The sequence below is a fragment of the Rhizobium metallidurans genome (assembly GCF_014196505.1).
GTDB lineage: Bacteria > Pseudomonadota > Alphaproteobacteria > Rhizobiales > Rhizobiaceae > Rhizobium > Rhizobium metallidurans.
The window spans coordinates 283320-340257 of sequence record NZ_JACIDW010000001.1 but is presented as its reverse complement, the minus strand read 5'-3'; the positions used below and the strand labels follow the sequence as shown (position 1 = coordinate 340257).

Annotated in this window: 51 protein-coding genes (1 of these 51 running past the window's edge); 22 read left to right on the top strand and 29 right to left on the bottom strand. The window is 62.0% G+C overall.

Going from position 1 to position 56938, the window contains the following annotated elements; genetic code table 11:
• Positions 1-137: 137 nt before the first annotated feature.
• Together GGQ67_RS01555 and GGQ67_RS01550 are read right to left on the bottom strand one after the other, a co-directional pair.
• Positions 138-908 carry an SDR family NAD(P)-dependent oxidoreductase gene (locus GGQ67_RS01555; RefSeq protein ID WP_183898416.1) on the bottom strand — a complete coding sequence of 257 codons (771 nt, stop codon included), beginning with the start codon at positions 906-908 and terminating at the stop codon, positions 138-140.
• Between the two features lie 85 nt (positions 909-993).
• A complete protein-coding gene (locus GGQ67_RS01550; RefSeq protein ID WP_183898415.1) occupies positions 994-1797 on the bottom strand; it encodes a potassium channel family protein in 804 nt (267 codons plus the stop codon).
• A gap of 192 nt (positions 1798-1989) precedes the next feature.
• Between GGQ67_RS01550 and GGQ67_RS01545 the strand changes: the two genes are divergently transcribed.
• Positions 1990-2193 (top strand): hypothetical protein, encoded by a 204-nt coding sequence (locus tag GGQ67_RS01545; RefSeq protein WP_183898414.1) that lies wholly within the window; start codon positions 1990-1992, stop codon positions 2191-2193.
• Between the two features lie 316 nt (positions 2194-2509).
• Here the strand turns inward: GGQ67_RS01545 and GGQ67_RS01540 are convergent, their stop codons facing one another.
• From GGQ67_RS01540 to GGQ67_RS01520, 5 genes are all read right to left on the bottom strand, one after another.
• Complete coding sequence (locus GGQ67_RS01540) at positions 2510-3574, bottom strand: ABC transporter ATP-binding protein (RefSeq protein ID WP_183898413.1); 1065 nt, start codon at positions 3572-3574, stop codon at positions 2510-2512.
• Between the two features lie 24 nt (positions 3575-3598).
• Positions 3599-5119, bottom strand: coding sequence for a DUF5060 domain-containing protein (locus tag GGQ67_RS01535; RefSeq protein ID WP_183898412.1), 1521 nt, complete (start codon positions 5117-5119; stop codon positions 3599-3601).
• A gap of 36 nt (positions 5120-5155) precedes the next feature.
• The gene (locus tag GGQ67_RS01530) at positions 5156-6037 is read right to left on the bottom strand and encodes a carbohydrate ABC transporter permease (RefSeq protein WP_246400092.1); all 882 of its coding nucleotides are present in this window, start codon (positions 6035-6037) and stop codon (positions 5156-5158) included.
• Positions 6038-6039: 2 nt separating this feature from the next.
• Positions 6040-6939 carry a carbohydrate ABC transporter permease gene (locus GGQ67_RS01525; protein ID WP_183898410.1) on the bottom strand — a complete coding sequence of 300 codons (900 nt, stop codon included), beginning with the start codon at positions 6937-6939 and terminating at the stop codon, positions 6040-6042.
• Positions 6940-7032: 93 nt separating this feature from the next.
• Complete coding sequence (locus GGQ67_RS01520) at positions 7033-8271, bottom strand: ABC transporter substrate-binding protein (protein ID WP_183898409.1); 1239 nt, start codon at positions 8269-8271, stop codon at positions 7033-7035.
• A gap of 232 nt (positions 8272-8503) precedes the next feature.
• On the opposite strand from GGQ67_RS01520, the gene GGQ67_RS01515 reads away from it, so the two are divergent.
• Positions 8504-9703 carry an ROK family transcriptional regulator gene (locus GGQ67_RS01515; RefSeq protein WP_183898408.1) on the top strand — a complete coding sequence of 400 codons (1200 nt, stop codon included), beginning with the start codon at positions 8504-8506 and terminating at the stop codon, positions 9701-9703.
• A gap of 112 nt (positions 9704-9815) precedes the next feature.
• On the opposite strand, the gene apnL is transcribed toward GGQ67_RS01515, so the two are convergent.
• The 11 genes from apnL to oiaX all read right to left on the bottom strand — a co-directional run bounded on the left by apnL (position 9816) and on the right by oiaX (position 21836).
• Positions 9816-11693, bottom strand: a complete 1878-nt coding sequence (apnL, locus tag GGQ67_RS01510) for a D-apionate lactonase (protein WP_183898407.1) — start codon at positions 11691-11693, stop codon at positions 9816-9818.
• The gene (locus tag GGQ67_RS01505) at positions 11690-12724 is read right to left on the bottom strand and encodes a Gfo/Idh/MocA family protein (protein ID WP_183898406.1); all 1035 of its coding nucleotides are present in this window, start codon (positions 12722-12724) and stop codon (positions 11690-11692) included. Before GGQ67_RS01505 ends, apnL begins: the two co-directional genes overlap by 4 nt.
• Positions 12725-12727: 3 nt before the next feature.
• Entirely contained in the window at positions 12728-13792 is a 1065-nt protein-coding gene (locus tag GGQ67_RS01500) for an ABC transporter permease (protein ID WP_183898405.1), read from the bottom strand.
• A complete protein-coding gene (locus tag GGQ67_RS01495) occupies positions 13789-15333 on the bottom strand; it encodes a sugar ABC transporter ATP-binding protein (RefSeq protein ID WP_183898404.1) in 1545 nt (514 codons plus the stop codon). The genes GGQ67_RS01500 and GGQ67_RS01495 overlap by 4 nt, the downstream gene beginning before the upstream one ends.
• A gap of 2 nt (positions 15334-15335) precedes the next feature.
• Positions 15336-15980: a DUF2291 family protein gene (locus GGQ67_RS01490; protein WP_183898403.1), complete on the bottom strand. Its 645-nt coding sequence runs from the start codon at positions 15978-15980 to the stop codon at positions 15336-15338.
• 84 nt (positions 15981-16064) lie between these two features.
• Positions 16065-17006, bottom strand: a complete 942-nt coding sequence (locus GGQ67_RS01485; RefSeq protein WP_183898402.1) for a D-ribose ABC transporter substrate-binding protein — start codon at positions 17004-17006, stop codon at positions 16065-16067.
• 75 nt (positions 17007-17081) lie between these two features.
• On the bottom strand, positions 17082-17909 hold the full coding sequence (locus GGQ67_RS01480; RefSeq protein WP_183898401.1) for a phosphogluconate dehydrogenase C-terminal domain-containing protein: 828 nt from the start codon (positions 17907-17909) through the stop codon (positions 17082-17084).
• A gap of 76 nt (positions 17910-17985) precedes the next feature.
• Complete coding sequence (derI, locus tag GGQ67_RS01475) at positions 17986-18423, bottom strand: D-erythrulose-4-phosphate isomerase (RefSeq protein ID WP_183898400.1); 438 nt, start codon at positions 18421-18423, stop codon at positions 17986-17988.
• Positions 18424-18476: 53 nt separating this feature from the next.
• On the bottom strand, positions 18477-19235 hold the full coding sequence (locus GGQ67_RS01470) for a triose-phosphate isomerase (RefSeq protein WP_183898399.1): 759 nt from the start codon (positions 19233-19235) through the stop codon (positions 18477-18479).
• 2 nt (positions 19236-19237) lie between these two features.
• Complete coding sequence (locus GGQ67_RS01465) at positions 19238-20572, bottom strand: four-carbon acid sugar kinase family protein (RefSeq protein ID WP_183898398.1); 1335 nt, start codon at positions 20570-20572, stop codon at positions 19238-19240.
• Positions 20573-20576: 4 nt separating this feature from the next.
• On the bottom strand, positions 20577-21836 hold the full coding sequence (gene oiaX / locus GGQ67_RS01460) for a 3-oxo-isoapionate-4-phosphate decarboxylase OiaX (RefSeq protein WP_183898397.1): 1260 nt from the start codon (positions 21834-21836) through the stop codon (positions 20577-20579).
• Positions 21837-22027: 191 nt separating this feature from the next.
• Between oiaX and GGQ67_RS01455 the strand changes: the two genes are divergently transcribed.
• Positions 22028-22738, top strand: a complete 711-nt coding sequence (locus tag GGQ67_RS01455) for a transcriptional regulator NanR (protein ID WP_183898855.1) — start codon at positions 22028-22030, stop codon at positions 22736-22738.
• A 91-nt stretch (positions 22739-22829) separates the two neighbouring features.
• Here GGQ67_RS01455 and GGQ67_RS01450 read toward each other — a convergent pair whose 3' ends face one another.
• Positions 22830-23117 (bottom strand): hypothetical protein, encoded by a 288-nt coding sequence (locus GGQ67_RS01450; RefSeq protein WP_047504423.1) that lies wholly within the window; start codon positions 23115-23117, stop codon positions 22830-22832.
• A gap of 300 nt (positions 23118-23417) precedes the next feature.
• Here GGQ67_RS01450 and GGQ67_RS01445 point away from each other — a divergent pair, with 300 nt between their 5' ends.
• Positions 23418-24407 (top strand): aldo/keto reductase, encoded by a 990-nt coding sequence (locus tag GGQ67_RS01445; RefSeq protein ID WP_183898396.1) that lies wholly within the window; start codon positions 23418-23420, stop codon positions 24405-24407.
• A 78-nt stretch (positions 24408-24485) separates the two neighbouring features.
• On the opposite strand, the gene GGQ67_RS01440 is transcribed toward GGQ67_RS01445, so the two are convergent.
• On the bottom strand, positions 24486-25379 hold the full coding sequence (locus GGQ67_RS01440) for a LysR substrate-binding domain-containing protein (RefSeq protein WP_183898395.1): 894 nt from the start codon (positions 25377-25379) through the stop codon (positions 24486-24488).
• A 130-nt stretch (positions 25380-25509) separates the two neighbouring features.
• Here GGQ67_RS01440 and GGQ67_RS01435 point away from each other — a divergent pair, with 130 nt between their 5' ends.
• The 7 genes from GGQ67_RS01435 to GGQ67_RS01405 all read left to right on the top strand — a co-directional run bounded on the left by GGQ67_RS01435 (position 25510) and on the right by GGQ67_RS01405 (position 33618).
• Positions 25510-26703 (top strand): MFS transporter, encoded by a 1194-nt coding sequence (locus GGQ67_RS01435; protein WP_183898394.1) that lies wholly within the window; start codon positions 25510-25512, stop codon positions 26701-26703.
• A gap of 171 nt (positions 26704-26874) precedes the next feature.
• Positions 26875-27948, top strand: coding sequence for an ABC transporter ATP-binding protein (locus GGQ67_RS01430; RefSeq protein ID WP_183898393.1), 1074 nt, complete (start codon positions 26875-26877; stop codon positions 27946-27948).
• Positions 27949-27976: 28 nt separating this feature from the next.
• On the top strand, positions 27977-28939 hold the full coding sequence (locus tag GGQ67_RS01425) for an ABC transporter substrate-binding protein (protein WP_183898392.1): 963 nt from the start codon (positions 27977-27979) through the stop codon (positions 28937-28939).
• 11 nt (positions 28940-28950) lie between these two features.
• A complete protein-coding gene (locus GGQ67_RS01420) occupies positions 28951-30630 on the top strand; it encodes an ABC transporter permease (protein WP_183898391.1) in 1680 nt (559 codons plus the stop codon).
• Positions 30631-30834: 204 nt separating this feature from the next.
• Entirely contained in the window at positions 30835-31803 is a 969-nt protein-coding gene (locus GGQ67_RS01415) for a 3'-5' exonuclease (protein ID WP_183898390.1), read from the top strand.
• Between the two features lie 167 nt (positions 31804-31970).
• Complete coding sequence (locus GGQ67_RS01410; RefSeq protein WP_183898389.1) at positions 31971-32117, top strand: DUF1127 domain-containing protein; 147 nt, start codon at positions 31971-31973, stop codon at positions 32115-32117.
• A gap of 478 nt (positions 32118-32595) precedes the next feature.
• Entirely contained in the window at positions 32596-33618 is a 1023-nt protein-coding gene (locus tag GGQ67_RS01405; RefSeq protein WP_183898388.1) for an LLM class flavin-dependent oxidoreductase, read from the top strand.
• 85 nt (positions 33619-33703) lie between these two features.
• Here GGQ67_RS01405 and GGQ67_RS01400 read toward each other — a convergent pair whose 3' ends face one another.
• The 3 genes from GGQ67_RS01400 to GGQ67_RS01390 form a co-directional block, all read right to left on the bottom strand.
• Positions 33704-35866: a glycosyltransferase family 2 protein gene (locus tag GGQ67_RS01400; RefSeq protein WP_183898387.1), complete on the bottom strand. Its 2163-nt coding sequence runs from the start codon at positions 35864-35866 to the stop codon at positions 33704-33706.
• Positions 35848-37152 carry a glycoside hydrolase family 88 protein gene (locus GGQ67_RS01395; RefSeq protein ID WP_183898386.1) on the bottom strand — a complete coding sequence of 435 codons (1305 nt, stop codon included), beginning with the start codon at positions 37150-37152 and terminating at the stop codon, positions 35848-35850. The genes GGQ67_RS01400 and GGQ67_RS01395 overlap by 19 nt, the downstream gene beginning before the upstream one ends.
• Before the next feature lie 64 nt (positions 37153-37216).
• Positions 37217-38602: an HlyD family secretion protein gene (locus tag GGQ67_RS01390; RefSeq protein ID WP_183898385.1), complete on the bottom strand. Its 1386-nt coding sequence runs from the start codon at positions 38600-38602 to the stop codon at positions 37217-37219.
• A gap of 231 nt (positions 38603-38833) precedes the next feature.
• Here GGQ67_RS01390 and GGQ67_RS01385 point away from each other — a divergent pair, with 231 nt between their 5' ends.
• On the top strand, positions 38834-39151 hold the full coding sequence (locus tag GGQ67_RS01385; protein ID WP_183898384.1) for a hypothetical protein: 318 nt from the start codon (positions 38834-38836) through the stop codon (positions 39149-39151).
• Positions 39152-39236: 85 nt separating this feature from the next.
• Positions 39237-39686, top strand: a complete 450-nt coding sequence (locus tag GGQ67_RS01380; protein ID WP_183898383.1) for a YbaN family protein — start codon at positions 39237-39239, stop codon at positions 39684-39686.
• Positions 39687-39712: 26 nt separating this feature from the next.
• Here the strand turns inward: GGQ67_RS01380 and GGQ67_RS01375 are convergent, their stop codons facing one another.
• The gene (locus GGQ67_RS01375; protein WP_183898382.1) at positions 39713-40603 is read right to left on the bottom strand and encodes an AraC family transcriptional regulator; all 891 of its coding nucleotides are present in this window, start codon (positions 40601-40603) and stop codon (positions 39713-39715) included.
• Positions 40604-40804: 201 nt separating this feature from the next.
• Between GGQ67_RS01375 and melA (GGQ67_RS01370) the strand changes: the two genes are divergently transcribed.
• From melA (GGQ67_RS01370) to GGQ67_RS01330, 9 genes are all read left to right on the top strand, one after another.
• The gene (gene melA / locus GGQ67_RS01370) at positions 40805-42271 is read left to right on the top strand and encodes an alpha-glucosidase/alpha-galactosidase (RefSeq protein ID WP_183898381.1); all 1467 of its coding nucleotides are present in this window, start codon (positions 40805-40807) and stop codon (positions 42269-42271) included.
• Positions 42272-42400: 129 nt separating this feature from the next.
• Positions 42401-44488, top strand: a complete 2088-nt coding sequence (locus tag GGQ67_RS01365) for an ABC transporter substrate-binding protein (RefSeq protein WP_183898380.1) — start codon at positions 42401-42403, stop codon at positions 44486-44488.
• Between the two features lie 108 nt (positions 44489-44596).
• Positions 44597-45604, top strand: coding sequence for an ABC transporter permease (locus GGQ67_RS01360; RefSeq protein WP_183898379.1), 1008 nt, complete (start codon positions 44597-44599; stop codon positions 45602-45604).
• A gap of 1 nt (position 45605) precedes the next feature.
• Positions 45606-46739, top strand: coding sequence for an ABC transporter permease (locus tag GGQ67_RS01355; protein ID WP_183898378.1), 1134 nt, complete (start codon positions 45606-45608; stop codon positions 46737-46739).
• Positions 46740-46753: 14 nt separating this feature from the next.
• Positions 46754-48421, top strand: a complete 1668-nt coding sequence (locus GGQ67_RS01350) for an ABC transporter ATP-binding protein (RefSeq protein WP_183898377.1) — start codon at positions 46754-46756, stop codon at positions 48419-48421.
• 21 nt (positions 48422-48442) lie between these two features.
• Entirely contained in the window at positions 48443-49813 is a 1371-nt protein-coding gene (melA, locus tag GGQ67_RS01345) for an alpha-glucosidase/alpha-galactosidase (RefSeq protein WP_183898376.1), read from the top strand.
• A 382-nt stretch (positions 49814-50195) separates the two neighbouring features.
• Positions 50196-51032 carry an alpha/beta fold hydrolase gene (locus GGQ67_RS01340; RefSeq protein WP_425503743.1) on the top strand — a complete coding sequence of 279 codons (837 nt, stop codon included), beginning with the start codon at positions 50196-50198 and terminating at the stop codon, positions 51030-51032.
• A 76-nt stretch (positions 51033-51108) separates the two neighbouring features.
• Positions 51109-51822 carry a gamma-glutamylcyclotransferase gene (locus tag GGQ67_RS01335; protein ID WP_183898854.1) on the top strand — a complete coding sequence of 238 codons (714 nt, stop codon included), beginning with the start codon at positions 51109-51111 and terminating at the stop codon, positions 51820-51822.
• A gap of 175 nt (positions 51823-51997) precedes the next feature.
• Complete coding sequence (locus GGQ67_RS01330) at positions 51998-52804, top strand: hypothetical protein (RefSeq protein WP_246400061.1); 807 nt, start codon at positions 51998-52000, stop codon at positions 52802-52804.
• Positions 52805-52902: 98 nt separating this feature from the next.
• On the opposite strand, the gene GGQ67_RS01325 is transcribed toward GGQ67_RS01330, so the two are convergent.
• From GGQ67_RS01325 to GGQ67_RS01305, 5 genes are all read right to left on the bottom strand, one after another.
• Positions 52903-53136, bottom strand: coding sequence for a hypothetical protein (locus tag GGQ67_RS01325; protein ID WP_183898374.1), 234 nt, complete (start codon positions 53134-53136; stop codon positions 52903-52905).
• A gap of 331 nt (positions 53137-53467) precedes the next feature.
• Positions 53468-53920, bottom strand: coding sequence for a hypothetical protein (locus tag GGQ67_RS01320; RefSeq protein ID WP_183898373.1), 453 nt, complete (start codon positions 53918-53920; stop codon positions 53468-53470).
• A gap of 151 nt (positions 53921-54071) precedes the next feature.
• The gene (locus GGQ67_RS01315; protein WP_210279491.1) at positions 54072-56015 is read right to left on the bottom strand and encodes an adenylate/guanylate cyclase domain-containing protein; all 1944 of its coding nucleotides are present in this window, start codon (positions 56013-56015) and stop codon (positions 54072-54074) included.
• 111 nt (positions 56016-56126) lie between these two features.
• On the bottom strand, positions 56127-56489 hold the full coding sequence (locus tag GGQ67_RS01310; protein WP_183898372.1) for a hypothetical protein: 363 nt from the start codon (positions 56487-56489) through the stop codon (positions 56127-56129).
• A 65-nt stretch (positions 56490-56554) separates the two neighbouring features.
• Positions 56555-56938, bottom strand: partial view of a helix-turn-helix domain-containing protein gene (locus GGQ67_RS01305; RefSeq protein WP_183898371.1) — the 3' portion only. 264 nt of this gene lie beyond the right edge of the window; the window shows 384 of its 648 coding nt (coding positions 265-648); the start codon falls outside the window, past its right edge; it ends in the stop codon at positions 56555-56557.

The following is a 56938-nucleotide window of genomic DNA, read 5'->3' as shown; positions in this document are numbered from 1 at the left end:
TCTACTCAAACCAGTGGCTCAGGTCGAGGATTGATGTTCCGCTTTATAATTTTCGTCGAATGAAACATGTATATACATGCTATGTCAACGCACTTCGCGACGAGAATTGTGCGTCGCAGCTGAAACGTGGTCATGCGTCAGATGGAGGCGAGGAAACCGCCGTCGACGGGAAGGCAATGGCCGGTGATGTAGCCGGCCGCATCGCTGGCGAGAAACACGACGGCGCCCCCGACATCGGCTGCTTCGCCAAAGCGGCGCTGCGGAATCCTCGTCAGCATGCGCGCCTGCCAGTCCTCGTTCTGATAGAAGCCGTCGGTCATCGCTGTCCTGAAATAGCCGGGGGCGACCGCGTTCACGCGAATGCCGGCCTCGGCCCATTCGGCGGCGAGCGCGCGGGTCATCCCGAGAAGGCCGGATTTGGATGAGCCGTAGGGGACGGCGGTGGGAACGCCGACAAAGGAGGTCAGCGAGCAGAGATTGATGATGCTGCCGCCGGTCTCCTGCTTGGACATCCGCTTCGCCGCCGCCTGCGACCAGAAAAACGCGCCCTTGAGATTGGTTCCGACAATGCGGTCCCACAGCGCCTCGTCCACATCGAGCGAAGGTGCGACCTGCTCGATGCCGGCATTATTGACGAGGATGTCGATCCCCCCGGTGAGCGCGCAGGCCTGCTCCAGCGCGGCATCGATAGAGGTCAGGTCGCTGACATCTTGCGCGACGGCGATACACCGGACACCCCGGCCTTCGACCTTGGTCTTCGTATCCTGCAGCGACGCCAGCTCTCTCGCAGTGATGCAGAGGTCGGCACCCGCATCCGCCAGAGCCAGAGCAATCGCCTGGCCAAGGCCACGGCTGGCGCCGGTCACGACGGCGACCCGCCCCTTCAGATTGAATGAATGTCCGGACATTTGATCCCTCCGATGTTTCACCGAGGAAAGCATCTTTCCGCGATCATATCTATACATGTAGCGGTCTTGGCTGATGGCGCCGCCGTCACTGGCCCTCGTCGGGGATGTTCAGCAGATGTCCGCAAGCCTTGCAATGCACGGCATCGGCATCATGGCGCTGCAGGCCACATTGCGGGCAGGGGAAGTTGACCTTGTAGGGCCGAACGACCGCCTGCGCGAGGCGTACGAAAAGCGAAATGCCGACGATCATCGTGACAATCGATGTCAGCTTTCCCATCACACCGGGCAAGGTGATGTCGCCGAAGCCCGTCGTCGTGACCGTCGCCACGGTGAAATACAGGGCATCCACGAAGCCTTCCCAGCCGCCCTGGCCGTAGAAGAACGTCGTGTAGACAAAGCCGGTGACGATGAACAGGAAGACCACGAGGTTGACGCAGGCGCGCACGATATCCAGCAGATGCGCGCAGCCGAGCCGCCGCAATCCTTCCTTCAGAAACGGGCTGTTGCCGATCGCCCAGATCCGCATGGCGCGCAGGAAGGTGAAGTTGAACAGCAGATCCGGAAGCAGCAGGGTCGCAAGGATGAAGAGATCGATCCAGCTCATCGGCCGCTTCACGAAAGCCCTCACGCTGCCGGCGAGAATGGCCTGGGCGATCAGTTCGATCGTCACCCACACGGCGATCATGTAGTCGATGATGAGATAGGAAGGCCCCGTTCTCAGATAAGGACCGAAGAGAAAGAAGGCCAGGATGGCGAGATCGACGAAGGCAAGCAGACCCTGCAGCTGAAGCGAACGGATATCCCTTCCGCGTTGCAGCCAGTTCAGTTGTTTTCGGAGTTTCTTGACGATGCCGCCAGCATCGCCTGAATCGGTATGCGTGTTGCTCATGCGCCAGAACTATCAACCGCTTTCAGCTTTTCAACCGCGAACCCGCCGCAGGGGCAAAATCCCGGCTCCGACGCGGCCGCTTCCATGGAATATCGGCAACCACGGCGTGTCGCTTGCCTTGATCCTGCCACGCTGACGACATTTGCGTGTTACATCGGTGTAGTATTCCCCTTTGCAACAAAGGAGTGTGCCATGCAGGACATGACCATGTCGGAAGTCTTGAGGGATCCGATGATCCGCCAGATGCTGCGGGCCGATCGGATCAGCCTCGGCGTTTTCGCTGAACTGCTCGAAACGGCGGCCAAGAAGCGCGCCCATGCCTTTTCCGCAAGTGGAACAGCTGCGTTTTGCGCCGGAATGCTTGCCGAACGGGCCGAAACGCAGGGCAAGGCGTAGTCTTGAGCCGACGTTTGCCGGAGGCCGATCCTCGGGCGTCGAAATAGAAGAATTGGAAATAAGAACCCGTCCCCGCCCCGCGGGGACGGGTTTACCGATCCGTAACCCCACGGACCACGGTGTTTGGGACCGCTGTCCGTTTGATGGCATTCCTTCATGTTGCCATGCAACTGAAAGTACGTTGCTTGGTTAGCTGGTAAGGTTACCAGCCAAGCGATGGGGACAATAGCTGTGTTGAAGGCAATGCTGCCTGCCAAAGCTTGCATCCGCCGTCCCGACGTCGCCGGATGTAAGATCGGCTTCGTTGCGTCGCGGTTTAGATGCGCTGCTGTGTGGCCTTGTCGAAGAAATGCACGTTCGGCGATCTCAACGAGAGCCTGACGACCTGGCCCGGCGTCAGGTCTGCGCGCTCACGCATGACCCAGGTAATCTCCTTGCCTTCGACCTCGAGCGCGATATGCGTCTCCGACCCTGTCGGTTCCACCACGCTGACGGTCGCCGGCACGCCGCCGTCTTGCGCGAACGCAAGGTCCTCAGGGCGAATACCGACGATGACGTCGCGGCCATCGGCGTTCGTAGCACCTTGCGAGAGTTCGACCTGTTGACCCGATGCCAGCGTTAGCCGCGGCTTGTCGCCGCCCGTCAACTTGCCTTCGAGGAAGTTCATTGCCGGTGAGCCCATGAAGCCGGCGACGAAGACATTCCGCGGTCGGTCGTACAGCTCGAGCGGCGTGCCGATCTGCTCGACCTTGCCGCCCTGCAGCACGACGATCTTGTCGGCCATGGTCATGGCTTCGATCTGGTCGTGCGTGACGTAGACGATCGTGGTCTTCAGGCGCTGATGCAGTGCCTTGATTTCCGCGCGCATCTTGACGCGCAGCTTGGCGTCGAGGTTCGACAGCGGCTCGTCGAAGAGGAACACCTTCGGATCGCGCACGATGGCGCGGCCCATGGCAACGCGCTGGCGCTGGCCGCCGGACAGCTGCGCCGGCTTGCGGCCAAGCAGCGGCTGGAGGCCGAGAATCCTTGCGGCCTCGCCGACCTTCCTGTCGATCTCCGCCTTCTTCGCGCCGGCGAGTTCCAGCGCGAAGCCCATGTTCTGCGCCACCGTCATCTGCGGATAGAGCGCGTAGTTCTGGAACACCATCGCGATATCGCGATCCTTGGGCTGCAGATTGTTGACGACGCGACCGCCGATCGAAATCTCGCCGCCGGTGATCTCCTCCAGCCCGGCGATCATTCTGAGCAGGGTCGACTTTCCGCATCCGGACGGGCCAACGAGAATGACGAACTCGCCATCGGCGATGTCGACGTCCACGCCATGAATGATGTCGACGGCGCCGTAGGACTTCCTGACGTTTCTAATGGCCAATCCGGACATGGAATTCCTCCCTTTGAGACCTGCTCAACGCTTGCTGCGTACGCGAAGTGCCAGATATGGTTTGCCCGGCAGCTCAACGCCGAATGCGGCGTCCGCCTTGCCGCCGCGCACGATCGCGCCGTGGCGCGTCGGGTGCGGGATCGGTGCTTCCACCTTCTTCGCGGGCGTGATCGTCATGTTCCACGTGTCGATGATATCGACGTCGTAGTTGTCGCCATCCTTCGGGAAACCCGAGGACCAGACGACGGGCTGATGCTCGCCGAGATAGATGTAGCGCAGGTCGCTGGCGCCATCGCGCACGCCGGAAACGCGGGTCCATGGCCACTCGCCGACGGCGCCCATTGGGTCAAGGCCGTGTGTTACGTCCTGCTCCAAGAGATCGCGGAAAAAGCCGATGCGCTTCCACGCTTCGCCGCGCAGTTCGCCGCCCTTGGCCCACCAGATCAGGTCGTCGGGGTGCGAATAGGTCTCGCCATGTCCGGCATAGCCGCCGCGCGTTACGGTGATCCAGAAACGATGCACCAGTTCCTGCGCGGTCAGGTTGCCCCAGCACTGAACGATGTTGCCTTCATATTCCGGCTCGTCGTTGACGACGGGCTTGCCGTAGGCGTCGCGCCAGGTCTGCGTCAGCTTGACGTCGGGATTCTGGATGCAGGTATGCGTAACCCATGGCTTACGGTGATCGAAGTTCATCGACACTTCGCCGTTATGGATGGACTTCAGGTGCTGGTAGGGATCGTTTTCCTCAATAATATGGAAATAGCGGTCCCACTGCGCGACCGGCTTGGTGTCGATCAGGAAGTCGTATTCGTTGGCGAGCGCCCACCAGACGTTACGATAGGCGGCAAGGCGCGCCGCGAGATAGGCGACATAGCGGAAGTCCTGCTCGGCCGACATGTCCGCGTAACCCCAGCGATCGTAGGGGTGGAACATGATGATGTCGGCCTCGATGCCGAGCGCGCAAAGGGCGGCGACCTGCTGTTCGAAATGGCGGAACATGACAGGGTTCGGGCGATCGAAATCTTCCTTGCCGTCGGCGCCCTTCTCGAAGGAGGGGTAAAGCGGTTCGTTGGTATTATACGGGTAATCCTTGGGGAACACGCCCATGCGGATCTTGTTGAAACCGGCGGTCTTCAGTGTCTCGAGCGTCTGCGCCTGCATGTCGAGCGGCTGGTGCGTCCAAGCGTAGCATGTCGTGCCGAAGGAGAGGAACGGCTTGCCGTCGGCATAGGCGAAATGGAACTTGTTGCGCACGCGAACCGGGCCATGGTTGCCGGCAGACGGCGTGGTCGCGACGAACGCGCCGGTCTTGCCGTCGAGTTCAGCCGTCCGCGAGCGCGTCTTGAACGACCATTCACCCTCGATATCAGGCATGAAGCGGACGCGGTAGACGCCATCGCCATCATAGAAGCCCGGCACGCGGACTTCGCGGCTCTTGTGGGTGAAGACGGCGTCGAGGCTCACGTCGAGATAGGGATTGCCGCCGGACGGGCCGTTGAAGGCCGCTTCGAACACACCCCATTTTTCGACTGTTGCTATGGACATGAAGGATCTCCTCGAAAGACTTTGAATTTCGGTCGCTCAGCCCTTGACCGCACCAGAGGTGAGGCCGGAGACGAAGTACCGTTGGAAAATGAGATAGACGAGCGTCGCGGGCAGCACCGTCATGACGATAGCGGCATTCAACTGGCCGTAGTCGCTGGAGAACTGGCCCTGAAAGGACATCAGCCCAAGCGGCAGCGTCCACATGTGCTGATCCTGGAGAAGGACGAGCGCCATCGCGAATTCGTTCCAGGTGGAGACGAAATCGAGGATCAGCAGCGCGGCCAGAACCGGCAGGCAGACCGGCAGGAAGATGCGCCGGAAGATGGTGAAGTGGGTGGCGCCGTCGATCAGCGCGGCCTCGGACAGCTCCTTCGGCAGGCCCTTGAAGAAGCCGTGCAGGATGAAAACCTGGTAGGGAACGCCGAACGCGATGTAGGGCAGGATGACGCCGGGATACGTGTCGATCAGGCCGAACGAATTGACCAGCGTGAACAGCGGCGCCAGCATAACCTGGAACGGGATCATGGTGCCGAAGACGACGACGAGCAGCAGGAGCTTGCTTATTCTCATCTTGATCTTCGCCAGCGCATAGGCCGCCATCGCCGAGATGGCGAGGCCCAGCGGCACCTTGACGACGGTGATGATCACGCTGTTCATCAGGGACTCGGCGAAATTGCCGCGGCTCCACGCACTGCTGTAGTTCTCGAAGGCGAACTCGACCGGCGGCATGAAGGCACCGGTGCTGGTCACCGCCGCCTTCGTCTTCAGCGATGTGAAGACGATGAAGACGAACGGGGCGAACCAGATCAAGGCGACGATGATGAGCGCGATCCAGAGGCCAATCAGAACCGGGTCACGGCCCGGCTTGTTCGTGGCGGCGATGGTTTCAGACGCAGAGATCGGTCCTGTCGATGTCATCGTCATTGTTCGGTGTCCTCATGCTTCTGTGTCCAGCGCAGGTACGGCACGACGATCGCGATGGTGATCAGCAGCAGCACGACCGAGATGGCGGCGCCGCGTCCGAAGTCGAAGATCTGCATTGCCTGCGTGAAGGCCCAGAGCGCCAGCATCTGCGTGGATTGTGCCGGTCCGCCGCCGGTCAGGCCGTACACGATATCGAATGCCTTCAGCGACGAGATGATCGAGAGAACGAGCACGATGGTCATCGTGGTGCGAAGCGCCGGGAAGGTCACATGCTTGAAGATCGCCCAGCGGCCGGCGCCGTCGATGCGGGCCGCCTCGACCAGCGTCTGCGATACGTTCTGAAGTCCGGCTAGGAAGAGAACCATTGAAAAGCCGACGGACTGCCAGAGATAGGCGACGAAAACCGAGTAGAGCGCGATGTTCTTGTCGCCGAGCCAGTCCTTGATCCACATCTGCAGGCCCATATTGGTCATCAGCTGGCTGAACAGGCCGAAGAAGGGGTCGTACATCCACTTCCACATCGTCGCGACCGCGATCGGCGCGATGATGACAGGAAGATAAAAAATGGCGCGAAACGTATTGCGGCCGAAGATCTTCTGGTTGAGCGTCAAGGCCAGCAGCAGGCCGACCATCGGCGGAAAGACCACCGACATGATGGTCCAGATGACCGTGTTCTTGAAAGCGACCCAGAACACCGGATCACGCGTGAAGATATACTGGTAGTTCGCCAGGCCTACGAATGGGCGCTGCGGATCAAGACCGTTCCACTTCTGGAAGCTGAGAACCACGACGTTCAGCATCGGGTAGACCGCGAAGACCGCGTAGATCGCCATGGCGGGCGCCAACAGCAGCAGTGCCTGGAACCGCGGATCATGTGTTCGGTTTTTCAATGACATGGGTATCTGCTCCGCGCGACGTGTGTCTGGCGAGTGGCATTGGACGAGTGGTCGGTCCCCGATTGTGGGGACCGACCGATGTCCCGGGAGGACTTAGGTACGACCGGCTATGAACGTCTGCAGCTGCTTGGCTGCATCGGCCGGCGCCGTGTTGCCGGCGGCGACGTCATTGATCACGCGGAAATATTCGGTCGTGACGTCAAGCGGGAAGGCCTGGTCGCCGTTCATGTAGACCTTGCCGTAGGTCTTGAAGACGTCGAGCCATTCGGCTTCCAGCGGCTTCAGATTGGCATACTGGACGTTCTTGTTGACCGATGTCGAGCTGATCTGGCCGACGAGATCCTGCTGGACCTTGGTCGAAAGGAAGTAGTCGAGGAACTTCGCGGCGAGATCGGGATTCGGGCTCTTGGTGCTGATGTAGTTGTATTCGGCAAAACCGTAGAGCCGCTGCGTGTTGGTCGGGAACGGGAACATGCCGTAATCGTCGAGATTGGCGCCGCTTGTTTCCAGCTGGCTGACCAGCCAGTCGCCTTCCAGCATCATCGCCGCGCGTCCCGCCGTGAACAGGCTATAGGACTGCTTGTTGTCGATGCCCATGAAAGGCTGCAGCGTATAGTCCTTCGTCCACTTCGCGAATTCCGTGAAGGCGTCGGTGGCGCAAGCCTCGGTGGACCAGTCGGCCTTCATCGACTTCAGCGCATCGTGCTTTTCGGCGCCGCACTTCGTTTCCAGGATGACGTCCATCAGGCGCATGACGTGCCAGTTGACCGATCCGCCGAAGGTGAAGGCGGGAATGCCGGCTGCCTTCAGCTTCTCAGCGTCGGCGAGAAACTCTTCATAGGTCTTCGGCTCTTCGGTGATGCCGGCCTGCTGGAACAGCTTCTTGTTGTAGTAGACGGCTTCGCCCTTGAAGGTGAAGGGCACGCCCTGCTTGCCGCCGGGATAGAGGTCGGCGAAGGCCGCGGCCGCGGGCAGAAGCTCATCGTTCCACTTGTATTCGGTATAGTATTTGTCGAGCGGCGCCGAGAGGCCGGCTTTCACATATTCACCGCCGAGGCCAAGGCCTGCCCAGCTGAAATAGATGTCGGGACCCTTGTTCGAACCGGCCGCGACGCGCAACGCGGTCTTGTGTTCGTCGATGCCGCGCTGAACGATCTCGACCTTCGTGCCGGGATTGGCGGCCTCGAAGTCGGTTGCGACCTTCTTGAGCGCGACATTGGCGGCGTTGTTGTCGAAGTTGAGTGTCCAGAGCGTCAGGTCTTCCGCTTTCAGGCTCGTCGCGGTGATCGCGAGCACGGATAGCGTAGCCAGAAGTGTGGTCTTCATCGTCATTAAACCCTCCCTTGAGCGGTCCTCTCCGCTGATGGTTACAATTCCGAAAATTCCTGCGGCTGTCAATACTTATTTCGTGCTCGAACAAAGTCGATTGCATTTCCTCCTTTGTTTCGGCTTAATAGGTTAAGTTGCACGATTTTTCTCATGAAACAGGCCGCAATAGTTTCCTCCAAGAAATATGTTGCGAGCAAGCGGCGAGTCAGTGCTATTGCACCGGGAGGAGCGATGAATGGTTGGCATCAGGGAACTTTTCGAGGATCAGGCTTCGCCGGCCGGGCGCATCGTGCGCGCTATCGCGGCGATCGGGTCCGCCACCGCCACGCAGCTGGTAAAGTCGACGGGGCTCGCGCGATCGACCGTATCCACGCTTCTCACGGAGCTGAAAGACGGCGGCATCGTCCTTGACATGGATACCAAGAGCAACGGTTTCGGACGGCCGTCGCAGCTGTTGTCGCTGAACCCGGCGGCGGGTCGTTGCGCCGGCGTGCTCCTTGGGCTCGGCGAAATCCGGATCGCCATCTGCGACCTCGCCCACACCGTGTTGTCCGACATCTGGTTCGCGATGGACAAGGACTATACGCCTCAAGATGCCGCCAGATGCGTGCGCTCCAGTCTGGAAGAGCAATGCGCTCTGCTCGGTGTCGATATGTCCGAGCTGCTGGGCGTCGGCTTGGCGATTTCCGCGCCGGTCTCCTACGATGGTGAAATTCTCAACGGCTCCATTCTGCCGACATGGTGCGGGACCAATATCGCCGCCGTATTTTCCGAGCAGCTCGGCTGTCCCATCCATGTCGAGAACGAGAGCCATTGCGGGGCGCTCGCGGAAATGACGTGGGGCGCCGCGGTGGGCGAACCGAATTTCGTCCTGTTCAAGTTCGATCTCGGCATCGGCGGCGCCATCGTCATCGACGGCACCGTGCAGCGCGGCGCTCACGGATATGCCGCCGAGTTCGGCCACATGTCGCTTGATCCGCGCGGACCGCCATGTCGCTGCGGCAATCGCGGTTGTCTGGAGACTTTCGCCGGCGGGTTTCAGCTGCTCAGATATGCCGAGCAATCCTTCGGAGAGACAATCAGCATAGAACAGTTCGTGGAACGTGCCCGAAATGGCGAGGCCGCCTATGCGCGGCTTGTCGATGATGCGGCCGAGATGGCAGGCTGGGGAATGGGGATCGCCTTCACCATCCTCAATCCGCCCCTGTTCATCATCGCCGGTAAACTGGCCGAGGTGGGCGAGAGTTTCATCAATGGTCTCGAGCGCAGCTTCGCCCGCCATTCCGTCGCTCCTCCCGCGCATTCGCCGGAAAAGCGCAAGCCTCGCTTCGTCGTGGGTACCTTCCGCGGCAACGACGACACGGTCATGGGGGCGGTGGCGCTCGTACTCAGGCAACACGGACGCATCACCAGCGAGGTTTCGCCCGCGTCCTGATTGCCTGGACGGGATTTCAGCGGACGCTGGTTGCACTGGCAACACGGCTTTCACGCCGGTCGTCCGGTTTGTCGGGTCTGGAAAGTTATCGCTAGACTTTCCAGACATCGGCTCACTCCGAAAGCGCGACTGAGGTCGCCTGATAAGGTGAAAGCGTCAGCACGCCGCCCATCAGCGCGTCGGAAAGCCTCAGCGAGCCGAGATCGACCTCCTGGTCGTTGCCGGTGATATTGATGATCCAGAGCGTTGCGCCCGCCGCTGTCTTCGTCGCGAACGCCAGAACGTGCGAGGGGTTGGAGGATATGCATTCCCTCCATTCGGCGCCGGCGAGACCGGCGAGCGTCTTGACCGCGTTGAAGAGCGGACGGCGCCCATCGGCGGCGAAGGGTTCATCCTTGCCGGGGAGAAGGCCGAAACTTCCCGTCAAAGCCGAGAGTGTCAGGCATTCGAGCTCGGCGTCCAGCACCTTTGCGACATAGGCCATTGCGAAGGCTTCCGCGAAAAGCCCGTTGTGACGCGGGTCGGTGTTGGCCATCGGTATGCGGGCGCCCTTGGGATTGTCCATGGTTCGGCTGCCATAGGGGTTTTGCCGCATGGGAATGGTCGATGGGCCGATGCGATAGGGCTTGTCGCCATAGATGGCGCGGACCGATCGCGTGATGAAGGGCAGGGCTTCCAATGTCTGCATGACGCTGAGGTCGTCGGCGGCGTGCACGATCGGATTGGTGCAATGGCTGATGAAGGAAAGCGGCGCGGAAGGAACGCGCTTGCGATTGAGCTCGGTGAAATAGCTGAGCATGCCGCCGCCGACGCGGACATCGCGGAATGCCGCATGCGCGGCCGCGTAGACTTCTTCCAGCGGCGGGCATTCCGGCCATTTGCTGCCCGGTGGGGTGGATTGACGATCGACCGATGGCGAGATGATGATCGCGTCGGGCTTGAAGCCGGCATCGCGCATCTGCGTTGCGATCAGATTGGTCTCGTCGAGGAGCGGCTGCTTGCATGTCAGCGCGATCTCCAGCGTCGAAGTGCCGGAATGATGCTTGGCGACCTCGGCGAAGCGCTCGAAGGCCGCCGCCCCATGCTCCGCCGCCGGATCGAAATGGAAGAGAAGTTCCTGCGGCCTGATCTCGTCGAGCACGGCGCTTGCCCTGACCACGGCGTCCGCTTCCTCAGGTGTTACGATAACGCCGATCGCAGGCATCCGCCCACGCCGCTCGCCGAGCGTGAGTGTCGTCGGCGATGAGTGGCCGTTCGTGGTCGTGGCCGATGTATTCGGGCGCTTGTCGGCGATGTCGAGCACGATGCGCTGCTTGACCGTTTCGCCTGCGGGAATCTGGTAGGGCCAGGGCAGGGCGAGTGGTCGCACGTAGGTCTTGTAGGACGCATCCGACCAGTTGCGCTGGTCTTCCATCTCGAAGACGTCGCCTTCCATGCCGCACCGCGCCGTCACGTTGGTCATGACGGTGTGGGTGATCGCGCTCATGTTCATGAACGGCTGCCACGGTTCGATCAGATCGGGAAACCGCGTCTCGACGCGCTTTCCATCGGCATGCTCGACCGCGACGGGCGCCCCCGCGACGCCGACGATCGGGTGGAGAATGCAAAAGCCGCAGCGGTTCGTTTCAAAACCGGTGCCGGAGAGCGCATCCGCCTCGAAGATCAGCGGCGCGCCGGCTTCCGCCGAGATGCGCACGCCGATCGCGAGTTCGGTCGCGTCGGGACCCTTGCAAACGGCGGTGTAGCGGACAGAAAAACCCTCGCCTTGCTGTTCGATGATCAGGTCGGCGATGTCGGGCGCATAGGTGCCCCAATCGCGATCACGCACGAGATACGAGACGGCGCGCAGCACTTCCACGCCGTCATAGGCGATCGTGCGCAGATTGCCGTCGCTGAGATCCGCGGTCAGTCGGCCGGCGGTGAGGCGGATCGGCTTCTGTTCTAGCGCATGCGTGCCGTAGATCCTGAAGCTGTCGGACGACGTGCTCATCGCAGCATCGCCTTGACATCGACCGTCTGGCCGCTGGCGGCGCTGTCATAGGCAGCCTCGACGAGCGCGAAGGTCTTGAGGTTGTCGGCGCCCGCGGTCGAGGTCTCGCCGCCGGCCGCGAGCCGCTCGGCCCAATGCTGCTGGATGGCGTAGACGCTTTCCTGGATATTGTGCCAGGGGCGGGATGCCCAGGAGAGCAGCGTCGGCGACACGTCCGAGACCTCGGTTCCGCTCTTGCCCGTGACTTCGAGCTTGTAACCCTGCGACAGGCGGATGCTGCCTTCGGTGCCGTCGAGTTCGATCAGCGTTTCGGGGAAGGGTTCGGTCGAGAGCTTCGAGGCATAGCTGACATCGACGATGGAAGTCGCGCCGTTTTCATGGTCGAGCAAGATGGTTGCGACATCCTCGCCCTTGATCCTGGGATTGACCCGTTTCGTGCGGGCGCTGAGCGCCGCCACGTCACCCAGAATGTAGCGGGCGATGTCGAGCGTATGGATGCCGAGGTCCTCGATGATGAAACGCTCGCCTTCCGCCAAGTAGGGCTGTCCGGAGAAGACATCGTAGCCCGAACGGAACGAGAAGCGGCCCCAGAACGGCTGGCCGATCGTGCCGGCCTCCAGAACCTTCTTCACGGCCTGGATCGGCGTCTGCCAACGGAAGTTTTCGTGCACCATCAAGGGCAGTCCGGCTTCGGCGCAAACCTTGACCATGGCCTTGGCGTCGTCGAGCGTCTTTGCGAATGGCTTCTGGCAGATCGCCGGCACCTTGTGCGCGGCGGCCATCTCGACCAGGGCGCGATGGCTCTGGACGGTGGTCGCGATGTCGACGAAATCGAAGCCGCCGTCGGCGAACATCTCGGCGGCATCGCTGTAGCGTCTGCCGATGCCGAACTGGTCGCCGACGATCCGCAGCCGCTCGGGATCGCGATCGCAGATCGCCACGATCGAAGCCCCGGCCACGTCCTGCCACGCATGCATCTGGTTGACCGCGAAAAAGCCGCAGCCGATGAGTGCGCCATTCAATTCCGTCATTGCTTAACCTGCCTTTGCCATTTGCATGAGAGTCACGCGCTGTTGCAGACGGCGCTGCGCCTGGTCCACGACCACCGCGATAATAATGACCAGCCCCTTGATGACCATCTGCCAGAAGGACGACACACCCATCATGACCAGTCCGTCCGACAGGATGCCGATGACGAAGGCGCCGATGATCGTGCCGCCGATCGTCCCACGTCCACCTGACATGGAAGTCCCGCCCAAGACCGCCGCAGCGATCGCGTTCAGTTCGAAGCTTTCACCGGTTGCCGGATGCGAAGCCATCAGCTGCGACGAGATGATGAGGCCGACGATCGCCGCGCACAGGCCCGAGAACATGTAGACGAAGATCTTCACCACATCGACGCGGATGCCGGACATGCGCGCCGCGCGCTCATTGCCACCGACCGCGAAGATATGCCGGCCGATCGGCGTCGAGTGCGCCACGTAGGCGGCAAGTAGGGCGAGCACGATCAGAATCCAGATGGAGACAGGCAAGCCCAGCACGCTGCCGGCGCCTAGTACGTCGAAGCCCGTTGTCGCGTATTCGGGACGACCGACGAGATTTGGAAAGGTACGGCCGTCGGAGGAGAGCAGCGCGAGGCCGCGGGCGATATAAAGCGTCCCGAGCGTCGCGATGAAAGGCGCGACGTTGAGCTTGGTGATCAACAGGCCGTTGATCAGGCCGATCGCCAGGCCGACGGCAAGCGTGATCAGCACGATCTCGTAGATGTTGAAGAAGATCGTGTAGCCGATCGGCAGCGCCACGCCATTGAGGATCAGCGCGCCGGCGACCATGCCGCACAGGCCGACGATCGAGCCGACCGAAAGGTCGATACCGCCGGTAATAATGACGAATGTCATGCCCATGGCCAGGAAGGCGTTGAGCGCGACGTGTTTCGACATCAGGATCATGTTGGCCGTGGAGGTGAAATTCGGCGCGAAGATCGCGAAGAAGATGATCACGGCGAAAAGGGCGATGAAGGTTCTGAGCTTCATCAGCGTGAGGAGAATGGAGCCGTTCGATCGCTTGGCCCCGAATGTGGAAGAGGTGTCCGCCGTCATGACGCGAGCTTTCCTTGGTGTCCGTGACCTTTGGCAGATGCCGCGATGATAGCCTCTTCCGTTGCTTCGCTTCTGTCGAAGACGGCGACCAGCTTGCCGTTGCTGAGAACGGCGATGCGGTCGGAAAGGGCCATGACCTCTTCAAGGTCGGAGGTTGAAAACAATATTGCGAGGCCCTTGGCGGCCAGTCTGCGCATGGTGCGGAACACGTCCGCCTTGGCGCCGACGTCGATGCCGCGGCTGGGCTCGTCCATCAGCAGAACCTTCGGATTGGTCATCAGCGCCTTACCGATGACCACCTTCTGCTGGTTGCCGCCGGACATCGAGGTGACCTCGAATTCCGGGTTTGGCGCCTTGATCGACAGATCGCGGATCATGTCGTTGATGCCCTGCTTTTCGGCATTGGCCTTGATGTGAAAGATCCGCGTGAAGCGATCGAGGCTTGCGAGCGTCAGGTTGCTGGCGATCGAGAGTACCTGCACCAGACCCTCACGCTGACGGTCCTCGGGTATGAGGGCAAGGCCTTTCTTGATCCGTCCGGTGGTGTCTTGCGCGCGCACCTCCTGGCCGTCGATGAAGATCTTGCCGGTGGAGTGCCTGTGGCTGCCGATCACGCATTCGAAGAACTCGCTGCGTCCCGCCCCCATCAGGCCGTAAATGCCGAGGATCTCGCCCGCCCGCACCGAGAGCGATACATGATCGACAGCGAGCCCGCCGGTTCTGCGCGGCAGGCTGATGTCCTCGGCGCGAAAGGCCTCCGGGCCGAATTCATGTTCCGCCGCCTTGGCGAAATCCTTGGCGTCCGAACCGATCATCGAGCGGACGATCCACTTGGTGTCGATGTCGCGGACCATCGCATGGCCGGTGATCTGGCCATCGCGCAGCACGGTGATGTAGTCACCGATCCGCATCAGCTCTTCCAGCCGGTGCGAGATGTAGACGATGGCGACACCCTGCGCCTTCAATTCGGCGATGACCTTGAACAGGATCTCGACCTCGGCGGCCGAAAGCGCCGATGTCGGTTCGTCCATGATCAGGATCCGGGCGTTGAGCGACATCGCCTTGGCGATCTCGACCAACTGCTGCTGGCCGATCGGCAGATCCTCGACCATGGTTTCGGCGTTGATGCCGGCGTCCAGGCGGTCCAGAAACGCGTTCGCCTTTTCGATCTGCGCCCTGTGGTCGATGCCGCGTATGCCGCGGGTAATCTCACGGGTGGCGAAGATGTTTTCGGCCACAGACATGTTGGCGAACAGGTTGAGCTCCTGGAAGATCATGCCGATGCCGTGCGCCTGCGCGTCGGCCGGACTGTCGAAGGAGACCGTTTCGCCATCGAGGATGATGCGTCCAAGCGTTGGCCGCTCGACGCCGGCGATGATCTTCATCAGCGTCGATTTTCCGGCGCCGTTCTCGCCGACCAGCACATTGACCGCACCGCGCCTGAGTTCGAGGTCAGCGCGCTTGACGGCCACGATGCCGGAATAGACCTTCGACACCTCCTCGAGGCGCAGGATGACGTCGTGTTCGATCGTTTCGCCCATCGTTACGGCCCCACCGTCAGTTCGGCCGGCGTGATCAGCGGCAATTGTCCGGATGCCGGCAGCGGAAAGGCGCCGGTAACCGTCACCGTCTTGCCGGCCAATCCGTCGCGCGGCAGCGGCGCCAGAAGGGTGGTATTGATCTTCTCGTTGAACGCCTTGCCGAATTGCGCCCACTCGATCTGATTTTTGAATTCGTTGAAATTGACGAATTCAAGCGTGTCGCGCAGCGCCGTTCCGCGCACGGCGGGGCCGATCTGCACCTTCGCGTCGGCCTTGCCGTCGCCATCGGCGTCCACGTCGATCGTGGCCGCGCGCGAGGCGGTGTCGGCCGCGACGACCTTGCCGCTCAGTTTGACCGCATAGGTCCACGGCGCGCTCGCCTGCTTGCGGGTGTTGCCGAATTTTTCGCCGGCCTGGTCCGGGCTGGACGCGGCAAGCGCCACGACGTCCTTCAGCTCGCCGGCGCGCTTCTGCACATAGGGAATTGCCTGCGATTGCCAGATGGCCTCGACTTTCGCCGCGGGATCGAAAGCGTTCTTGGCGGTCTCCGCCGCCGTTTCTTCCGCCGTCGGCGTTTTGATGATTTTGCAGCCCGGCAGTGCCATCGCAAGCAATGCGATCACGACCGCGCTTCTGACCCTCGCCATCCACGAAACTCCAATCTTATGGAATAGGATAAAGAACGAAGAGCGCCGATGATCGCGCTCTTCGTCACTGGTCTCAAGCCGTTATTACTTGCTGAGCGCGAAGGTCTCGAGCTTGCCGGCGTTGTCAGCGTTGATGAGAATGCAATCCATCAGCTGCTTCTCTTCCTTGGGAAGAGTCTTGTTCTTGATGTAGGCGTCGGCCTGTTCGACAGCCATTTGTGCCTGTGCGTAGGCGGGCTGCAGAACGGTGGCCTTGATGCCGCCGGACTTGATGGAGTCGCGGACGTCGTTGGAGCCGTCGAAGCCGACGACGATCACGTCCTTGCGGCCGGCGGCCTGGAGCGCGGCGATCGCGCCCATGGCCATCGTGTCGTTGCCGGAGATGACGCCCTGGATATCCGGGTTGGCCTGCAGGATGGTTTCCATCTTGGCGTAGGCTTCCGTCTGGCTCCAGTTGGCCGACTGCTTGGCAACCGACTTCATGTCCGGATAGTCGCCGATGACGTCGTTATAGCCCTGCGAGCGGATGCCGGCATTGGTGTCGGACTCCTTGCCGACGAGCTCGACATAATTGCCCTTCTCGCCCATCAGCTTGACGAATTCCTGCGCGCCGAGCTGGGCGCCCTGGTAGTTGTTGGAAACGATCTGCGCGGCGGCGACGCCCGTGGCGTTGATTTCGCGGTCGATGAGGAAGGACGGAATACCCGCGTCCTTGGCCTTCTTCACGGCGGCAACGGTGGCGTCAGCGCCGGCGTTGTCGAGAATGATGGCCTTCGCACCGCGGCCGATGGCGGTGTCGATCATCTGGGATTGCTTGTTGGCGTCGTCGTCATGGGTCATGACGAGCGTTTCATAGCCCAGTTCCTTCGCCTTGGCTTCGGCGCCGACGGCTTCAGCCTTGAAGAACGGGTTGTCGTGTGCGGGGGTGATGATGGCGATCAGGTCCGCCGCGAAAGCGGGCATGGCAACGCCAAGTGCAAGCGCGCTGGCAAAGGCAGCGACGGTCAGTCTACGTGTCAGTCTCATGGTTTCCTCCCAAAAAGAGCCCTGTTCCCAGCAGGGCGGTGAAAGGGGAGGGGTTGCCCCCTCCCGGGATCGGTATCAGGTGATACGCTTGATGCTGTCAGCGATCTCCTGCGGTTCGAAAACGCGCTTCCAGTCGTCCTTCATCAGGGCGGGAATGCCGAATTCGATAGCCTTGTTGCAAGCGTCCGAGAACACGCCCTGGACTTCGCCGAAGATGACAGCGCCGAGCACGTTCAGGTGGCCGAGAAGGAAGTCGCGGGCGGCTTCTTCCGGAACGCCGCGTGCGACGCACTCATCCATGGCCTGCTTCATGACGACGAGCAGCGAGGCGGCAACGGTTTCCGACAGACCCGGCTCCAGCATCGCCATCTGCTCGACGGTGACGCGGTGCGAGCGCATGACCGGCGCCCAGATCGTCTTGGCGACTTCTTCGCCGACGGCGTAGGCTTCTTCCGGACCCTGCATCAGAGCCGAAACGATGTGCTGCTTGGCGAAGAGACCGCCGAAGTGGTCCTTCTTGGCCTGCATGTCGGTTTCGTCGTTGAAGATCGGCGGGTGGCACGGATGCGTGACGAAATACGTCAGATCAGGACGGTCCGGGAAGTGGCCAGCGAACGGCGCCGCCGCGTCGAGCGCGATGACCATGGTGCCGGCCTTGAGCTTGTCGGAGATGCCTGCGGCAACCTTGCCGATATGCGTGTCCGGAACGGCCAGGATAACGACGTCGGCGCCGTCAAGCGCAACGTCCACGTCCACGGTCGAAAGGCCGAGGTCGTCCTTGAGGCGTGCCTTGCCGACATCGCTGATTTCGACGTGGCGAACGTCGTAGCGCGAACCCTTGAGGTTTTTCGCAAGCCGGTAGCCCATTTTGCCGCCGGCGCCGAACAGAGCAATGGAAGTCATGTTTCCTCACTTCGTGTTTTGCTGGAATTGTTAACGTTGCTGGTATGATGAGTCAATCACCACGCCAGGATAAGTATTACTTAACCGCATCAAGCCTGTTGATGGCGTCGACATTGCCCGCGGAAGCGCCCTTCGGGTCGAATTCGGATGCAAGCCAGGTGTCGACGATCGACTTGGCAAGTTCCGGGCCGATGACGCGCGCGCCCATCGTGATGATCTGCGCATTGTTGGACTTCGCGGCGCGCTCCGCCGAGTATGTGTCGTGCGTCAGCGCGGCGCGGATGCCGGGAACCTTGTTGGCCGAAATCGAGACGCCGATGCCGGTTCCGCAGATCAGGATGCCGCGCTCATGCTGGCCGTCGACGATGGTCTGCGCGAGGTTCTGCGACAGGTCGGCGTAGAAGCCGGACTGGCTGAGATCGTGCACTTCGAGGCCCGCCTTGGTGGCGAGATGGGCGGCGATCACGTCAAGCAAGGGCTTGCCGGCGCTATCCGCTCCGATTGCGATTTTCATGGTCTGTGTCCTTTCAATCATTCGGGGGCTGGATGAGGGATTGGTCGCTGCGATCAGATGACCGCGGCGACGCGCTTCAGAATGTCGAGATAGCCTTCGACGGCCCAGGCAGAGCGACCGATGAACAGCCCGTCGATGTGCGGCTGCGTGATCAGTTCCTCGCAATTCTGAGGATTGACGCTGCCGCCGTAGAGAACCGGAACCGCGCGACCGAGCGCCTTGGCGGCCACGTCGGCGATGCGAGCGTGGCGTTCGTCGGCGTAATCGGCGGTCGCCGGAATGCCGTTCACGCCGATTGCCCAGACCGGTTCGTAGGCAAGAAGAATTTCCGCACTCTTGCCAACGCCGGAAACGCGCGCCAGCGCGCCTTCCACCTGGCGCTTGAGTACGGCGTCGGCATCACCGGCATTGCGTTCGCTCAGCGTCTCGCCGATGCAGATCAGCGGGATCAGGCCGTGGTTGACGGCGCTTTCGACCTTCAGGCCGACGGTTTCGTCTGTCTCGCCGAAGTGCTCGCGACGCTCGGAATGGCCGAGTTCGACGATGTCGAGGTTGCAATCCTTCAGCATCGGGGCCGAGATTTCGCCGGTCCAGGCGCCGGCCGCGTCCCAATGCATGTTCTGTGCGCCGACCTTCACCGAGCTATCGGCAAGGGCCTTCTTGACTTCGCGCACCGCCGTGAACGGCGGGATGACGAAGCGCTGGATATCCGCGTGGCGATCGCCATCGGCGGCTGCGAGCTTTTCGGCGAAGGAGAGAGCTTCGCCGAGCGTCTTGTTCATCTTGAAGCTGGTGCCAACCCAGTAGCGCATGTTCAAGTCCTTCGTCCGTCGCGGATCTGTGCGAAATAGCCGTCGGTTCCGACCTGGCCGCCCTTGAGCGCGATCTGCAGCCCGTTGGTCGGCGCGTAGTTGCCGTGCGCGGTGCAGAGTGGCGAACCGGGGGTCTGCGGCAATGGCAGCAGCGTCGTCAGAGCATCGACGCGCAGTTCCTGCAGCGCGTGGCTCGATGTGTCGCCGCCGGCGATGACCGCGCGCGGCAACTTCTCGGTTTCGATCAACCGGCGCAGGATCGTGCCGAGAGCCGAGCCGAGGCGGTGGCGCGATCCGGGGATACGATCGATATCGGTGCCCTTGTCCGACGATGAGCCGAGCGCCGTGTGCAGAATGACGCTGCGGCCGTCCTTGAGGCGCTGGACGCCTTCCGTGACCGCCGCATCGATGGCGCGATCACCGCTTTCGCCGACGAGATCCAGCGGATCGACGGCGATGCCGTCGAAGCCGTTTTCCGTCGCGTTGCGGATCTGCCGTTCGGTGGTGGGCGATACGCTTCCGGAGACGACGGCGAGGCGATCGACCTTGCCCGGCTCGGCGAAGGTTGTCGGTTCGCCGAGCAGGCCTTCGGCCTTCCATGCCTGCAGCAATGCGTATTCGACGCCCGAGGAACCGGCCGTAAACAGGCCTCCTTCGCGCTTCGCCCGCCAGATCTGACGGCCCGCCAAAGCCTGAGACGGGGCACTATCCACATCGATCAGCAGGATGCCGTCGAGCTCCGCCATCGTCTTGTCGACACGCTGGTCGGCATCGGCTGCCGATATCGTCACGAGATCGGCGAGCGCCACGGGCAGCGCTGTCTGCTTGCCGAGATGTAAAGTGAGGTCCGCTTCCGCCATCGGTGTGACCGGATGGCGGCTCATGACCGGATGGCGATCGATACGGTAGTAACGATCCTGGTAAGCGGCAAAGAGATTGCCGAAAGCCGTGAAGCGCTTCAGCTGCGGCGCGCCGACGACGACAGGCACGACCGGCTGGCCGTAGAGCGCCTTGCCGATTTCGATCGCCTTGCCGATGTTGCCGATCGCGGGGCTGGAATCGAAGGTTGAGCAGACCTTGTAATGGCAGATGTCGGCGTCGAGCGCCTTCAGCCATTCGAAGATCGCCGGCAGATGCTTCTCCATCCACTCAGGCGTCTCGCTGCGGCTGGTGCCGGCAATGCCGAAGGCGCGGTAATCGGCGAAACGCTTGGCGGTCTCGGTGCTGGGGATGCCGAGAAACAGCACGGTTGGCACGCCGTTGGAGGCGAGCGCCTCCATGACGTCGGCCGAGCCGGTGAAATCGTCACCGTAATAGGTAAGCAGAGGTTTGGTCATGGTCTCAAGCTGCCTTGCCGTCGCCGAATTTCGCGATCGAGGCCGCGAGTTCCGGATGATCCTTGGCGTATTCGTCGAGCGGGATGTCGGCGACCGCCGCCTGCCAGGCCTGCTGCACGGCGCGCACGCCAGCCGCCGGGCCGCCGGGATGGCTGACGATGCCGCCGCCGCATAGATAGAGCAGATCGGTGGTGCGGCCGGTGCGGTTATAGGTGTCCGGCGCCTGGCCACCCCACTGGCCGGAGCCTGCGACGGGAAGCGGGCAGTCGGCCTTGCTGAACAGCGGCGTGCTGACGGCCTTGAAGGATTCGACGAAGCTTTCGTCCGGCTCCCAATACTTGATGCGGATGCCGTTGATCTGGAACTGGTCGACGCCGAGCAGGCGCCAGAACTGCTGGTAGACCTTGAAATCGAGGCCGGCGCCCGGATCGCGGGTCAGGATATCCCAGCCGTTGCGATGAGCATGCAGCACGAGGCCCGACCGCTTGCGCAGGAAGCTCATGCCGCCGAAGCCGATCGAGTTGATGTTGACGACGGCGCAGTTGCCGCCGGCCTTCAGGACGAGATCGTGATTGCGCATCATCTCGTCGGGATCGGCATGCGAGATGCCGAAGGCGTACATGACCTTCTTGCCGGTCTTCTGCTCGTGATCGAGGATCTTCGGCATGATCGCCTCGACGCGCTCCTTGAGCGGCGAATAGGCCGGGCTCATCAGCTTTTCGTCATCCTTGATGAAATCGACGCCGGACTCGATCAGTTCACCGACGAGTTCCGCTGTCTCATGCGGGCGCAGGCCGAGCGCCGGCTTGACGATCGTGCCGATGATCGGCCGACCCTCGACGCCGGTCAGCCGGCGGCTGCCGGGCAGGCCGAATTGCGGGCCGGGATGGGCGGAGGCAAAGGCTTCCGGCAATTTCATGTCGACGATACGGATGCCGGTCATGCCCTTGATCGAAAAGACGCCGCCGATCGCGATCGTCATCAGGGCGGAGAGATCGGTGCCGATCGCGTCCATCGGGAAGGCGATATCGGCATCGGCGCGGTGAATGGGGCCGCTGCCGGGTGCTACTTCCGGCCAGGTCGGGTATTCCGCATCGGGCAGGTGACGGATGGCGATAACGCGTGCCGCGACGCGGGCCTTCAGCTCTTCCGTCTCGCCGGGAACGGGGACGAACGTGCCGGTCGACTGATCGCTCGCGATCTTGGCGGCCATGGCCTCGACGCTGCCGGTCGTTTCGATGCGGTAGGTGACTGTGATCATCATGAGGTTTCGTTGCTCCTCCTGCCTCGGCCGAAAGTTTGCCATGGCGTCAACTCGTGAACTGGTATAATGAGTATTCCAATTTCTGCAACGAAAATTTTTTGAAGGAACCACAGACCGATTTCAGACGACGGCCTTTCTTGCCGTAACGCTAGCATGCATAAAGGAGGGATATTGTGAGCCAGCGAGACACCATGAGCCAGCCAATCGAACAGATCGTGCGTCGTAAACTATCCGATGAGGTTTTCGATCGACTGGAGAGAATGATCACGTCGGGTGAGCTTCGCCCCGGCGACGAAATGCCTTCGGAGCGGGTGCTGATGGAGCGCTTCGGGGTTGGAAGGCCGGCGATCCGGGAGGCGATGCAGTCGCTGGCCAACATGGGATTGGTCAATATCTCGCACGGAGAGCGCGCCAAGGTTCTGCAACTGACCGCCAAGTCGATTTTCCGCCAGGTCGACCTGACGGCCAAGATCATGCTGGCGCAGTCCGCCGACTCGCTCGACCATCTGAAGAGTTCACGCATATTCTTCGAACGCGGCATGGCGCGCGAAGCGGCGGTCAAGGCAACGCCCGCCGACATCGATGACCTTCGCGACATCGTCGAGGAGCAGCGCCGGTCGCTCGGCAGCGCGGAGGAATTCATCGCCGCCGACATGCAGTTCCATACGCGGATCGCGCAGATCTCGGGCAACCCGATCTTCGTCGCCGTGAGCGAGGCGATGCTGGCATGGCTGAAGGCCTACCACACGGACATGCTGATCTGGACCGGCAAGGAAAAATTCACGCTGGTCGAGCATGAACAGATACTCGACTGTCTGGCCGCCAACGATGCCAACGGCGCGGAAGCGGCGATCCTGAAGCACCTCGAGCGCTCCAGCGCGCTTTATAGCAACCGCGACTGACGTTTCTGGTTGTCGGCGTCTGAAGAGGTACGCGAATGCGTTTGATCACGGCCGCTCAGATAGCCGCAATCGGTCTGCGTCCATTCTCGGTTCAATGAAGCGTCAGCGTCTCGGGCCGATGCGGGTCGCGAAAGCGGAATTGCTCGATCAGTGTCATGGCTTGCTGCAGCAGGAACTCGGCGGCCTTGAGATCGGTATTCGCAAGTCCATGCACGCTGCCACGAATGGTCAGCGCCAGGTTACCCGAGCTCGCGGCGAAACTCGCATTGCCCTCTATCAATGCCTCCTTGGCACTGGTTTCAAGTGCATCGGCAACGGCGGCCAGGATATCCTGCCGTTCGCGGACACTCATCTGCACAATCGTCTTCGATCCCTTCATATGGACGACCCCCTTCCCTGAAAGGTGCGCGGCAACAGCCGCCGATAATGCTTGATGTAGGCGCGATCGGCGGTTCATCAATGTTCGCCCGTTTCTCTCCCACTCATGAGCCGAAAACATAAGTTCATGCCGAAATCATGATCTAATGCAGCCGTGGGCGCGGTGCTAGTTTGCTGGCTCGGGCGTATCCGGCGTGCTTGGGGCATATGGGAAGCATCGTGACTTCCGTCCCAGCGTGCCAAAGTCACGTCCCGCTCATACCGACGCAAGACGGCGAGCGCCGTCCTCAAGGAGCATAAGATGCAGAAGCGAATACTTGGAAAAAGCGGACTTGAAGTATCGGCCCTCGGCTTCGGCTGCATGGGCTTGAACTTCAGTTATGGCCACGCGCTGAGCACCGAGGATGGCGTGACGCTGGTCCGGCAGGCCGTCGAGCGTGGCGTGACCTTCTTCGACACCGCCGAGGTTTATGGACCCTACACCAACGAGGAGATCGTCGGCGAGGCGCTCCGGCCGGTGCGTGACCGGGTCGTGATCGCCACGAAGTTCGGCTTTAATATCGTCGACGGCAAGATGGCCGGCGTCAACAGCCGCCCCGAGCAGATCCGCAAGGCGGCCGAGGGGTCGCTGAAGCGCCTCGGCGTCGATGTCATCGACCTCCTCTATCAGCACCGGGTCGATCCCGCCGTGCCGATCGAGGACGTGGCCGGGACCGTCAAGGATCTGATCGCGGAAGGCAAGGTGAAGCACTTCGGCATGTCGGAGCCGGGCGCACAGACCGTACGGCGCGCCCATGCGGTGCAGCCGGTCGCCGCGCTGCAGAACGAATACTCGCTGTGGACGCGCGGGCCGGAGACCAACGGCATTCTCGAAGCCTGCGAGGAACTGGGCATCGCGCTGGTTGCCTATAGCCCGCTTGGCAAGGGCTTCCTGACCGGCGCGATGACCAGGGACACGAAGATCGGCGAGGGCGACTTCCGAAAGCTGCTGCCGCGCTTCACGCCCCAGGCAATGGCGAAAAACCAGGCACTGGTCGATCTTCTGAAGCGCATCGCCGAAGACAAGAAGGCGACACCGGCACAGATCGCCCTGGCCTGGCTGCTGGCTCGAAAGCCCTGGATCGTACCGATCCCGGGCACCACGAAGCTGCATCGTCTCGAGGAAAATCTCGGCGCGACGGACATCGCGCTGAGCTCCGACGATCTCGTACGCATCGAAACCGCCGCGGCCGCCATTCGGGTCGAGGGCGAGCGGTATCCCGAGCAGCTGATGAAGACGACAGGTCTCTAGGATACGGGCCTGAATTGGAACATGGAAACGGTGCGCCTCGGGTGCGCCGTTTCCGCGTCAACAAGCTGGCTGTCTCGGCTAGATTCGTTCGGCGAGGAAATCGATGAGCGCCCGGATGCGGCTGGCCAAATGCGGGTGGCCGGGGTAAACGGCGTGAATATGCTCGATATCTCCTGGGTTGAACGCCTCCAGCACCGGTACGAGGCGACCGTCGTCGATGTACTCCTGCACGTGAAACCTGCCCACCCGGATAAGCCCGACGCCCGCCAGGCAAAGACTGCGAATGGTCGGCCCGTTGTTCACTTCGACATTGCCATGGACCGCCTTTGAGAAGCTCTGCCCGGTTGCGGGGTCTCGAAACGGCCACTCTTCCCATGTCTGCCGGAAGTTGAATGTCATGCAGTTGTGCCGGTGGAGATCGGCCGGCTTCTCCGGGTTTCCCATGCGTTCGAGATAGCCGGGGGCCGCCACCACAACGCGCCGGCTGTCCATCAGCTTGCGGGCCTTCAACGACGTGTCTCGCAGATTGCCAGAGCGGATCGCGACATCGGCGCGCTCCTCGACGATGTCGATCATGCCGTCGGTCAGGGAGAGGTCGAGCTGGACGTTCGGGTAGCGGGCGAGGAACTCCGGCACCAGCGGCACGACATGGCGTACCCCGAAGGCCACCGAAGCGCTGACCCGCAACCGTCCGCGCGGCGCGACCTCGCCGCCTGTCGACACGATCTGTTCGGCCTCCTTGATATCCTCGAGAATGCGCTGCGCGCGCTCGAGATAGACCTCGCCCTCCGGCGTCAGCTGCAGGCTGCGCGTGGTCCGGACCACCAGACGGGTCTTGAGGCGCTCCTCCAGCCGGCTCACCAGCTTGCTGACCGCCGAAGGCGACATGCGCAGCAACCGCCCCGCGGCTGAAAAGCTCTGCAGCCTCGCCGTATGCACGAAGACTTCCATTTCGCCGACGGTGTTGTCCACTTGCCTGTTCCTGTGAATTAAATTCATAACTGTTGAGGAAATATAGCCGCTTATCGCGGTAATGTCAGTGGGCCATATTTCAGCCATCCCAACTCGCCGCTTGTCGGCATCGTCAATGGATGGATTCACAATGCCCCTTGCCCTTTTTGCCTTGACGGTCGCGGCCTACGCGATCGGCACGACGGAGTTCGTCATCGTCGGGCTCCTGCCCACAGTCGCCAATGATCTGCAGATCGATCTGCCGCTCGCCGGCCTGATCGTCAGCGTCTACGCGCTCGGCGTCACCTTCGGTGCGCCGATCCTCACCGCGCTGACCGGTCGCCTTGATCGCAAGCTGCTGCTTCTCGGCCTGATGGCCCTTTTTATCCTCGGCAACACGATGGCAGCGCTCAGCCCGGGCTACGCACCTCTGCTCGTCGCCCGTGTTCTCTCCGCCTTCGCGCACGGCGTCTTTTTCTCGGTCGGCTCCACCATCGCCGCGGATCTCGTTCCCGAAGACAAGCGCGCCTCGGCCATTGCCATGATGTTCATGGGATTGACGGTGGCGATCGTAACCGGCGTTCCGCTTGGTACGCTCATCGGCCAGACCTTCGGCTGGCGCGCGACGTTCGCGGCCGTCGCCGGCCTCGGTGTCATCGCCTTCGCGGGTCTCTGGATCCTTCTGCCGGCAAACCTCAAGAAGGCGCCTGCGACGACGATCACCGAGCAGGTCAAGGTTCTCGGCAGCGGCCGTCTGCTTGTTGTCTTCGCCATGACCGCTCTCGGTTACGGCGGCACCTTCGTCACCTTCACCTTCCTGGCCTCGATCCTTGAGCAGGTAACCGGTTTCCAGGCGTCGAGCGTCAGCCTGATCCTGGTGCTCTACGGCATCGCTATCGCCATCGGCAACATCATAGGCGGGCGCTTGGCGAACCGCGATCCGATCAAGGCTCTTGCCTGGCTCTTCACGGCGCAGGCCATCGTTCTCGCCATCTTCAGCTTCACCGCCGTGTCGCCATGGCTGACGATCCCGACACTCGCGGCCCTCGGCTTCCTGTCCTTCGCCAATGTGCCGGGCCTGCAGATCTATGTCGTGCAGCTCGCAGGCGTGGTTCGCCCTGCAGCGGTCGACGTCGCTTCGGCCTTGAATATCGCCGCCTTCAATCTCGGCATCGCCGCGGGCGCCTGGGTCGGCGGCCTCGTGGTCGCCTCGTCGCTCGGCCTGGGGGCCACGCCATGGGTCGGCGCCATCTTCGTCGTCGGAGCTCTTGTTCTCACGCTCTGGAGCGGCGCGCTGGACCGACGGACGCTTCCATCGACCAAGACCGCTGCCTCCGCGGCCTGAGGCCATTAGCCTGTTGAAACAAGGAGCGGGGGGATCTTTGCCCTCCGCTCCGCACCTCTCCGGATCGGCGCCCCAGAACTACATGGCAGCATACATCCCATGTTCACGATTGTGTCACGAAAGTGTCATTCGGTCTGACTATAAGCGGCTAAATTTTCTCCGTTGATTGTCATGACATCCACTTTTTCTGCACAACCAGCCGCCGTGTCGGTGTCGGGTCTCAGCCTGCATTTTGGCCAGAACGCGGTCCTAAAGAACGTCGATCTTGCGCTCGAAAAGGGCAAGGTTCTGGCGTTGCTCGGCCCGTCGGGTTGCGGCAAGACCACCCTTCTTCGACTGGTGGCCGGCCTGCTGGCGCCGACCAAGGGCAGCGTAAAGATCGACGGAAGCGTGGTGGCCGATGCCGCGGGTGGCCTGTTCGTGCCGCCGGAAAAGCGCGGCCTCGGCATGGTGTTTCAGGATTATGCGCTCTGGCCGCACTTAAGCGTCGCGGACAATATCGCTTTCCCGCTGGAGATGCGCGGTGTCAGCCGAAAGGACTGCGAGCGGCGTGTCGCGACGGCTCTCGAGCGGGTCGGTCTCGGCGGCTTCGGCGCTAGGCGGATCAGCGATATGTCCGGCGGGCAGCAGCAGCGCGTTGCGATTGCCCGCGCGATCGTCGCCGAGCCCGCCATCGTCCTTTTCGACGAACCCATGTCGAACCTCGACCGCGAACTTCGCGAGACCATGGTGCGTGAGATCGGCGCGCTGATGTCGGATCTCGGTCTCACCGCCATCTATGTCACCCATGATCAGAGCGAGGCGTTTTCGCTGGCCGATCAGGTCGCCGTGATGCGCGGCGGTGTCATAGAACAGATGGCGGCACCCGAAACGCTGGTGAGCGCGCCGGCAACGCCCGAGGTCGCGGAATTTCTGCGCCTCGGCTGCGTCGTTCCGGTCACTCGCGGCGATAACGGTCTTCGTCTCGAGCAAACCGGCATCGTGCTGAAGGACGATACGGCTCCTGCCGGCGCGACGCATGTACTACTGCCGTCTCAGGCCGTACGCCTGACATCGGGGGAAGGGTTTTCCGCCGAGGTCGTCCACTCGCAGTTTCGTGGCGACGGCTATTTGACCACGGTCGCGCTTGGCGCGCGTCCCGATGCAAGCGAACTCACATTCCTGGCGCGTCAGCGCGTTGTCGCGGGCGAGGTGGTGAGCCTCGTCATCGATAGCGGGGACATGCGCTGGTTCACGCGCAAGTAAAACATATCAACCACTTATGGAGGCACATATGAGCAGATCATTCTTCGGTGCGGGCCTTGCCCTCATCGCAGGCGTACTTACTGCGGGCGTCGCGCATGCTGACATCACCGTCTACTCCGCCGGCCCGGGCAGCCTGATCGAGAAGCTCGCCGCGGGCTTCACGAAGCAGACCGGCAGCAAGGTCGAGGTATTCCAGGCAACGACCGGCAAGATCATGGCGCGTATCGAAGCCGAAGCCGCCAATCCCGTCGTCGACGTTCTCATCTCGGCATCCTGGGATACGGCGACGGATTTCACCAAGCGTGGCTGGCTCGTTTCCTACACCAGCCCGAACGCCGCCAAGGTTCCTGATTTCCTCAAGTCCGAGACGGCCGTCGCACAGGGCGTGTCCGCGCTCGGCATCGCCTGGAACCCTGCAAGCAAGACGCCGAAGCCGACCGAATGGGCCGACCTCGCCAAGCCTGAGTACAAGGACATGGTCAATCTGCCCGATCCTGCGCAGTCGGGTGCAAGCTTCGAGCTGGTGGCTGCTCTTTCCGGTAGCCAGGGTTGGGACCTTTTCTCCAAGCTCGATGCCAACGGCGCCGTTGTCGCCGGCGCCAATGCCGAAGCGCTGAACCCGGTTCTGCAGGGTGCGAAGGCCGCCGTATTCGGCGCGGTCGACTACATCTCGCTCGCCGGCAAGGCAAAGGGCGAGTCGATCGACGTCATCTTCCCGGCTTCCGGCACCGTCGTCGCCCCGCGTCCGGCGATGATCCTCAACTGGTCGAAGCATCAGGATGAAGCCAAGCAGTTCATCGACTATATGCTGTCCGACGAAGGCCAGAAGCTGGTCGCCGCGACCTACCTGATGCCGGCCCGCAGCGACATCCCCGCCAACCGTCCGCTGGTTGCCGATCTCAAGGTTCTCAAGATCGATGCCGCCGCCGTCTATGGCAAGCGTGACGAGACGCTGAAGGAATTCGGCAAGATCTTCGCTGCCGGCAACTGAGACTGAAGAGTATGAAAGCGAACGGCGCAGCCGGCACCGGGCCGATAGCATGGGTGGCGACATCGGGTTTGATTGTCGTCGTGGCCGTGCCGTTCGTCTTCATTGTCCTACAGGCGATTTTCCCTGATCTGGGGCGGAGTTCTCTTGCCGCCCCTTTCCTGCATCTTCCGCAGATGCTGTCCGATCCCAAGCTCTTGCGGATGAGCGGCAACTCCGTCGTTCTCGGCATCTGCGTGATGTTGGCGGCAGCCCTGCTGGCGGTGCCGCTCGCCGTCTTCCGCGCCCTGTTCAAGGTGCCCTTCGCGATCTTCTGGGACGTGGCGCTGCTCGTTCCCTTCATGATCCCGCCTTATATCGCGACCCTCGGCTGGATCATGACGCTGCAGCCGCGCGGCTATCTGCAGCAGTTGACCGGCGTTCACCTCGCGCCCTTCCTGTTCTCACTGGCGGGTATGACGACGGTAATGGCGCTCAACACCTTTCCGCTTGTCTACTTCGCGGTCTCGCGCACGATCGAAGCGGTCGGCGCGCGCTATGCCGACGTGGGTCGTGTGTTCGGCGCTTCGTCCTGGCGTGCCTTCTGGCGCATAACGCTGCCGCTTTCGACGCCGGGGCTGGCCGCCAGCCTTCTCCTCGTCTTCGCCGCGGCGATCGAAGAGTACGGTACGCCGGCGGCGCTGGGTCGTCGCTCGGGCTTCGACGTGCTGGTGACCGAGATCGACCTGCGCATTTCCGACTGGCCCATCGACCTTGCCGGCGCCGCCGTCTTCTCGCTGGTGCTGGTCATTCTGTCGCTTGCCGCTTTCATGACACAGCGATGGATACTTTCCCGCCGCTCCTACGTGACCACGGGAGGCAAGCCGCAGGCCAAGGACAAACGCCCGCTTGGCGTGATGACCATTCCGGTTCTCCTGCTCTTTGGGCTGGTGACGACACTTGCCACCGTGATCCCGCTTCTGGCGATCCTGGCGACCGCATTGTCGAATACGATCTCCGGCGGCCTGGCTATCAGCAATCTCGGCTTCTCCAATTTCGCCGCGATCGCCGATAACAGCGCGGGGGCGTTGCGGGCGCTCGGAAACAGCTTCGCGCTCGGGTTGGGCACCGCCTTGCTGACCGGCATCCTCGGCGCCGTCTCGGCCTATGCGGTGGCAAAGACAAAGTTCCGCGGCCGCATGGTGCTCGATCTTCTGACGGCATTGCCGAATGCCCTTCCGGGTGTGGTCGTCGCCGTCGGGCTTATTCTGGCGTGGAACCAGCCGGTGCTACCGATCACGCCCTACAACACCCCGCTTATCCTGCTCCTGGCCTATTGCTGCATCCTCCTGCCGCAAACGATGCGCTACACCACGGCCGCGCTGCACCAGATCGGCGACAATCTCGAAGCCGCCGCGCGCGTCTGCGGCGCCAGCGCCTTCACCGCATTTCGTCGCATCCTGCTGCCGCTGATCGCGCCGAGCCTGGTCACGGCGATGCTGCTTGTCTTCGCGGTCGCCACCCGTGAACTGGTCGCGTCGATCCTGGTCGCGCCTGTCGGCATGCAGACGATTTCGGTCTTTATCTGGCGGCAGTTCGAGCAGGGGTCGATCGGTCTCGGCATGGCGATGGCCTTCGTCACGGTGGTGCTGACGACGCTGATCCCCTTGGTGCTGCTCTCGCTCCTAAGGCGAAGCGGGCTCGTCGCGGAGTAGTTTTACGCTTCCGTACCGGTGCTGACGTGTCGGCCGATCCCTTGGTTTTGTCCACAGCGTTTATGACCTCTGTGAGCGTTGGTCGTCTCCGTTTGCTGTTTATCCTTGCCGATCGGCTCGATTTCCCCATTGTTTTTACGGGTATATCCACTCGATTCGTTCGCTACGGCCGCGAAACGGGGACGACGGCAGAGATCAGGGATAATGGCAGAACAGTTCGACATGTTCTCGGGCGGCGCGAGCCAGGCCTCCGGACAAACCGCGCGCAAGGTGCCGCTGAAGAGGCAGCCTCCAGTCGAGGTCAGCGAGCAGGGCATGGTCGATTGCCTGCTTGAAACAGGTCGCTACCGGATCTTGAAGAAGCTCGAGCCACGCGCGGTCGCGACGACGCAGCGCGCCGGCTTTCCGCTCCATGGCGTCGTCCTCGATACCGAAACAACGGGTCTCAGCCACCGCAAGGACGAGATCATCGAGATCGGCGTCATCGCCTTCAGCTTCGACCACGACGGCAATATCGGCGACGTCACCGGCGTCTACGGTGGCATGCAGCAGCCGACGGTGACGATACCTTCAGAGATCACCAAGCTGACGGGCATCACCGATGCGATGGTTGCGGGCCAGGAGATTGATCTGGCGGCGTTGAAAGCCCTGATCGAGCCCGCCGACCTGATCATCGCCCACAATGCCGGTTTCGACCGGCCTTTCTGCGAGGCGTTCTCGCAGATTTTCGCCGGCAAGGCCTGGGCCTGCTCCAACGCGGAGATCGACTGGTCGGCCCGTGGCTTCGAAGGGACGAAGCTTGGCTATCTCGTCGGGCAGGCGGGCTATTTCCACGATGGCCATCGCGCGGTCGACGATTGCTTCGCGTTGCTCGAGGTGCTCGGCCAGAATGCGGGCGCAGGCACCGCGTTTTCGGAACTCTATGCGGCCAGCCAGCACGCGCGCATCCGCATTTATGCCGAAAACAGCCCCTTCGACATGAAGGATCACCTGAAGGCACGCGGCTATCGCTGGTCAGACGGCAGCGACGGCCGTCCGAAGTCATGGTGGGTCGAAGTGGACGAGGGCGCGCTCGAGGATGAACTCACCTTTCTCCGGTCGGACATCTACCGCTGGCCGGACGCCGACCCGCCAATCCGGCGCCTGACGGCCTTCGATCGCTTCCGGGCTTAACTCCGATACTTTTCCTCGGCAGGCGGACCTCTGCATTTCATGCATGGGTGGCGTGACGCATTATCGCTGTTTTGCTTGGAAAGGAGCCCCTATGTTAGCGACATCAAACGACGCCGGAGCCAATTACGGTTGCTGACGTCAAACGAACCTCAGGAAAGGGGATCACCATGAACGTAGCACGCAGCCTGAACAACTGGCGCAAGTACCGTCAGACCGTTACCGAACTCGGCCGGATGAGCAACCGCGAACTGAATGACCTCGGCATCGCCCGCAGCGACATTCGCGCCGTAGCCCGCGCTTCCGTGGCGCTGTAAGTCTTTCGCAAATCCATTTGCCTTCAAAAACGCCCGCTCGATCGCAGCGGGCGTTTCTGTGTTTCGGTCTGAGAAATACGCCATGCATGCGTTGGTTTTTATTCCATGCGCCTGATGCATGGCTGCACTGCACAATAATGCCTACAAAATGAACAGAAACCGGATATAGTCATTTTCAACGAAGCGATGCACCTCCTCCCGCAGAGCTTCGTGGTTCAGGCGCCCCACTCCTCCTCCCAGGGTCGCCTGAGGAACAACAGCACTCCTCCTCCCAGCTGTTGTTCGGTTCTTTTCGAAAGCCTGCCGCACCTCCTCCCGCGGCAGGCTTTTTCGATTCTGGACCATGCTTGTCGACGTCAAGCTGACGCTCGACGCGATGACGCGTTGACACTGTGGTCACACACGCGGACCTGTATCCGCCGCCGGAACTGTGCGATGAAGCTTGCATTCGTCAATCACGCTGCCACGGTGCTAAATCATGAAGAAAATCGGCTTCCTCTCGTTCGGACATTGGACACCGTCGCCGCAATCCGGAACGCGCTCGGCTGGCGATGCGCTTCTGCAATCCATCGATCTCGCGGTCGCTGTCGAGGAGCTTGGGGCTGATGGCGCCTATTTCCGCGCTCACCACTTTGCTCGCCAGCTCGCTTCGCCGTTCCCCTTGCTTGCCGCGATCGGCGCCAAGACCAGCCGTATCGAGATCGGCACAGGCGTCATCGACATGCGCTACGAGAACCCGCTTTACATGGCCGAGGACGCCGGCGCCGCCGACCTTATTTCCGGAGGCCGGTTGCAGCTTGGCATCAGCCGCGGCTCGCCGGAGCAGGTGATCGATGGCTGGCGTTATTTCGGATATCAGCCGCCCGAGGGTGGTTCCGATGCCGATATCGGCCGCCGCCATGCCGAAGTCCTGCTCGACGTTCTGCGCGGCGAAGGTTTCGCCCAGCCGAACCCGCGTCCGATGTTCCCCAATCCTCCCGGTCTGTTGCGTCTCGAGCCGCACTCCGAGGGCCTGCGCGAGCGTATCTGGTGGGGCTCCGGGTCGAACGCGACGGCAGTCTGGGCGGCGAAGCTCGGCATGAACCTGCAGAGCTCGACGCTGAAGGACGACGAGACCGGCGAGCCTTTCCATGTGCAGCAGGCCGCGCAGATTCGCGCTTACCGCGAAGCCTGGAAGGAAGCGGGTCATGCGCGCACGCCGCGTGTCTCCGTCAGCCGCAGCATTTTCGCGCTGGTTGACGACCGCGACCGGGCCTATTTCGGCGGTAGCGGTCAGGGCGACGACAAGATCGGCTTCATCGATGAGAAGACGCGGGCGATCTTCGGCCGCAGCTATGCCGCCGAGCCCGATGCCCTCGTGAAGCAGCTGGCCAAGGACGAAGCGATCGCCGAGGCCGACACCTTGCTGCTGACCGTGCCCAATCAGCTGGGCGTCGATTACAACGCGCATGTGGTCGAGCAGATCCTGACCCACGTCGCTCCCGCCCTGGGTTGGCGCTGAATCGCTTTGCCCAAAGACTACCCGCCAACAGAGATGCCGGGCCTCGAGGAGGTCCGGCATTTGCTTTCCGTATGGACAGGCCGGATCACTCGGCCGCGGCCGGCGGCACCGCTCCGCCGCCGAGTTGCAGCAGCGGAACCTTCGGTGAGAAGAAGCGCGGCTTGTGGAACTTGCGCGGCGCTTCGCGCCCGTTCAGCGTATAGGGCTCGAGGTCGCCGATCAGGACCGCTGGCCGCGCGAACATGCGCTGCATCAGTCCCTGGATGGCGAGAATGGGGAAGGCTCGCGCCGGCATCACCTCGGGCATTTCGCTGAACATGCGCTGGACCATCTTGCGCCTGATATCCTCGGCGCCTTTCCTGATCTCGTAGTCGTCGCGCCTGTCGCGAACGGCGACGATGGCAAGCGACAGACCGGCATTCGCGCGGTCCATGCTCGTGATCTGCCCGGCGACGTCGAAGTTGTCGAAGGGCGCGAAGATCAGGATGTCGCCGAGGCGCATCTGGCTGAGCGCGCTATCCTCGTTCATCGTGATCCTGGCGGTATCGACAGAGATCGTATCGATCATGCAACGTGACGCCTTCCCGCCGCTGGCGATCTGGGCTTCGCGTGCAAGCGAAAGCTCAAGCTTCTCCAGTGGTGCGCGGGGGAGTTCGATGCAGACGAGCATCGAGACAAAGGCGTAGACCATGACGACCATGCCCCAGGCGATGCTGAAACCGTCGAGATCGTTGTAAGTGCTGAGCAACGGCCCGTTGAGCATGCCGATGAAGGTCAGCACGATGATGGCGAAAAACGTCGCGGCGATCGGGTACAGTATTTCCACGCGTCCACGATCCTCGCCCTTGGCCGTGACCTTGAAGGGGCGGCCGAACGGATGGAACAGGGCGTGGACCAGGGCGATGGTGATCGGGATCGCCGACACCATCTGCGACACCTCGGTAAACAGCGGCAGGCTGCGCCGTCCTGAAACCCAGGAATGGAACGTCCACATGGCCGCGACCATCGGCAGCGCATAGAGGAAGAACGCCTCCGGCTCCATCAGGATGGCGGGAAGGCCGAGGAAATAGAAGAGCAGCGGCGCCGCCATCAGGAGCAGGATGAAGGGGCGGCAGAACCAGAAGAGCAGGCCGTGAAAATAGTGCAGCCGCTGCATCAGCGTGTAGCCGCGGCCAAGGAAGGGCCCATCCTTAAGCAGTGCCACCTGTATCGTGCCCAGGCACCAGCGGCAGCGCTGGGTGATATAGCCAGAGAGGCTTTCCGCCGAGAGGCCAACGCTCAGGCGTTCGTTGAGCCAGCGCGTCTTCAAGCCCTTCTGCATCAGACGGTAGGTGAGGTGAATGTCTTCCGTCACCGTTTCCTGCGGCATGCCGCCGATCAGTTCCAGGGCATCGCGGCGCACGATGCATGACGTGCCGACGCAGAAGGCGGCGCCCCAGCCGTCCTTGGAGGGTTGCATGACGTCGAAGAAGATGCGCTGATCGTCGACCCATGCCTTCGAGGCCAGCAGGTTATGCTGGACGGGATCGGCATTGTAGTAGAACTGTGGCGTCTGGATCAGGCCGATTTCAGTATCGATGAACTGGCCTACCGTCCGTTTCAGGATGCCGCGCTGCGGCGCGAAATCGGCGTCGAGAATGAGGATGAAGGGCGCGTTGGTCTCTTCGGCGGAGCGCCTGACCGCGTTGTTGATGTTGCCGCCCTTGGCGCCGACATTGTCGCTGCGCCTAAGATAGCGCACGCCGATCTCGTTGCAGTAGTCTTCCAGCCAGTCGCGGCGTCCGTCATCCAGGATCCAAACCGCGAAATTGCTGTAGTCGATCGCCTTGGCGGCGAGGATCGTGCGCTCCAGAATGGAGAGCTCTTCATTGTAGGTGCAGATGAAGACATCGACGGCCGGGTGCCGCGAATGCTGCGCGATGAGCGCTTCGCTGGCGTCGGCGGCGCCGCTGTGGTCGGTCCGTTTGAAAAAGAAGACGATCGACAGCACCGTGTAGAAGATGACGACCACCTCGAAGCCGAGATAGAAGCGCGGCCAGATCGCGTAGGGGCTCCACTCGAAATCGGGCAGGGTCTTGGTGATGCGGAAATACAGGTAGTTCAGGAGCATGACGATCAGGATCGTGCCGAAAATGACCCGATCCTTGCCGCGACTTGCATCCAGCAGCCAGGCGCAGCCCACGATCAGGGCGATCGCCAGCAGTGAGAAGAGAATCGAGTCCGACAAGGTTACGACTTCGGGGGACATGGACTATCCTTGCTGCTGGTCGTCGCCTGGCCGTTGCGGCCGACGAAGGGGTTGATGCCGAGAGCGGCGAGAACGGCCCAACCGGTCGCACCCACATGCGGCAGCCGGTAGTATTTGAAGTCGCCGGGCGCGGAGTTCGGCCCGACCTGCAGGCCCGTTGTCAGCTGTTCGTTCGCCGTGGCGTAGACGAGGCCATTGGGCGCGCGCTGCTTGGCGATCGTGGCGAAAAGCGGTTCGGCCCTTTCGGGGCGCCCGATCTCGCGAAACACCAGGGCCGCCTGCGCCGTGCCCTCGAGCCAGATGCCGTCGCGGTCGCTGTTGAAATCGTAGCCGCCGTCCACCCCGTGGTTGACATCGGTCCATTCCATGACGCGGCCGGCCTTGGACTTGAACTCGGGAACCGCGATCAATGGCCAGAGTTCGGCATCGAGGCCCGACATGGCCACATTGGGTGCGTTGCTGTCGGGAGCGCTGCCGATGTAGAAGCGACCCTCGGCCTCGTTCCACATGGCTTTGAGAAACTGCAGGGCGCTGTCGCCCTGATATGCCCAGTCGCCTCCCGGGTCCAGCCGGGCAAGCCAGCTGTCGGCGGCGTAGATATCGAGGTTATGCTCCGTCGATTTCCAGGTCATCCGCTCCGGCGTCGGTTCGTGACCGAAGAAGCCGCCGAGATAGCCGACATTCTTCGGGTCCGCGGTGTTGCGATGGATCCAGGTCATGATCTTGCGGGCGGCGTCGAGATAGGCCTGCTGGTTGGTCTCTTCGTAGGCCATAAGCATGGCGAGCGCGCCCCAGGCGGTGCTGCCGGTGGCCGTGCCGACCTGATAGCCGTCCTCAACCCAGGAATTACTGGCCGTGCTCCAATAGCCCGGAAGCAGCATGCCGTCCTTGCCCGGGATGACGGGACCCGAACGGTAGGCGTTGCGCAGCCGCCCGTCGTTGTAGCGGCGGTCGGTCTCGAGCGCGACCACCAGCGCATCGGCAACCCGGCGGGCCTCGGCTTTGCGCTGACAGCCGTAGAGCGCCATCATCACGAGCGCGTTGTCGTAGGTGAAGCCCGTGTTCTCCAGCGACGGGTGCAGCGCCGAGCCGCCATTGGCCGGCTCGTAACTGCGGAACACGAAGGGCTGCTCAGGCTCCCCCGTCATTCTCGCCGCCAGCGCATCGCACATCGAGCAGGCGAGCTGCTTGGTCTCGGTATCATCAGCCTTGGCAGTGCCGATTGCGATTGAAAGCAGCAGCGCGGCCAGCAGCGATGCGACCAACCCGCGCCAAACCTCATGCATTGACGAGTTCATGCCCTTCATTTTCGCCCCTCGCGATACGCAGGTGAACGTTCAGCTTGGCCCTTCAGGGTGTCGCGGTCTTGTCGGCCGGCAATCGCGGGCCGGTGGTCTTGTCCAGCGATGCGGATGCGGAGAGAATGCTGACCGGTGACGTCAGCCCGGCAACGACGGCCTTCGAGTACCGCGCGATACGCGAGGTAATCGTCTCACCGAGCGAGACAATGACCTCTTCGCCGACGTTGCAGCCGAAGAATTTGTCGTTGTTCTGCTTGGCCACGCTGCCGTCCTCAGCGGTCTGCTCATCGATCTTGACGAGAACATAGACCTCATGACCTTCGGCCTCGGGAAATTTCGCGAAATAGCGGTTCTCTGGGCCGGAATTGAAGTATCGGACGATTTTGTAGATGCGCCCGCTGCGCTTCACGCCAAGGCTGCGGAAGTTGACCATGGCGGGCGTGCCGATCTCGAGCGCGGTCACGTCGCGGCTTCGGTAGACGGCCGCGGCGAAAGCTTCGGTGCAGTCGAGAGACTTGGCAACGGGCTGGCCCTGCATGACGAAATCGCCGAAGGATGCGTCGACGCTGACGATCTGGCCGTAGCGTTCGGCGGTGACCTCGGCCGCTCCCGTCTTGCCCAGGCGTCCTTCCTCACGCGCGATCAGGTTTTCGACCTGTTGCTTGCGCTCCGTCATCTGGTTGATTTCGATATTGTCCTCGGCGATGTCGCCCGCGAGCTTCGTCCGCTGCATCTCGAGTGTCAGCAGATTGGCGGCGACGGTGCCGCCGGTATAGATGTCGCGGCCGACGAGCGATTGCACGATTTCGTTTCGACGCAGTTCGCCCTTGGCGGAATCGAGTTCGGCCTGGGCGGCGTTGCGCTTCTGACGCTGCGGCTCGAGGCTCGTGTCCGATATCAGACCCTTCTTGAGCAGCGTCTGTTGCCGCAGCAAGAGCGCGTCCTGCTCGTTGAGGCGGGCCTGATAGGTCTGCACATTGAATTGGGAATTGACGATCACCGCCGACAACTCGCTCAAGACGCCGGCCTTGACGCTGTCGATTTGCGTCTTGACCTTGTTGAGCTGCTCGGTGCGCTCGGCCGCCACGCTGGTCGTGTTGTTGAGCTTTTCGGTCAGATCCAGCTTCTCGAGCCGCAACCCGGTCAGCGATGTCTGGTCCTGGTTGGGATTGGATACGGTCGCCATGACATCGCCGAGATTGACGACCTGTCCGACCTGCAGCGAAATCTTGTCCACCCTGCCATAGATAGGCGAGGCGATCAGCTGCACCGGTGCGTTGATCACCGCCCGTGTCGAGACGATGAAAAACTGGTTGGGAATCATCGCCATCGCGATGATGAAGATCAGCATAAATGCGAACGCATAACCCAGGATACGCGATACAGACAGTATCTTACGGTCCCTCGGATCGATACTCGTGGTTGCGGCCTTCATTTTCTTCAATCCTGACATCATCATGCTGCAGGTAACTTGAAGGGCGTTTCCGGGGTGGTGTTTTTTATTTTGAATGTCTTTTATAGCAGTAAAAATATTCAGGCAAATAAAATGTGTGCATTCAAAATGATGTATTGACTGAAAATTTCTATTTAATTCGGTTGCTGTTGCAATAATGACAGCAATAGTTGATGAAACTATTCATCCTTGTTCGTTTGATGCTCTTTATTTGTGACGGTTTTATATCGTTTCTTTTACAGCTCAATCAACGGTAGAATTTTCGCTGCTGCCCCTTACGATGGCATCCAGAACGCGGTACGCCGCCTCGATGTCGGCGTCTCGAGGTGCCGGAGCAGGTGCAGGGCCGAGGCGCAGCCAGCCTCGTCGCTCCCGCGGGCGCTCGACACCGCGCTCGATACGGTTCGCGGCCTCCTTGCGTCGCCGGCGGCGATCCTGATGGCGCTGGCCGGCCTGCGGCACAATCTGTTTCCCGACGCCGACCCACCTCACGATGTCGAGCCACCGACGCTGCGGGAAGCGGCGGAGTAGGGTCGTTCAGCCGAAAACCCTCCATGCATCTTGCATTCCACGACAGTGTCGTGAAAGGGATATTCAGTCCTCTATAAACCGGAAGATGTCTGTGAAACCCGGCCGCGTCACCTCCTACACTCTGCGTGCGGGATATTTCGTCCTTGGCATCCTGATGCTGGTCCTCGCGTTCATCGGCGCGCTGCTGCCGCTGATGCCGACGACCATTTTCCTGATCCTGGCCGTCTGGTGCTTCACGCGGTCGTCGCCGCGCCTCGAAGCCTGGGTGCTGAACCACCCGACGTTCGGACCGACGCTGCGTGCGTGGCATGACCAAGGCGCGATATCGCGGCGCGCCAAGGCCATGGCGCTGACCGGCATGGCGGCGGGCTACGTCATGTTCTATCTTGCCGCCCGCCCCGGCATATTGCTCGCGCTTTTCGTCGGCTTCTTGATTGGATGCTGCGCTTTCTACGTCGGGTCGCGGCCGCTGCCATCCGCGCCACCGTCGCCGGACGCCAATCATGGCGCGGCGCCGGAAAAGCCTGGGGACTGATCTTGCCCTGATGATGGCGACCGCTGTCAGCGAGCCTTGCCGACGCTTGCATACATGCCCGTCGTGCGGAATTCCGTCGGGTTGGTGCCATAGACGCGGCGGAACACCTTGGAGAAGTAGTTGGCGTCCTCGAAGCCCGAGCGGATGGCGACCTCCTTGACCGGCATGTGAGCGGTCTTCGTCAGCAGCTTGACGGCGCGCTTCAGCCGCTTCTGCAGCACGTATTCGGCGGGCGGCAGTCCTTCGTTAGCGGCGAACATGCGCGAGAAATGCGCGCGGCTGAGGCCTGCCACCCTGGCGAGGTCCTCCACCGGCAGCGGCTTTTCCAGATTGTCGGTGATGTAGTCGATCACGTGCTGCATCGTCCGGTATTCCTCGCTGAACACGGGATGCGATCCGAACACGTCGTCATAGAGCGCCATGGCCGCCTCGTAGGCGATCGACGATGCCAGTCCCGGCGTTTCGGCGCCCGATATCAGGCGCAGGCTGCAATCAGCGAGGTGCTCGATCGTCTGCGGCTGCAGCTTCAGGATCGGACCCGTAACGGCGAGGATGGATCGGTGAATGCGCAGCGCCTCCTCGCCGTTCATCGATATCCAGAAAAATTCCCAGCGATCGCCGTCCTCCAGCCAGTAGCGGTGGTTGTGCGGTACCAGCACGAGCAGCGTCTCGCCCTCTTTCACCCGCAGTTCTCGATTCTCGTAACGCAGGTTGCCCGCGCCGCTGATCGTATGCTGCAACACGGTAAAAGGCGTCTGCCCACGCTTGCGTCCGTCCCAGTCATAGGTAGCATTCTCACGCACCTCGTAACCGGTGCTTGTCGGCATGGTGTGCAGGGATTGTCGGCCGCGTGGCAGGGAAACCGTGCGCATGGACGGTCCACGATCGATCAATTCTCGCAGCACAGAATTACCCATGAAAGCATAATCCTTCTCTGGCGGCCCCGAAGATTTTACGCATAATCCGCCCCAAGAGAGAGAACACCGCCGGGCTTATGGAGCGGCGGGGAGGAGAATAAGCCGGATTTCTGGCCTTTTTCGGCGCTGGACGCAAGCCCGCGGCCTATTCTTCTTCCTGTTATCCAATCCCGGCATTTCAATCGCATCGAGGCTAGGATCATGAGTTTCAAAATCGCTATCATCGGCGCAGGCAGCGTCGGCTTCACGAAAAAGCTGTTCACCGACATCCTGTGCGTTCCGGAGTTCCGGGACATCGAGTTCGCGCTCACCGACATGAGCGAACACAATCTGCAGATGATCAAGCAGATCCTCGACACGATCGTTGCATCGAACAAGCTGCCGACCAGGGTGACGGCGACGACCAACCGTCGCGAGGCGCTGACCGGCGCCCGCTACATCATCAGCTGCGTGCGCGTCGGCGGTCTCGAAGCCTATGCCGACGATATCAGAATTCCGCTGAAGTACGGCATCGACCAATGCGTCGGTGACACGATCTGCGCAGGCGGCATTCTCTACGGCCAGCGAAACATTCCCGTCATCCTAGACTTCTGCAAGGATATCCGCGAAGTCGCCGAGCCGGGCGCCAAGTTCCTGAACTACGCGAACCCGATGGCGATGAATACCTGGGCGGCGATCGAATACGGCAAGGTCGATACCGTCGGTCTCTGCCACGGCGTCCAGCACGGCGCCGAACAGATCGCCGAAGTGCTCGGCGCGAAGTCGGTTTCCGAGCTTGACTACATCTGCTCGGGCATCAACCACCAGACCTGGTTCGTCGATCTGAAGCTCAATGGTCGCAAGATCGGCAAGGACGAACTGATCGCCGCCTTCGAGGCGCATCCCGTGTTCTCGCAGCAGGAAAAACTGCGCATCGATGTCCTGAAGCGCTTTGGCGTCTATTCGACGGAGAGCAATGGTCACCTGTCGGAATATCTGCCCTGGTACCGCAAGCGGCCGGACGAGATCACCAAGTGGATCGACATGTCCGATTGGATCCACGGCGAAACCGGCGGCTACCTTCGCCACTCGACGGAAACCCGCAACTGGTTCGAGACGGAGTTCCCGCAGTTCCTCGCTTCGGCCGAAAAGCCGATCGATCCGGCCAAGCGCTCCAACGAACATGCCAGCCATATTCTCGAGGCGCTGGAAACCGGCCGGGTCTACCGCGGTCACTTCAACGTCAAGAACAACGGCGTCATCACCAACCTGCCATCCGATGCGATCATCGAATCCCCCGGCTTTGTCGATCGCTTCGGTATCAACATGGTCTCCGGCATCACCATTCCGGAAGCGTGTGCCGCGACCTGCATGGCCTCTATCAACGTCCAGCGCATGTCGGTTCATGCCGCCATCAGCGGCGACATCGATCTTCTGAAGCTCGCCGTCCTGCACGACCCGCTGGTCGGCGCGGTGGCGACGCCGGAAGAGGTCTGGCAGATGGTCGATGAAATGGTTGCCGCCCAGGCGCGCTGGTTGCCGCAATATGCCGACGCGGTCCCGGCCGCCAAGGAGCGTCTGGCGAAGTCGACGGTGAAGACCCGCGAATGGGCCGGCGCGGCACGCCGCAACGTCCGCTCGATCGATGAACTCCGCGCCGAGAAGGCGGCGCTCAAGCAGGCCGTGTAAGCTTCCCCGGAGGACGGGTGGCTATGGCGTTCCAAGGAGGGGACGCCATAGCCGAAAGCCCGTTTCCGGATCGTTGAGGAGAACCGGGGCAGCCGACAAGCGCCTCGATACCAAAAAAAGGGAGAGACGATGAGATATTACCGCAACCTTGGTATTCTGGCCGGACTGGCGCTGAGCGTCTCGGTCTCGGCTGTGAGCGCCTACGCCTCCGAGCCGACGACACCGCCTGCTCCGCCGCCGTTTCCGGCGGAAGGCAAGATCAATTACGTATCGAGAGACTCCATCGAGGAGTTCAAGGCGCTTCCCTCCTATAACGAGCCGGACTGGGTGAAGAAGAACTTCGTCGACACCGGCAAGCTTCCTCCGGTCAAGGACCGTCTTCCCAAGGAGCCGCTGGTCTTCAAGACCGACAACATGGTCGATGGCACCGGCGTCTATGGCGACACACTGCGCCACGTCATCGGCGGCCGGCCCGAGGGATGGAACTACGGCGCCGGCCAGACGCAAGGCTGGGGCGGCATCGACATCGGCCTCTCCGAATGCCTGACGCGCACCGCACCGCTCTTCCAGGTTCAGGCCAAGGATACCGAACCGCTTCCGAACCTCGCCAAGAGCTGGGAATGGTCCCAGGACGGTTTCAAGCTGACGATGCGTCTTGTCGAAGGCGCGAAATGGTCGGATGGCGTCCCGTTCACCGCCGATGACGTCATGTTCTATTGGGAAGACGAGGTCATCGATCCCAATGTTTCGCCGCTCGGCGGCGGCGCTTCGCCCGAAGCCTTCGGTGAAGGAACCACGCTGAAGAAGATCGACGACTACACCGTCGAATGGACCTTCAAGCAGGCCTTCCCGAAGCAGTATCTCTACACGATGGCCTATCCGAACTTCTGCCCGGGCCCGTCGCATATCCTCAAGCCGCAGCATCCGAAATATTCGAAGAACACCTACGACCAGTTCAAGAACGCCTTCCCGCCTGAATACATGAACATGCCTGTCATGGGCGCCTGGGTGCCGGTCGAATATCGCCCCGACGACATCATCGTCATGCGCCGCAACCCCTACTACTGGAAGGTGGACGAGAAGGGCAACCAGCTGCCCTACCTCAACGAGGTGCAGTACAAGCTCTCCACCTGGGCGGACCGCGACGTGCAGGCCGTGGCAGGCTCGGGCGACATCTCGAACCTCGAGCAGCCGGAAAACTTCGTGGCCTCGCTGAAGCGCGCCGCCGAAAAGACGGCACCCGCCCGTCTCGCCTTCGGCCCGCGCCTGATCGGCTACAACATGCGCATGAACCTTTCCGGCAACGGCTGGGGCGAACCGGATGCCCGCAGCCAGGCGATCCGCGAGCTGAACCGCAACGTGGACTTCCGCAAGGCGATCACCATGGGTCTCGACCGCAAGGCGATCGGCGACTCGCTGGTCAAGGGTCCGTTCACCGCGATCTATCCTGGCGGCCTGTCCTCGGGCACCAGCTTTTACGACCGCAATTCCGTCGTCTACTATCCCTTCGACCTCAACGGCGCCAAGGCGTTACTCGAAAAGGTCGGCCTGAAGGACACCGATGGCGACGGCTTCGTGAACTTCCCGGCCGGCACGGCAGGCGGCAAGAACCTCGAGATCGTGCTCCTGGTCAACAACGGCTACGCCACCGACAAGAGCCTTGCCGAAGGCGTCGTGGGCCAGATGGAAAAGCTGGGCGTCAAGGTTATCCTCAATGCCCTAGACGGTCCGAAGCGTGACGACGCGCACTACGGCGGCCGCTTCGACTGGCTGATCCAGCGCAGCTCGCCGGAACTGGCTTCCGTGGTTCAGAACACCGAGCAGCTCGCGCCTGTTGGCCCGCGCACCAGCTGGCAGCACCGCGCCGGCAAGGACGGCAAGGTGGACCTGATGCCCTACGAGCAGCAGATGGTGGATATCGTCACCAAGTTCCAGACGAGCCAGGACAACAACGAGCGCGTCGAGCTCATGAAGCAGTACCAGAAGGTCGCGACCGAAAACGTCGATACCGTCGGGCTCACGGAATATCCGGGTGCGCTGATCATCAACAAGCGTTTCTCGAACGTCCCCCAGGGCACGCCGATCTTCATGTTCAACTGGGCTGAAGACTCCGTCATCCGCGAACGACTGTGGGTGGCTGCCGACAAGCAGGGCAAATACGAACTGTTCCCCGAACAGCTGCCCGGCAAGCCCGGCGAAAAGGGTCCGATCAACTAGGTTCTCCTCCCGAAGAAACGGACCGGCCGCGCGTGATGCGCGGCCGGGCAAGATCAACAGGCCGGCCGCACCGAAGGGCGCGACTGGCAGTAAGGAGAGACGAGCCCGATGTTACGCTTCCTGCTCGTGCGCATAGCGTCCTCTATCCCGGTCCTGATCATCCTGAGCATCGTGACCTTCGCGATCATTCAGGCTCCGCCGGGCGACTATGCCGACTACATCCGATCGCAGCTGATCAACCAGAGCGGCGCATCCTTCGAAGCCGCCGATGCGCAGGCCCAGGCCTACCGTGTCGCCAACGGCCTCGACCAGCCGATGGTGGTCCAGTATTTCGCCTGGATGAAGGGCATCATCACCGAGGGCGATTTCGGCTACAGCATGTTCTACAACAAGCCGGTCGCCGACGTCGTGGCCGAGCGCCTGCCGCGCACGCTGCTGCTCGCTCTCGTGTGTCACATTCTCGCTTCGCTTCTCGGCATCGGCTTCGGCATATGGGCTGCCACCCGGCAGTACAGCTGGATCGACAGCCTGCTCTCGGGCATCTCTTTCCTGGGCATGACGGTGCCGCGCTTCCTGATGGCGCTGATCATCGTCTACCTCCTCGTCTTCCAGTTCAACGTTTCGGAGATCGGCAGTTTCTTCTCGCCGCAATATGGCGGCGCGCCGTGGTCCTGGGACAAATTCGTCAACCTCGTCAGCCACGTCTGGCCGGTTGTCGCCATCGCCACCTTCGGCGGGCTTGCCTACAACATGCGCGTGATGCGCGGCAACCTGCTCGATACGCTGAACGCCCAGTATGTCGAGACGGCCCGCGCCAAGGGGCTTTCGGGCAGCGCGGTCGTGATGCGCCATGCCGTGCCGAACGCGCTCCATCCGCTCGTCATGTACCAGGGTGTCGTGCTTCCCTACATGCTGACCGGCGAAATCGAAACGGCGATCATCTTCTCGCTGCCGACCGTCGGCCCCGCCATCGTTGGCTCCATGGCGATCGGCGACGTTTATGTCACCGCCACCTTCATGATGGTTCTTTCGGCAACGCTGATCGTCGGCAACATCATCGCCGACATGCTGCTTGCCATGCTGGACCCGCGCGTCCGCCAGTACGGAGGAGCCTGATATGCTCGCCTTCGATTCCGCTCCCCCGCCGCCGCACGAAGAAACCGTCAAAGGCCAGCAGAACGGCAATGAAAGCTATTTGTCGCTGGTCTGGCGTCGGCTCCGCCGGTCCTGGACCGGCATGATGGGCCTCGTTCTCGTCGGACTGTTGCTCCTGATGGCCGTCTTCGCCGACTTCTTCGCGCCGATGGACCCCAAGGCCACCGATACCGGCTTCGCGCCGCCACAGATGGTGAGCTTCCGCGACAAGGAGGGCAGTCTCACCTATCCGCCGCGCGTCTATGCGCTGGGCGAATCCGAGGAGCTCGACCCGGTCACGTTCCAGCCGATCGTCGGCCCCGATTACGACAATCCGCGCATGCTCGGCTTCTTCGTGAAGGGGGCGGACTACAAGCTTTTCGGCCTGATCCCGGCGAACCGTCACTTCTTCGGCTCGGTCGATGGCCAGCCGGTGCATTTCCTCGGTACCGACAAGTTCGGCCGCGACGTTCTCTCCCGCGCCATCATCGGCTCGCGCATCTCGCTCACCATCGCGCTGACCGTCGTCTTCATCGTCACCGTCATCGGCACCACGGTCGGCATGGTTTCCGGCTATTTCGGCGGCGCCTTCGATGCCTGGGTGCAGCGCTTCGTGGAGATCGTCCTCGCCTTTCCGCAACTGCCGCTCTACCTGGCGCTGACCTCGCTGATCCCGGTGACGGCGCCGACCAACGTGTTCCTCGCCTTCGTCATCGTCGTCATGTCGGCGCTCGGCTGGGCGCAGATGTCGCGCGAAGTGCGCGGCAAGACGCTGGCGCTCGCCCGCATCGACTATGTGCGCGCGGCGATGGCCGTCGGCGCGACCGACCGGCGCATCATCTTCCAGCACATCTTCCCGAACGTGATGAGCCACGTCATCGTCGCCGTCACGCTGCATATCCCGAGCGTCGTGCTGCTCGAATCCTTCCTCGGCTTTCTTGGCTTCGCCGTGAAGCCGCCGCTGATTTCCTGGGGGCTGATGCTGCAGGACACCGCCAATTATTCGGTGATCGGCACATACCCGTGGATTCTTGCCCCCGTTGGCTTCGTGCTCGTCACCGTATTCGCGTTCAACGCGCTCGGCGACGGCCTGCGCGACGCGGTCGATCCCTATTGAGTGAGGTGAAGAACATGGCTCTCGCACTCGTCAACTCGTTTGCCCCGCCCGTCCGCCTCGACCACGATGCGCACAAGGAAAGCCCCGTCATCGACGCCCGCAACATCGGCGTGAACTTCAAGGTCGAGCATGGCACCGTGGAAGCGGTGAAGGATATCTCCTTCCAGCTCTACCGCGGGGAAACGATCGCCATCGTCGGTGAATCCGGCTCGGGCAAGTCCGTGACGGCCCGCACCGTCATGGGGCTCCTGTCGAAGCGCGCCGTCGTCGCGCCGAAATCGACCGTCGACTATGACGGCGCCAATATCCTGAAATATCCCGAGCGCGAGCGCCGCAAGCTGCGCGGCGACCGTATCTCGATGATCTTCCAGGAGCCGATGAGCTCGCTGAACCCGATCTACACGATCGGCAGCCAGATCGTCGAAGCCATCCGTGTCCATCAGAAGATGAGCAAGAAGCAGGCTCTGGCCAGGGCGCTCGAACTTCTGAAGCAGGTACAGATCCCAGATCCGGAAGCGCGCCTCAAGCAGTATCCGCACCAGCTTTCCGGCGGCCAGCGCCAGCGCGTGATGATCGCCATGGCGCTTTCCAACAACCCGGACGTCCTGATCGCCGACGAGCCGACCACCGCGCTCGACGTGACGGTCCAGGCACAGATCCTCAATCTCATCCGCAATTTGCAGCAAGAGAGGCGGATGGCGGTGATCCTGATCACCCACGACCTGACGGTGGTGCGCCAGTTCTCCGACTACGTCTATGTGATGCAGCACGGAGAAATGCGCGAGCACAACACGACGGAAAAGCTCTTCGCCAATCCGCAGCACAGCTATACCAAGCATCTGCTGAGCTCGGAGCCGCGCGGTCAGGCAAACCCGCTGCCCGAGGGATCAGAAATCATCCTCGACGCCAAGGGCGTGCGCGTCTCCTTCATGATGCGGCACGGCACCTTCTTCAAGCCGGAGCTGAAGGAGCTCGTTGCCGTCGACAGCCTCGGGCTGACGCTGCGCAAGCATGAGACGCTGGGGCTCGTCGGCGAATCCGGTTCAGGCAAGACGACCTTTGGGCAGGCACTGCTCAGGTTGAACGACGCCGAGAATGGCGAGATCTATTTCGACCGCCAGCCGATCCACGGCAAGTCGCGCACCGAGATGCGGCCGCTGCGCTCGCGCATGCAGATCGTCTTCCAGGACCCGTTCTCATCGCTCAACCCGCGCATGACGATCGGCCAGATCATCGAGGAAGGGCTTGTGGTCAACAAGCTCGGCGCGACCAAGGCCGAGCGGCTGGACCGCGTGCGCGAAGCACTGATTTCAGCTGGCATGCCGGGCAATATCCTGTCGCGCTTTCCGCACGAATTCTCGGGCGGCCAGCGCCAGCGTATCGCCATTGCGCGCGCCATCGCGCTCGAGCCCGAATTCATCCTGCTCGATGAGCCGACATCGGCGCTCGACCTCTCGGTCCAGGCGCAGATCATCGAGCTCCTGCGCAAGCTGCAGGATGAACGCGGCCTCAGCTACCTCTTCATTTCGCACGATCTGAAGGTCGTGCGTGCCCTCTGCCACCGGGTGATCGTCATGCAGCATGGCAAGATCATGGAAGAGGGACCCGTCAACGAAGTTCTCACCAATCCCAAGACCGCCTACACCGAACGGCTCGTCAAAGCCGCTTTCGAAGTAGCCTGATTGCCAATGCCGGAGGATATTATGGCAAGAAACCCCAAGATCACCTTCATCGGAGCTGGTTCCACCGTCTTCATGAAGAACATCATCGGCGACGTGCTGCAGCGGCCCGCGCTGTCGGGCGCGACCATCGCCCTGATGGACATAAACCCGCAGCGCCTGGAAGAAAGCGCCATCGTCGTCAACAAGCTGATCTCGACGCTGGGCGTAAAGGCCAAGGCCGAGACCTATTCCGACCAGCGCAAGGCGCTTGATGGCGCCGACTTCGTGGTGGTCGCCTTCCAGATCGGCGGCTATGAGCCCTGCACGGTGACCGACTTCGACATTCCCAAGAAATTCGGCCTGCGCCAGACGATCGCCGACACGCTCGGCGTCGGCGGCATCATGCGCGGCCTGCGCACCGTACCGCACCTGTGGAAGATCTGCGAGGACATGCTCGCGGTCTGCCCGGAAGCGATCATGCTGCAATACGTCAACCCGATGGCGATCAACACCTGGGCGATCGCCGAGAAATATCCCACCATCAAGCAGGTCGGCCTTTGCCACTCGGTGCAGGGGACCGCGATGGAGCTCGCGCACGATCTCGATATCCCCTACGAGGACATCCGCTACCGCTCGGCCGGCATCAACCACATGGCCTTCTACCTGAAGTTCGAGCATCGTCAGCCCGACGGTTCCTACAAGGACCTCTATCCGGATCTCGTGCGTGCCTACCGCGAGGGACGTGCGCCGAAGCCGGGCTGGAACCCGCGCTGCCCGAACAAGGTGCGCTACGAGATGCTGACCCGCCTCGGCTATTTCGTCACCGAAAGCTCCGAGCACTTCGCCGAGTACACGCCCTACTTCATCAAGGAGGGCCGCGAGGATCTGATCGAGAAGTTCGGCATTCCGCTCGACGAATATCCGAAGCGCTGCATCGAGCAGATCGAGCGCTGGAAAGGCCAGGCGGAAGCCTATCGCTCGGCCGACAAGATCGAGGTCAAGCAGTCGAAGGAATATGCCTCCTCGATCATCAATTCGGTCTGGACCGGCGAACCATCGGTCATCTACGGCAACGTCCGCAACAACGGCTGCATCACCTCGCTGCCTTACAATTGCGCCGCCGAAGTGCCTTGCCTCGTCGATGCATCCGGCATCCAGCCGACCTTCGTCGGCGATCTGCCGCCGCAGCTGACCGCGCTGATACGCACCAACATCAACGTGCAGGAGCTCACCGTTCAGGCGCTGATGACGGAGAACCGCGAGCACATCTACCACGCCGCGATGATGGACCCGCACACGGCGGCCGAACTCGACCTCGACCAGATCTGGGCGATGGCGGACGAACTCTTGGCCGCGCACGGCGACTGGCTGCCGGCATGGGCGCGCACCGCGCGCAAGGTTCAGGCCGCCTGACCAACTCTCTCCCGGTCACGGCCTCAAGAAGTCCCGCGGCTCAGCTGCGGGGCTTTTTTCATACGTGCATGGCCTGAACGCCGCGCGAAACCCCCGCGCCAGCGAATAATTGCATTTTTCGCAATTCAATCTCAATTATTGTTTCAATTGTGGCTGAGCGTAAATCCCGGCATTACTGCGTCATCAGAACAACACGCCGCCCCGCTAGACGGCAGCGGCCGAGGTCGCAGGAGCAGACATGATAAACAACGAACTTTCCATTTCCCGGCGTGGTGTCCTGCTTTCAGGAGCGGCCATCGCCACCGCGATAGCCCTTCCCGCGACCTCCGCTTTTTCCGCAGACCAAATTTCCACAACCACTCACTTCAAGAAGGATATGACCATGAGCACTGTAACCACCAAGGACGGCGTCGAAATCTTCTACAAGGACTGGGGTTCGAAGGACGCACAGCCGATTGTCTTCCACCACGGCTGGCCGCTGTCTTCCGACGATTGGGATGCCCAGATGTTGTTCTTCCTCTCGAAGGGCTATCGCGTCGTCGCTCATGACCGCCGCGGCCACGGTCGCTCCGCCCAGGTCGCCGACGGCCATGACATGGATCACTACGCAGCCGACGCTTTCGCCGTCGTCGAAGCGCTGGACCTGAAGAACGCCGTTCATGTCGGTCATTCCACCGGCGGTGGCGAAGTCGCCCGCTATGTCGCCAAGTTCGGCCAGCCCTCCGGGCGTGTTGCCAAGGCTGTGCTCGTCTCCGCCGTTCCGCCGCTGATGCTGAAGACCGAGAGCAACCCGGAAGGCCTGCCGATCGAAGTGTTCGATGGCTTCCGCGCGGCACTGGCCGCCAACCGGGCGCAGTTCTTCCGCGACGTTCCGGCCGGTCCGTTCTATGGCTTCAACCGGGATGGCGCCAATGTTCAGGAAGGGGTCATCCAGAATTGGTGGCGCCAGGGCATGATGGGCGGCGCCAAGGCGCATTACGACGGCATCAAGGCCTTCTCCGAGACGGACCAGACGGACGACCTGAAGGCGATCACCGTTCCGACGCTTGTCCTGCACGGCGAAGACGACCAGATCGTTCCGATCGCGGATTCCGCGCTGAAGTCGGCCAAGCTTCTGAAGAACGGTTCGCTCAAGACCTATCCGGGCTTCTCGCACGGCATGCTGACCGTCAACGCCGACGTCCTCAATGCCGACCTGCTGGCTTTCGTCCAGTCCTGATAAAAGTCCCGGCCGCGGCGAGCATTCGCCGCGGCCGCCAGTACGAACACTTGCCGCAAGGCGGATTGATAAGATGATGCAGCTTACGCCCGAACTGGTCGCCCTGACCATCAGAGACGTCCGCGATGACGGCCCGGAACCAGGCTGGACACCGATATCGGAAGCGGAGATCGATCATCTGGTCGAGGCGATCGAAAGCGAGGCTGGCGGCGAGCTGATCTGGGTGTTCGCCTACGGGTCATTGATCTGGAACCCGGAATTTGAGGCAGCAGGGCGCCAGCGCGCCACCGCCTATGGATGGCATCGGTCCTTCTCCCTCAAGATCGAGCGTTGGCGCGCCACCACCGCCCAGCCCGGCCTGATGCTGGCGCTCGAGCGCGGCGGCCAGTGTGACGGTGTCGTGTTTTTGTTGTCGGAGGAGCGGCGGCGCCAGGATCTGCGGTCCCTCATCGCCCGCGAGATCAAGTACCGGGAGGTCATGGACATGGTCCGTTGGCTGCCGGTGAAGACACCCAATGGCATGCGCAAGGCCTTGACCTTCTGGGCAGGCGGCAAGCGGGCCGGACTGACGAAGCTGGTGCCGCTCGACGAAGCTGCATCGCTTATCGCCGGCGCCTGCGGAGAGGGCGGCTCCTGCGCTCAGTATTTGCGCAATACGATCGTGGACCTTCAGGCGGAGGGAATTCGCGATCGCAATCTTTGGCGTCTGCAGGCGCTGGTGGCGGCCGAGATAAGCGCGCGTCAAAGCGATGCGCCACGTTTTCACGAAGGCCGGTTGGCCAACGGCTGAAACGCTGTCGGTGGTCTTTTGGCCAGCGGACAGGAAGACATGGTCCTCCCGATGAAGGGCGGTTCTTGCTGATTGCCGTGCAAATTGAGTCATGGCATTCATTCGGAACTTCCGGTATATATTAACAATCACTAAACAACGTGGATTGTGTTCCTTGAGGGAGGGCGCGATGGGGATGTTTGCGACCATTTCGGCGGTGATCTCGAGCGCCGGGTCCGGCCACTCTGGCGGCCGGCTGCATACGCCGGCCCTTGTCATCGTCACTGCCATCTCGGCAATATGCGTCCTTCCAGACCTGGCCGGCGCCCAGCAGCCGACCGATGCACAGCGCAATGCTATTCGTTCGGCCTGCCGGGCGGATTTCATCGCCCAATGTTCCGGAGTAACGCCGGGCGGCATGGAGGCTTTGAGCTGTCTTCAGAAGCATGACGCCTCGCTTTCCAAGCCCTGCCGCGATGCCATCTCGGCGGTGGAGGGGACGAAGAAGAGCTCCAACGATACGGCGCCTGCCCAAGCCCCCAGCGCACAGCAAACGACCGCTGCAACGCCGCCCGCCGCGCCGGGACAGGCTGGCCAGCCCACCGCCGCGCAGCGCGATGCGGTCAAATCGTCGTACCGGTCAGATTTCATCGCCCAATGCCCCGGGGTGACGCCCGGCGGCGCGCAGGCGCTTGCCTGTCTGCAGCAGCACAACGCAACGCTCTCGCCATCCTGTCAGGCGGCGATCGGCGCGATCGGCGGAGCCGGGCCTTCCACGGCGGCAGGCGCCGGTGGCGCGGCGAGGGGTGCCGCGCCTGCGGTGCCAATGGCCTCATTCACGCCACGCGAGGAACTCATCGTCATGCGTCGCACGTGCGGACCGGATTTCCGCGCCCTTTGCCATGCGGTCCCGCTTGGCGGGGGACGCGGTGTTGCCTGCTTGCGGGATAATTTCGCGCGGCTTTCGCCGCCATGTCAGCGGGTGTTGAGCAACGGCCTGTAGCCGCTTGCAGCCATTGATATCCCATTGAGTGGCGGCAACGTGCGCCCGCGCGGGCAGAATGCAAGCCTGCAAAGCGATCGCCGACCGGCCGCAAGCGATCATTGCTTGCCGCGTGGCTCGTCCGCCTCGTCGACGATCGAGGGGAGGTAGGATTGAACCTCTGCCCTTTCCCTTTCAGGCAAGGGTACGATCTTGGTCTGCCAAAATCGCTCGGCTTCCGGCGTATCCTTGTCCCAGGCGCGAACCGAGGCCTTGTTGTCGTCGAACGCCGCCAGTCGGCGCCCGCCAAGGTGGCGATATTCATCGGCTGTCTGCTTGGCGCGATTTTGCATGATCGTCTCCTATTCCAGAACCCGACGGCAAAGCGCCCTGAACCAGGAGCGCCTTGCCACAGGAGAATCTCGGGTAGGGTTTATTCCCGAGACATGGGCTTAACGGACGCCCGGGCCTGTTGTTCCGCAAGTGCCGCGTCCACGGCCGAGAACGGCTCCGCGAGGTTGCGACGGTCGCGCTCGGTTTTTGCCCGGCACGGCGGTAGATGCCGTCGTCGGATTGGATTGCCCCGTCCGCGAAGTGTGAACGGTGGACGCCGCCGGTAACGTTCTCCGGACCTCGTTGCCTTGAGGCGGAATGCCCGGAAGGCCGTGTCGGGCGCCGGAGGCGTCACACTTGCACGGATATAATCGTGTCGACCGAGACCGTTCCCTCGACGATACCTCTCCGCAGACCAGCGCGTCCGTGTTCGATTTCGATCACGGTATAGAGCTTGTCGTCCCTGAAGGCGCTGGCATTGACTGTCGTGACGTCATCGGCCGGCGCGGCATCGACTTCCATGAAGTCCAGTTCCTTGGAAGCAGCGACAATGCGCGCATCTCCGGAGGTCCGCGCAGCCACGATCAGCGTGCCGTGTCCGGGCGCGTTATCCCAGCGCGGGTCGTCGGGTGCGGCCAGAGGTTCCAGCCGATAGATATTTAGTCTTTCACCAGCGCCGACATCGCTGGCGCCGGCCTGGGCCGCATCGTCCATCTGGGCCTGGCTTTCCACGGATTTTCCAAATGTGTTGGATGTCGTGGCATTGTTGACGGCGTTTTCACCGTTCCTGACGACGTTCGACATGACTTGTGGTCCTCCTGTTCATTCATGAAGAACGAATGGAGGCCGACGTCGTTCCGCTGAGGAGGTCGGGTTCGCCGCCGAAAGCAGGGCGCAACCAGAGCACGGCCATCGCCATCCGATCGCCAGCGCCGCGGTTTGGCGCTATGTCTTCTCAGCTCTGGCGTTCTCCCCTTAGTTCCGACACATCCACCTTGCTGGCGCGGCCTTTGAGCTGTACGGGCCCGAGCGAGCGCAAGTCGAAATGATCGGCGGTCGCATCCCTCACCGGCCCGCTGACGAGGATGGACGTATCGAACTCCTTGTTCAGTCCTTCGAGCCGCGATGCGACGTTTATCGTGTCACCCATCGCGGTGTATTGTTGACGAGAAGCCGCGCCGAAGCTTCCGACGACGGCCGGTCCGGTATGCAATCCAAAGCGTGTGAACAGGACAGGACGCCCGCTCTGGCGATTGGTGGCGTTCATCGCGTCAACGGCGGCCTTCATCGCGAGCGCGCATCGGCAGCCCTGTTGCACGTGGTCGATGGCTTCTACCGGGGCGTTCCACATGACGAAAATGGAATCGCCCAGATATTGAACGACCGTTCCTCCATGCTGTTCAGCGATATTGTTCAGCAGTTCGAAATAGTCCGACAGCGATTCCACCACCTCCTCGGGTGTGTGCTGTTCGGAGATGGCCGTGAAGTCGCGGATATCGCTGAACAGCACGGTGACATCCTGTCTCTTCGCCTTGGCGATCCCCTGTCCGTTCGGGTTGACGATCCGCCGAACGACCTCGCGCGGCACGTAAAGCGCGAACTGGCCGATGGCATGGCGGCTCGCCGCAAGGGCGGTCGCCAGCGTGTTGATCTCGGTGATCCAGGAATGCGACATACCCTTTTCACGAATATCGAGATCGCCGATCCTGCGCGCCTCCTGTGCCAGCTGGTCGAGAGAACGGCTGACCATGCGCGACAGGAGCACGGAAGCAATCACGCCGGCGATGACAAAGCCTGCGGCGACAAGGAGGTTGCGCATCAATAGTTGGTTTGCCCGCGCCACCAGATCCGAGAGTGGAACGACGATTACCGCCTCGCTTCCGGCAAAGAGACCTGAAACGCTGATCGGCGCGATCTGCACGAGATAGCGCTCGCCATCGAGGTCCAGTCTCGCGAAGCCGCCGGCAGCGAAGGCGGGGTCCCGCCGTAGCCTGTTGACCGTTGCAAGGCTTGTATCAAAGTTGCGATCTGTCGCTTCGATACCCCCTGTGTTTCTCGACCATAGATCCACCAGCTTGCTCATGACTTCAGGATCGGAATGAGCCACCAGATAGTCCGCCCCATCAATGATATAGGCGCGGGCGCGGGGTGAAATCTCATGTGCGTCCAGAAGGCCGCTGATCGTTCTCAGGTGGATATTGATGCCGACAACGACGTTGCCGTTGCCTTGCATCGGCGCGGCAATCGTCAACGTCGGCGCCTTCAGCGTTCCCGTGACATAAGGCCCGACCGAGACTGCCTTGCCGTCCTGAACCACCGCCCGATACCATGGGCGGTCACGCGGATCGAAGGATGTGTCTCTTATGGCACGCTCCTCGACCACGCCTGTGCGGGCGTCGAGAAAGCGCAGCGTTGATATCACATCGGGCCCGTCCCGGCGCGCGATCGTGCGGATCGCGAAGGCCGCCTCCTTGGGCGCCGACAATACCTGCCGCACCTCCTCGCGCACGATACTGATCACCTGCAGATAGGAGCCGTCGGGATATCCGGCGTAGACGCTTGTCGCGTCGGGAACGTTGCGCAGGATCTCCATAAACAGCTTCTCTTTGCTCTCCATGTCCTCGGGAGGCGTCGAGACGAGTTGCGGCATGGTTGAGGCCAGCGCGACAGCTTCGTCGGCTTGCCGCAAGGTCGTGCGGTACCCGTCGATCAAGCGCAGGCTCATCTGGCGCATCTGCTGCGCGCCGGCTGTCACGGCGGCATCGGTGCCCTGACTGAAGGCCATCCAGATGATCGGCATTGACGTGCAAAGCAAAGACGCCACGACGAGGACGCCGAGATGCAGCCTCAGCGGCCGCGACCAGCCGATAACGTTCCTGGAGATGTTACCGCCTGCCATCGCGCTTCTCCCCGCCACGCTGCCTTGTCGATATCATACGATGTTGCGGCAGGGACCGGCTACAGAGACTGCGGCTCATCAGCTGGCGATGTGGTTGCAGGCCAAGGAGGATCACTGCGGCTTCAAGTCGTAGACCTGATTGGAGTCTCTGAGGTCCTGGAGCGTCTTGCCGACGCAATTTCCGCCGCCTTCGCCACCGACGGCCTTGGCTCGGCCATCCAGCGAGATCGTGCCGGCGATGCGATCGGAGGCGACGTAAGTCGCGACGCCGGCGTCCGTGACCCTGGAGAGGTAGAAGGCGTGCGTCGTGTCCTTCTGCTTGCAATGGATGATCATCGGGAAGCTTTCGAACGGGTCGTCGGCAGCGTAAGCCGCCCGTTCACCGCCGAGATTGAGTGGGGCGACGGAGGCGGCCATCATCGCCAAGGCCGGCCAGAGCCGTTTGGTTGCACGCCGGGATGCGATATGTGTCATCGAGACCTCCTGTTGTCAGCGGTTAACGTCGTTCGCGATCCGCCGTGGCGTTGCCGCGATCCGGTTTAAAGCGCGAGCGCGGCGAGCGCGTCCCTGTCCAGCAATTGCACGCATCGCTGCAGCTTGCCCTTAAGGCGGATGATCCGCCTCTCTCGCAGCTTGGTGAAGGAGCGCGCCACCGTTTCGATCGTGAGGCCAAGATAGTCGGCGACATCGCTGCGGCACATCATCAGGTCGAATTCGCTTTCGCCGGGATGACGCTCGGCCATTTCCTGGATGAAGACCGCGACACGCTTCAAGGCGCTCTGCTCGATCATCGCCATCTGCCGCGACTGTGCCTTGGCAAGATTGGCAAGTGCGATGTTGAGGAGGTTGTTCGTGAACGTGCTGCTGCCGGTGGTCGCGAAGGGGCGTATCCGTGCCTCGCACACAGCCTCGGCGAAGTCGGC

Bases quoted from the DNA above. Each gene is read 5' to 3' on its own strand.
- GGQ67_RS01355 (WP_183898378.1), top strand. From the start codon at position 45,606: ATGCTCGCCTTCGATTCCGCTCCCCCGCCGCCGCACGAAGAAACCGTC.
- GGQ67_RS01525 (WP_183898410.1), bottom strand. From the start codon at position 6,939: ATGTCATTGAAAAACCGAACACATGATCCGCGGTTCCAGGCACTGCTG.
- GGQ67_RS01445 (WP_183898396.1), top strand. From the start codon at position 23,418: ATGCAGAAGCGAATACTTGGAAAAAGCGGACTTGAAGTATCGGCCCTC.
- GGQ67_RS01340 (WP_425503743.1), top strand. From the start codon at position 50,196: ATGAGCACTGTAACCACCAAGGACGGCGTCGAAATCTTCTACAAGGAC.
- melA (WP_183898376.1), top strand. From the start codon at position 48,443: ATGGCAAGAAACCCCAAGATCACCTTCATCGGAGCTGGTTCCACCGTC.
- GGQ67_RS01515 (WP_183898408.1), top strand. From the start codon at position 8,504: ATGGTTGGCATCAGGGAACTTTTCGAGGATCAGGCTTCGCCGGCCGGG.
- GGQ67_RS01350 (WP_183898377.1), top strand. From the start codon at position 46,754: ATGGCTCTCGCACTCGTCAACTCGTTTGCCCCGCCCGTCCGCCTCGAC.
- GGQ67_RS01375 (WP_183898382.1), bottom strand. From the start codon at position 40,603: ATGGGTAATTCTGTGCTGCGAGAATTGATCGATCGTGGACCGTCCATG.
- GGQ67_RS01315 (WP_210279491.1), bottom strand. From the start codon at position 56,015: ATGGCAGGCGGTAACATCTCCAGGAACGTTATCGGCTGGTCGCGGCCG.
- GGQ67_RS01555 (WP_183898416.1), bottom strand. From the start codon at position 908: ATGTCCGGACATTCATTCAATCTGAAGGGGCGGGTCGCCGTCGTGACC.
- GGQ67_RS01540 (WP_183898413.1), bottom strand. From the start codon at position 3,574: ATGTCCGGATTGGCCATTAGAAACGTCAGGAAGTCCTACGGCGCCGTC.
- GGQ67_RS01395 (WP_183898386.1), bottom strand. From the start codon at position 37,152: ATGCATGAGGTTTGGCGCGGGTTGGTCGCATCGCTGCTGGCCGCGCTG.
- GGQ67_RS01335 (WP_183898854.1), top strand. From the start codon at position 51,109: ATGCAGCTTACGCCCGAACTGGTCGCCCTGACCATCAGAGACGTCCGC.
- GGQ67_RS01415 (WP_183898390.1), top strand. From the start codon at position 30,835: ATGGCAGAACAGTTCGACATGTTCTCGGGCGGCGCGAGCCAGGCCTCC.
- GGQ67_RS01390 (WP_183898385.1), bottom strand. From the start codon at position 38,602: ATGAAGGCCGCAACCACGAGTATCGATCCGAGGGACCGTAAGATACTG.
- GGQ67_RS01410 (WP_183898389.1), top strand. From the start codon at position 31,971: ATGAACGTAGCACGCAGCCTGAACAACTGGCGCAAGTACCGTCAGACC.
- GGQ67_RS01365 (WP_183898380.1), top strand. From the start codon at position 42,401: ATGAGATATTACCGCAACCTTGGTATTCTGGCCGGACTGGCGCTGAGC.
- GGQ67_RS01485 (WP_183898402.1), bottom strand. From the start codon at position 17,006: ATGAGACTGACACGTAGACTGACCGTCGCTGCCTTTGCCAGCGCGCTT.
- GGQ67_RS01470 (WP_183898399.1), bottom strand. From the start codon at position 19,235: ATGCGCTACTGGGTTGGCACCAGCTTCAAGATGAACAAGACGCTCGGC.
- oiaX (WP_183898397.1), bottom strand. From the start codon at position 21,836: ATGATGATCACAGTCACCTACCGCATCGAAACGACCGGCAGCGTCGAG.
- GGQ67_RS01545 (WP_183898414.1), top strand. From the start codon at position 1,990: ATGCAGGACATGACCATGTCGGAAGTCTTGAGGGATCCGATGATCCGC.
- GGQ67_RS01435 (WP_183898394.1), top strand. From the start codon at position 25,510: ATGCCCCTTGCCCTTTTTGCCTTGACGGTCGCGGCCTACGCGATCGGC.
- GGQ67_RS01520 (WP_183898409.1), bottom strand. From the start codon at position 8,271: ATGACGATGAAGACCACACTTCTGGCTACGCTATCCGTGCTCGCGATC.
- GGQ67_RS01320 (WP_183898373.1), bottom strand. From the start codon at position 53,920: ATGTCGAACGTCGTCAGGAACGGTGAAAACGCCGTCAACAATGCCACG.
- GGQ67_RS01455 (WP_183898855.1), top strand. From the start codon at position 22,028: ATGAGCCAGCCAATCGAACAGATCGTGCGTCGTAAACTATCCGATGAG.
- GGQ67_RS01325 (WP_183898374.1), bottom strand. From the start codon at position 53,136: ATGCAAAATCGCGCCAAGCAGACAGCCGATGAATATCGCCACCTTGGC.
- GGQ67_RS01505 (WP_183898406.1), bottom strand. From the start codon at position 12,724: ATGACGGAATTGAATGGCGCACTCATCGGCTGCGGCTTTTTCGCGGTC.
- GGQ67_RS01405 (WP_183898388.1), top strand. From the start codon at position 32,596: ATGAAGAAAATCGGCTTCCTCTCGTTCGGACATTGGACACCGTCGCCG.
- GGQ67_RS01360 (WP_183898379.1), top strand. From the start codon at position 44,597: ATGTTACGCTTCCTGCTCGTGCGCATAGCGTCCTCTATCCCGGTCCTG.
- GGQ67_RS01420 (WP_183898391.1), top strand. From the start codon at position 28,951: ATGAAAGCGAACGGCGCAGCCGGCACCGGGCCGATAGCATGGGTGGCG.
- GGQ67_RS01380 (WP_183898383.1), top strand. From the start codon at position 39,237: ATGTCTGTGAAACCCGGCCGCGTCACCTCCTACACTCTGCGTGCGGGA.
- GGQ67_RS01425 (WP_183898392.1), top strand. From the start codon at position 27,977: ATGAGCAGATCATTCTTCGGTGCGGGCCTTGCCCTCATCGCAGGCGTA.
- derI (WP_183898400.1), bottom strand. From the start codon at position 18,423: ATGAAAATCGCAATCGGAGCGGATAGCGCCGGCAAGCCCTTGCTTGAC.
- GGQ67_RS01490 (WP_183898403.1), bottom strand. From the start codon at position 15,980: ATGGCGAGGGTCAGAAGCGCGGTCGTGATCGCATTGCTTGCGATGGCA.
- GGQ67_RS01310 (WP_183898372.1), bottom strand. From the start codon at position 56,489: ATGACACATATCGCATCCCGGCGTGCAACCAAACGGCTCTGGCCGGCC.
- GGQ67_RS01530 (WP_246400092.1), bottom strand. From the start codon at position 6,037: ATGACATCGACAGGACCGATCTCTGCGTCTGAAACCATCGCCGCCACG.
- GGQ67_RS01535 (WP_183898412.1), bottom strand. From the start codon at position 5,119: ATGTCCATAGCAACAGTCGAAAAATGGGGTGTGTTCGAAGCGGCCTTC.
- GGQ67_RS01495 (WP_183898404.1), bottom strand. From the start codon at position 15,333: ATGGGCGAAACGATCGAACACGACGTCATCCTGCGCCTCGAGGAGGTG.
- GGQ67_RS01465 (WP_183898398.1), bottom strand. From the start codon at position 20,572: ATGACCAAACCTCTGCTTACCTATTACGGTGACGATTTCACCGGCTCG.
- melA (WP_183898381.1), top strand. From the start codon at position 40,805: ATGAGTTTCAAAATCGCTATCATCGGCGCAGGCAGCGTCGGCTTCACG.
- GGQ67_RS01450 (WP_047504423.1), bottom strand. From the start codon at position 23,117: ATGAAGGGATCGAAGACGATTGTGCAGATGAGTGTCCGCGAACGGCAG.
- GGQ67_RS01430 (WP_183898393.1), top strand. From the start codon at position 26,875: ATGACATCCACTTTTTCTGCACAACCAGCCGCCGTGTCGGTGTCGGGT.
- GGQ67_RS01480 (WP_183898401.1), bottom strand. From the start codon at position 17,909: ATGACTTCCATTGCTCTGTTCGGCGCCGGCGGCAAAATGGGCTACCGG.
- GGQ67_RS01550 (WP_183898415.1), bottom strand. From the start codon at position 1,797: ATGAGCAACACGCATACCGATTCAGGCGATGCTGGCGGCATCGTCAAG.
- GGQ67_RS01400 (WP_183898387.1), bottom strand. From the start codon at position 35,866: ATGTCCCCCGAAGTCGTAACCTTGTCGGACTCGATTCTCTTCTCACTG.
- GGQ67_RS01500 (WP_183898405.1), bottom strand. From the start codon at position 13,792: ATGACGGCGGACACCTCTTCCACATTCGGGGCCAAGCGATCGAACGGC.
- apnL (WP_183898407.1), bottom strand. From the start codon at position 11,693: ATGAGCACGTCGTCCGACAGCTTCAGGATCTACGGCACGCATGCGCTA.
- GGQ67_RS01330 (WP_246400061.1), top strand. From the start codon at position 51,998: ATGTTTGCGACCATTTCGGCGGTGATCTCGAGCGCCGGGTCCGGCCAC.